Annotated in this window: 45 protein-coding genes (1 of these 45 running past the window's edge); 8 read left to right on the top strand and 37 right to left on the bottom strand. The window is 39.2% G+C overall.

Annotated features, from left to right (window positions below; translation table 11 throughout):
• The 7 genes from KUA57_RS06765 to KUA57_RS06735 form a co-directional block, all read right to left on the bottom strand.
• A partial coding sequence (locus KUA57_RS06765) for a pneumococcal-type histidine triad protein (RefSeq protein WP_218493913.1) occupies window positions 1-1,658 on the bottom strand: 1,658 nt, incomplete at its 3' end.
• 7 nt (window positions 1,659-1,665) lie between these two features.
• Window positions 1,666-2,556: a zinc-binding lipoprotein AdcAII gene (adcAII, locus tag KUA57_RS06760; protein ID WP_250646328.1), complete on the bottom strand. Its 891-nt coding sequence runs from the start codon at window positions 2,554-2,556 to the stop codon at window positions 1,666-1,668.
• 180 nt (window positions 2,557-2,736) lie between these two features.
• Window positions 2,737-5,334, bottom strand: a complete 2,598-nt coding sequence (locus KUA57_RS06755; protein ID WP_218493911.1) for a pneumococcal-type histidine triad protein — start codon at window positions 5,332-5,334, stop codon at window positions 2,737-2,739.
• 157 nt (window positions 5,335-5,491) lie between these two features.
• On the bottom strand, window positions 5,492-8,020 hold the full coding sequence (locus tag KUA57_RS06750; protein WP_218493910.1) for a pneumococcal-type histidine triad protein: 2,529 nt from the start codon (window positions 8,018-8,020) through the stop codon (window positions 5,492-5,494).
• Window positions 8,021-8,027: 7 nt separating this feature from the next.
• Complete coding sequence (gene adcAII, locus KUA57_RS06745; protein ID WP_218493909.1) at window positions 8,028-8,945, bottom strand: zinc-binding lipoprotein AdcAII; 918 nt, start codon at window positions 8,943-8,945, stop codon at window positions 8,028-8,030.
• A gap of 142 nt (window positions 8,946-9,087) precedes the next feature.
• On the bottom strand, window positions 9,088-10,821 hold the full coding sequence (gene ptsP / locus KUA57_RS06740; protein ID WP_042751092.1) for a phosphoenolpyruvate--protein phosphotransferase: 1,734 nt from the start codon (window positions 10,819-10,821) through the stop codon (window positions 9,088-9,090).
• A 5-nt stretch (window positions 10,822-10,826) separates the two neighbouring features.
• Window positions 10,827-11,090 (bottom strand): phosphocarrier protein HPr, encoded by a 264-nt coding sequence (locus tag KUA57_RS06735; RefSeq protein ID WP_000146947.1) that lies wholly within the window; start codon window positions 11,088-11,090, stop codon window positions 10,827-10,829.
• A 350-nt stretch (window positions 11,091-11,440) separates the two neighbouring features.
• On the opposite strand from KUA57_RS06735, the gene nrdH reads away from it, so the two are divergent.
• From nrdH to KUA57_RS06710, 5 genes are all read left to right on the top strand, one after another.
• On the top strand, window positions 11,441-11,659 hold the full coding sequence (gene nrdH / locus KUA57_RS06730) for a glutaredoxin-like protein NrdH (RefSeq protein ID WP_000259240.1): 219 nt from the start codon (window positions 11,441-11,443) through the stop codon (window positions 11,657-11,659).
• A gap of 80 nt (window positions 11,660-11,739) precedes the next feature.
• On the top strand, window positions 11,740-13,899 hold the full coding sequence (gene nrdE / locus KUA57_RS06725) for a class 1b ribonucleoside-diphosphate reductase subunit alpha (RefSeq protein ID WP_218493908.1): 2,160 nt from the start codon (window positions 11,740-11,742) through the stop codon (window positions 13,897-13,899).
• A 24-nt stretch (window positions 13,900-13,923) separates the two neighbouring features.
• Window positions 13,924-14,328, top strand: a complete 405-nt coding sequence (locus KUA57_RS06720) for a hypothetical protein (protein ID WP_218493907.1) — start codon at window positions 13,924-13,926, stop codon at window positions 14,326-14,328.
• 27 nt (window positions 14,329-14,355) lie between these two features.
• On the top strand, window positions 14,356-15,318 hold the full coding sequence (gene nrdF, locus KUA57_RS06715; RefSeq protein ID WP_000451386.1) for a class 1b ribonucleoside-diphosphate reductase subunit beta: 963 nt from the start codon (window positions 14,356-14,358) through the stop codon (window positions 15,316-15,318).
• A 143-nt stretch (window positions 15,319-15,461) separates the two neighbouring features.
• Window positions 15,462-16,229, top strand: a complete 768-nt coding sequence (locus KUA57_RS06710; protein ID WP_218493906.1) for a DeoR/GlpR family DNA-binding transcription regulator — start codon at window positions 15,462-15,464, stop codon at window positions 16,227-16,229.
• A 65-nt stretch (window positions 16,230-16,294) separates the two neighbouring features.
• On the opposite strand, the gene lacD is transcribed toward KUA57_RS06710, so the two are convergent.
• From lacD to gyrA, 26 genes are all read right to left on the bottom strand, one after another.
• Complete coding sequence (lacD, locus tag KUA57_RS06705) at window positions 16,295-17,275, bottom strand: tagatose-bisphosphate aldolase (protein WP_001229114.1); 981 nt, start codon at window positions 17,273-17,275, stop codon at window positions 16,295-16,297.
• A gap of 1 nt (window position 17,276) precedes the next feature.
• The gene (locus KUA57_RS06700) at window positions 17,277-18,206 is read right to left on the bottom strand and encodes a tagatose-6-phosphate kinase (protein WP_049491607.1); all 930 of its coding nucleotides are present in this window, start codon (window positions 18,204-18,206) and stop codon (window positions 17,277-17,279) included.
• Window positions 18,207-18,216: 10 nt separating this feature from the next.
• Window positions 18,217-18,732 (bottom strand): galactose-6-phosphate isomerase subunit LacB, encoded by a 516-nt coding sequence (gene lacB, locus KUA57_RS06695; RefSeq protein WP_001216913.1) that lies wholly within the window; start codon window positions 18,730-18,732, stop codon window positions 18,217-18,219.
• Between the two features lie 30 nt (window positions 18,733-18,762).
• Window positions 18,763-19,188 carry a galactose-6-phosphate isomerase subunit LacA gene (gene lacA / locus KUA57_RS06690; RefSeq protein WP_000029277.1) on the bottom strand — a complete coding sequence of 142 codons (426 nt, stop codon included), beginning with the start codon at window positions 19,186-19,188 and terminating at the stop codon, window positions 18,763-18,765.
• 285 nt (window positions 19,189-19,473) lie between these two features.
• Window positions 19,474-20,370 carry an aldose 1-epimerase family protein gene (locus KUA57_RS06685; RefSeq protein WP_081109309.1) on the bottom strand — a complete coding sequence of 299 codons (897 nt, stop codon included), beginning with the start codon at window positions 20,368-20,370 and terminating at the stop codon, window positions 19,474-19,476.
• A gap of 98 nt (window positions 20,371-20,468) precedes the next feature.
• Window positions 20,469-21,944 carry a PTS galactitol transporter subunit IIC gene (locus KUA57_RS06680; protein WP_042751083.1) on the bottom strand — a complete coding sequence of 492 codons (1,476 nt, stop codon included), beginning with the start codon at window positions 21,942-21,944 and terminating at the stop codon, window positions 20,469-20,471.
• A gap of 47 nt (window positions 21,945-21,991) precedes the next feature.
• Window positions 21,992-22,297, bottom strand: coding sequence for a PTS sugar transporter subunit IIB (locus tag KUA57_RS06675; protein ID WP_000590547.1), 306 nt, complete (start codon window positions 22,295-22,297; stop codon window positions 21,992-21,994).
• 38 nt (window positions 22,298-22,335) lie between these two features.
• Window positions 22,336-22,812 (bottom strand): PTS sugar transporter subunit IIA, encoded by a 477-nt coding sequence (locus KUA57_RS06670; RefSeq protein WP_000521976.1) that lies wholly within the window; start codon window positions 22,810-22,812, stop codon window positions 22,336-22,338.
• 261 nt (window positions 22,813-23,073) lie between these two features.
• Window positions 23,074-24,897 carry a translation elongation factor 4 gene (lepA, locus tag KUA57_RS06665; RefSeq protein WP_001047210.1) on the bottom strand — a complete coding sequence of 608 codons (1,824 nt, stop codon included), beginning with the start codon at window positions 24,895-24,897 and terminating at the stop codon, window positions 23,074-23,076.
• 78 nt (window positions 24,898-24,975) lie between these two features.
• Window positions 24,976-25,704, bottom strand: a complete 729-nt coding sequence (locus tag KUA57_RS06660) for a metallophosphoesterase family protein (RefSeq protein ID WP_045611522.1) — start codon at window positions 25,702-25,704, stop codon at window positions 24,976-24,978.
• A 1-nt stretch (window position 25,705) separates the two neighbouring features.
• Entirely contained in the window at window positions 25,706-27,373 is a 1,668-nt protein-coding gene (recN, locus tag KUA57_RS06655) for a DNA repair protein RecN (protein WP_218493905.1), read from the bottom strand.
• A 6-nt stretch (window positions 27,374-27,379) separates the two neighbouring features.
• A complete protein-coding gene (locus KUA57_RS06650; RefSeq protein WP_020900686.1) occupies window positions 27,380-27,811 on the bottom strand; it encodes an arginine repressor in 432 nt (143 codons plus the stop codon).
• Entirely contained in the window at window positions 27,804-28,619 is an 816-nt protein-coding gene (locus KUA57_RS06645) for a TlyA family RNA methyltransferase (protein WP_218493904.1), read from the bottom strand. The genes KUA57_RS06650 and KUA57_RS06645 overlap by 8 nt, the downstream gene beginning before the upstream one ends.
• Window positions 28,612-29,487 carry a polyprenyl synthetase family protein gene (locus KUA57_RS06640; protein WP_218493903.1) on the bottom strand — a complete coding sequence of 292 codons (876 nt, stop codon included), beginning with the start codon at window positions 29,485-29,487 and terminating at the stop codon, window positions 28,612-28,614. Before KUA57_RS06640 ends, KUA57_RS06645 begins: the two co-directional genes overlap by 8 nt.
• Window positions 29,484-29,696: an exodeoxyribonuclease VII small subunit gene (locus KUA57_RS06635; protein WP_000043226.1), complete on the bottom strand. Its 213-nt coding sequence runs from the start codon at window positions 29,694-29,696 to the stop codon at window positions 29,484-29,486. The genes KUA57_RS06640 and KUA57_RS06635 overlap by 4 nt, the downstream gene beginning before the upstream one ends.
• On the bottom strand, window positions 29,674-31,014 hold the full coding sequence (xseA, locus tag KUA57_RS06630; protein WP_218493902.1) for an exodeoxyribonuclease VII large subunit: 1,341 nt from the start codon (window positions 31,012-31,014) through the stop codon (window positions 29,674-29,676). Before xseA ends, KUA57_RS06635 begins: the two co-directional genes overlap by 23 nt.
• A 127-nt stretch (window positions 31,015-31,141) precedes the next feature.
• Complete coding sequence (udk, locus tag KUA57_RS06625; protein ID WP_001181377.1) at window positions 31,142-31,780, bottom strand: uridine kinase; 639 nt, start codon at window positions 31,778-31,780, stop codon at window positions 31,142-31,144.
• Window positions 31,781-31,892: 112 nt separating this feature from the next.
• Complete coding sequence (gene truB, locus KUA57_RS06620; protein WP_218493901.1) at window positions 31,893-32,771, bottom strand: tRNA pseudouridine(55) synthase TruB; 879 nt, start codon at window positions 32,769-32,771, stop codon at window positions 31,893-31,895.
• A gap of 19 nt (window positions 32,772-32,790) precedes the next feature.
• Complete coding sequence (locus KUA57_RS06615; protein WP_218493900.1) at window positions 32,791-33,876, bottom strand: AAA family ATPase; 1,086 nt, start codon at window positions 33,874-33,876, stop codon at window positions 32,791-32,793.
• A complete protein-coding gene (locus tag KUA57_RS06610; RefSeq protein ID WP_218493899.1) occupies window positions 33,877-34,677 on the bottom strand; it encodes a V-type ATP synthase subunit I domain-containing protein in 801 nt (266 codons plus the stop codon). It abuts the gene before it with no gap.
• Window positions 34,678-34,686: 9 nt separating this feature from the next.
• Window positions 34,687-36,357, bottom strand: a complete 1,671-nt coding sequence (locus tag KUA57_RS06605) for a hypothetical protein (protein WP_218493898.1) — start codon at window positions 36,355-36,357, stop codon at window positions 34,687-34,689.
• A 7-nt stretch (window positions 36,358-36,364) separates the two neighbouring features.
• Window positions 36,365-37,639, bottom strand: coding sequence for a DUF2130 domain-containing protein (locus KUA57_RS06600; RefSeq protein ID WP_218493897.1), 1,275 nt, complete (start codon window positions 37,637-37,639; stop codon window positions 36,365-36,367).
• 95 nt (window positions 37,640-37,734) lie between these two features.
• Window positions 37,735-39,015, bottom strand: coding sequence for an O-acetylhomoserine aminocarboxypropyltransferase/cysteine synthase family protein (locus KUA57_RS06595; protein WP_218493896.1), 1,281 nt, complete (start codon window positions 39,013-39,015; stop codon window positions 37,735-37,737).
• Between the two features lie 147 nt (window positions 39,016-39,162).
• Window positions 39,163-39,960 (bottom strand): formate/nitrite transporter family protein, encoded by a 798-nt coding sequence (locus KUA57_RS06590; protein ID WP_218493895.1) that lies wholly within the window; start codon window positions 39,958-39,960, stop codon window positions 39,163-39,165.
• 143 nt (window positions 39,961-40,103) lie between these two features.
• Window positions 40,104-40,847: a class A sortase gene (locus KUA57_RS06585; RefSeq protein WP_218493894.1), complete on the bottom strand. Its 744-nt coding sequence runs from the start codon at window positions 40,845-40,847 to the stop codon at window positions 40,104-40,106.
• On the bottom strand, window positions 40,847-43,315 hold the full coding sequence (gene gyrA / locus KUA57_RS06580) for a DNA gyrase subunit A (RefSeq protein WP_218493893.1): 2,469 nt from the start codon (window positions 43,313-43,315) through the stop codon (window positions 40,847-40,849). The genes KUA57_RS06585 and gyrA overlap by 1 nt, the downstream gene beginning before the upstream one ends.
• A 194-nt stretch (window positions 43,316-43,509) precedes the next feature.
• On the opposite strand from gyrA, the gene KUA57_RS06575 reads away from it, so the two are divergent.
• A complete protein-coding gene (locus tag KUA57_RS06575) occupies window positions 43,510-44,496 on the top strand; it encodes an L-lactate dehydrogenase (protein ID WP_000204729.1) in 987 nt (328 codons plus the stop codon).
• 698 nt (window positions 44,497-45,194) lie between these two features.
• Here the strand turns inward: KUA57_RS06575 and KUA57_RS06570 are convergent.
• Together KUA57_RS06570 and KUA57_RS06565 are read right to left on the bottom strand one after the other, a co-directional pair.
• Window positions 45,195-46,424: a tetratricopeptide repeat protein gene (locus tag KUA57_RS06570; protein WP_061864172.1), complete on the bottom strand. Its 1,230-nt coding sequence runs from the start codon at window positions 46,422-46,424 to the stop codon at window positions 45,195-45,197.
• A complete protein-coding gene (locus KUA57_RS06565) occupies window positions 46,414-47,580 on the bottom strand; it encodes an AI-2E family transporter (protein ID WP_061864173.1) in 1,167 nt (388 codons plus the stop codon). The genes KUA57_RS06570 and KUA57_RS06565 overlap by 11 nt, the downstream gene beginning before the upstream one ends.
• Before the next feature lie 154 nt (window positions 47,581-47,734).
• On the opposite strand from KUA57_RS06565, the gene KUA57_RS06560 reads away from it, so the two are divergent.
• The gene (locus tag KUA57_RS06560) at window positions 47,735-48,748 is read left to right on the top strand and encodes a lactonase family protein (RefSeq protein WP_061590106.1); all 1,014 of its coding nucleotides are present in this window, start codon (window positions 47,735-47,737) and stop codon (window positions 48,746-48,748) included.
• 280 nt (window positions 48,749-49,028) lie between these two features.
• Here KUA57_RS06560 and tuf read toward each other — a convergent pair whose 3' ends face one another.
• On the bottom strand, window positions 49,029-50,225 hold the full coding sequence (gene tuf / locus KUA57_RS06555; RefSeq protein ID WP_001040726.1) for an elongation factor Tu: 1,197 nt from the start codon (window positions 50,223-50,225) through the stop codon (window positions 49,029-49,031).
• 206 nt (window positions 50,226-50,431) lie between these two features.
• Window positions 50,432-51,541, bottom strand: a complete 1,110-nt coding sequence (locus KUA57_RS06550; protein WP_023947789.1) for an AI-2E family transporter — start codon at window positions 51,539-51,541, stop codon at window positions 50,432-50,434.
• 102 nt (window positions 51,542-51,643) lie between these two features.
• Here KUA57_RS06550 and pbp3 point away from each other — a divergent pair, with 102 nt between their 5' ends.
• Window positions 51,644-52,276, top strand: partial view of a D-alanyl-D-alanine carboxypeptidase PBP3 gene (pbp3, locus tag KUA57_RS06545; RefSeq protein ID WP_218493892.1) — the 5' portion only. Its footprint extends 609 nt past the window's final position; only the first 633 of its 1,242 coding nucleotides appear in the window; the start codon lies at window positions 51,644-51,646; its stop codon lies beyond the right edge, outside the window.

Genomic DNA, 52,276 nt, shown 5'->3' with positions numbered 1-52,276 from the left:
AAGTAATGATTATGATCACCGTGTGACATGACAAAACCTTGCTCATCCTCACTGATGACACGATTGGCATCAAAACCATGATCATGGTCTTCATCATGATGGTTCCCATGATTATCTTTATCGTGTTCATCATCATGTGCTGGACTTGGTGTTACTGGCGTCTTACCTCTTAAATGATCTTGAGCCGACTTAATTTGCTCTGCTGTCAAATCTTTCTTAAAGAAGTAATGATTATGATCACCGTGACTCATGACAAAACCTTGCTCGTCCTCACTAATGACGCTATTAGCATCAAAACCGTGATCATGGTCTTCATCATGTTTGTGTCCATGATTATCTTTATCGTGTTCATCATCATTGGCTGGACTTGATACTGATGGCGTTTTACTTTTCAGATGGTCTTGGGCGGCCTTAATTTGGTCAGCTGTCAAATCCTTCTTGAAGAAGTAATGATTGTGGTCACCATGAGTCATGACAAAGCCTGCCGCATCTTCACTGATAATTCGATTGACATCAAAATCATGGCCATGTTCTTCATGCTTAGAGTTCTGACTTCCATGCTCACCGTCTTGCTCATGATGATGGTTTTGCTGAGTAGGTTTTTCTGCTGGTTTGCTTGGATTCTCCAATGGTGTTGGTTTCACACTGTCACTAGCTAGAGGAATCATTCTCGCAATCTTTTCTTCTAATGCAGAAAGCTTTGTATAGGGAATGAAATGATAGTGATTTCCATGAGGAATCGCTACACCACTCGGTGTTCTGCTTGAAATCTTAGCAGGGTCAAAAGTCAAACCATCCGATTCAGCATATCGTTGAGTACTTGGAAGAGCATAAAGCTGCTGTAATAGACTTTGAAGACTCTCGGCTTTATTACTTGGTATTTCAGCCTGTTGAATAGGCTTGGTAGTTTGACCAGTCCCATTTGTACTTGGACGATAGTCAGTCACACTTGGTTGTTTTCTAGTTCCAGAGAGATGGGCTTGAGCTGCAGCCAATTCACTAGCAGACAAGGAACTCTTTGGAATGTAGTGGTAATGTCCACCGTGAGGGACGATATAAGCATCACCAGTATCCTCTATAATATCAGATGCATTAAAGATGTAGCCATCATCAGTAGTATAGCGACCTTGAGATTGAGCAAGCGCCACTGCACTATTAGATATTGGTGCATCGTGAGTATGACCTTGTTTTTGGCGCTCAATTTCGTCCTTTGAGCGAACGTTATCCGCATGTGCCACATCCTTAAGGTAAACATAATACTTACCATCCACCTTGATAATGTAACCACCTTTGACTTCGTTAACAATATCAGCGTCTTTCAATTGATAATTGGAATCTTTCATCAAAAGTTCTTCACTGAAAATCGCATCAAAAGGAACTTTCCCATTATAATAATGGAAATGATCACCATGTGAAGTCACATAACCTTGATCATTGATTTTCACAACAATCTGTTCAGCCTGGATATCTTCTTTTTTGCTAACTTGCTCTGGTGTTTGTGTCTCTGTTTTTGGAGTGTCTTGTTTCCCATCGACATAAGATACACGATTCGTATCTTTGTTCTCTCCTGTCTGATGTTGATTCAATGCATAAATACAAAGACTTAAAGAAAGGACGACAGCTGCACCAGCAGCAAGTTTCTCCTTATTTATTTTCATAATCTCCTCATTTCAATTCTTCTGCTAAAATACTCATATTTTCTTCAAGATTTTCTAAATAAGTCTTGTCATTTTGTGGGTCTGCCTCTAAAGGATTCAGAGTTTTTAGACCCACTCCTGTTGATTTGACAAGAGTTTCAGCTACTTTCGAAGAAGCATTACTTTCTGTAAAAATCGTCTTAACTTTATAGGTTTTAACAAACTCCTGAATTTCTGTTAGTTGTCTTGGACTTGGTTCTTGTTCTGGAGAGATACCAGCGATTCCAAGTTGATTGAGTCCAAACCTCTTCGCTAGATAAGAAAAGGCTGTATGTTGGGTTACAAATGTTTTCTGAGTCGCTTTTTCAAATTTAGGCTGGAATTTCTTAGTCAATTCTTGAGCTTTTTTGATAAAGGCTTGCGCATTTTTCTGGTAAGTTTCTTTGTGCTCACTATCAACCTCTGAAAGTTTATCAGCGATAATCTGAGCTTCTTCGCCAGCTTTTTCAGGATCTAGCCAAGTGTGAGGGTCATAAAGCGTTTTTTCATCAACTCCATCACCTGCTTCCACATCTTCTAGACCAGGGACACGATCCAATGTCATTCCTTCTGAAGCCTCTAAAACCTTAACTTTGGATTTTTTTAGATTGGGATCCAGACTTCCTGCCCAAGATTCGAGCGTATGCGAATGGTAGACAAAGACATCTGCATCATAGATGGCTGCAATATCATTTGCTGAAGGTTCGAAGGAGTGAATTCCGTTACTTGACTGAATCATTCGAACATCATTCAAGTCACCAGATACTTCCTTGACCATGGCATAGATAGGATAAAAACTGGTCACAATTTTCATCCCTTTACCTGACTGGCTTTCCTTTTGGCCACAAGCAGCTAATACCAGAGCCAATACACTGGTCATCAATACTAAAATCGTCCTCTTTTTCACTATAACTCCTTAACTAGTGTTTAACCATTTAATTAACTAGTAAATAGTTTATCTTTATTTAGAAAATATGTCAAGAATTTTTACACAATTTCATAAAAAAGAGAACAGAATCCATATTCTGCTCCCTTTTTATCTTCTATAATACTTGTATAGTTACTTACTCTCCTTTAACAAGACTAATAGCTTTTCAGCTTCTGCCATAATAGTATTGTTATCCTGAGAACCAAATAACAGGTTATTTTTTAATCCTGTGAGAGTTTCGTTGGCATTGGACTTAAGAATTGGGTCCTGAATCTTTTTAAGTAACTCTTCCGCCTCTCTCAGTTTTTCTTCAACCTTTTCAGTTTCAACCTGAGGTTCCTCTGGTTCCGATGGTGATTCTTCTTCTGATTCCTCTGGTTCTTTTGGTTTTGGAGATTCTGCTTTCTCAGTTTTCGGTTTTTCTTCGCGAGGTTTTTCCTCCTCAATTTTTTCTGTCTGAGGTTTCTCCTCTGTTGGTTTCTCTGTTTGATTGTTAGCAGCTTGACTATTGTGGTTTCTTTGAACATGATCGCTCGCATTGCCCCAACCACTATCTGAATGCGGACGTTCATTTGGATGTTCGACATAATACTTCACAGTTTCAAATAGCTCTTCTAAAGTATACCCCTTAGGTGCCTCATAAAGTCCTTCGTCAAACCACTCAAATTTGATGTTATGGTAATGGTCATAATGAGGTATAATCAAACTTCCATTTTTAACTTCCACAGTATGTTGGAGATTGTAAGGCATACGGTCAAGTGGTACCTTCTTAGCTGCTTTTATTCTATTGTAAATCGCTTCTGCTCCCTTAGCCTCAGTATTTCCTGAACTTTGATGATTTGTTGAAGGAGGCGTCAAACCTTTCTCTTTAGCATAAGCTTGACCTGCTGCTCTTTCAGCTTCAGACAAACTTTCTTTCTTAATCCAATGACTGTGGCTCATATGCGGAGTTACATAGGCATCCCCCTCATCACTGGTGATATCACGAGGATCAAAGATATAGCCATCTTCTGTTGTATACTTGCCTGCCAACTTGGCTACTTGAATCTCATCATCTGTGTAAGCTATTTGTGCATTTGGTTTTCCTAAACGTTCTGGATGACGAATCGGCGCTAGAAAAGCAAGGATATCATCAACTAACTTGACTTTATCACTTGACTCATCGTTGAGACGTTCCAATAGTCTATCCAAAGCGTCAAAATCAGCTTGGCGCCCTTTATTGGAAACCAAATCTTGATGAACTGTTGCTAGTAAATCATAAACTTTGTTGTAAAATTTTTGATCACCAGATGCAAGATTGGTTTTCTTAGCTCCTAACTCATGAGACAAACTTTCTTGTTTAGCAAGTTTATCATCAATGGCTGCAACAGTTTCTGCTGAAAGTTCCTTGGCAGAAATATAACGCGAAATTCCATTCTCTTCGAAGACATAACCATCAACCACCTTTCGAATCACCTGTTTTACCAATTTTCCATCAATTGGATTGCTTGGAGTTGGTTGAGGATTTGGTACAGGTTGTGGACTTGGTATTGGGGTAGGCTCTGGAGCAGGGATTGGAGTCGGAGTTGGATTTGGAAGGCTTGGAGTCGGAATTGGTTTTAATTCTTTACCACCTGCAGTAGTATGATTCCCTTGATAATTTTCAGAAATCATTCTTGCAATCTTCTGCTCTAAATCAGACATTTGAGAATAAGGGATAAAGTGATAATGATCTCCGTGTGGCACTGCAACACCATTTGCAGTTTTTCTTGTAATCTGCGCTGGATCAAAGACAAGCCCATCTGATTCCACATGTCGTTGGCTAAGCGGCAAGGCATAAAGCTGTTTCAAGAGACTGGATACGTCTTCACTCGGACTAGCTTGATAGCTATTATCCACCTGTGGGCTAACACTTGGAGCCCATCTTCTGGTATTTGTCTCAACATTGCTTTGATTTGTTTGTCCATATGAACTACTATTCGATGCCTCTGATGAGCTACTGTTAGAAGAATTTGTTGAAGGACGATATCCAACTGAGCTTGGTTGATTACCTTTTCCAGATAAGAAGGCTCGTGCTGCTGCTAATTCACTGGCAGACAAATCACTCTTAGGAATATAGTGGAAGTGATTTCCATGAGGAACGATATAGGCATCGCCTGTATCTTCAATGATATCAGAAGCATTAAAGATATAACCATCATCCGTTGTATAGCGTCCTTGGGCTCTGGCAGCAACAACCGCTTGATCGTTAGAACCTCCTCCGTGATTACTACCGTGTTTCTGCTTCTGACGAGTGATTTCTTCTTTTGATCGAACATTATCAGCATGCGCTGCATCCTTAAGATAGACATAATACTTCCCGTCTACCTTAATGACATAACCACCCTTGATTTCATTGACAATATCTGAATCTTTTAACTGATAATTCGGATCTTTCATCAGCAGTTCTTCACTAATGATAGCATCATAAGGAACCTTGCCATTATAATAATGATAATGGTCTCCATGAGAAGTCACATAACCTTGATCCGTAATCTTGATAACGATTTGCTCGGCATTTATACCTTCTTTTTTACTGACTTCATCAGGTGTCAAAGTCTCTGCCTTTTGGCTTGGTTGTTTACCATCAATGTATGAAACACGATTATTTTCTTTTACAGTTTGGGCTTGATGCAAACCTAGTTCATAAGCGCAGACACTTAAAACAAGTGCAGCTGCTGACCCAGCTAGATATTTTTTATTGATTTTCATTCTTTCCTCTTTTCTTAACTCTATTTGATTCACTATAAAATAATAAACCGGTTAATTAACTAGTTAATAGTTTACTATTTTTAGTACTGCTTGTCAAGAATTTTTCGTATATACATAATAAAAATGAAAGTCTCTTTATCGAGACTCCCATTTTTCATTAGTTTGTTTTTTCCTTATTCACAGGTGAAGGATTACTTCCTTTTAGCAAAGCAAGTAATTTTTCTGCTTCTGCCATGATACCATTATTATCCATGGTTTGCAGGCTCAAATTATTTCGTAAACCAGCTAGGGTTTCTGTCGCATTTCCTTTCAGACTAGCATCCGTTACTTTAGCAAGTAAAGCTTCTGCTTCTTTGAGCTTAGCTTCTACTTTTTCAGTCTCTACTTGAGGAACTTCTGGCTCAGCAGGTGTTTCCTCTACTGGTTCTTCTTCCGTTTTGAAGTTCTTATTTGGATCTTCACTATGGTCTTTCTTGCCTAAGACATGCTCGCTGGCATTGCCCCATCCATCATTAGAATGTGGACGTTCATTAGGATGTTCAACATAGTACTTAATCGTCGCAAATAAGTCTTCTAGAGTATAACCATTTGGAGCCTTGTATGAATGATCATCAAACCAAGCAAATTTAATGTTATGGTAATGATCCTTGTGAGGAATGATTAAATTACCATTTTTAACTTCTACTGTATGCTCAACCATGTATGGAAGTCGAACGAGTGGAATTCGTTTCTCACCTTTCACACGATTGTAAATAGCTGCTGCACTATCTCCAGTTGGATTTGCTTGAGCATCTGCGTCTGCTGACGGAGGTAAAATTCCTTTTTCTTTAGTATAAGATTGAGCCGCAGCTTTTTCCTTATCAGAAAGGCTATCTTTTCCAATCCAGTGACTATGGCCCATATGAGGTGTTACATAGGCATCTCCTTCATCACTGATAATATCATGTTCGTCAAAAATGTAACCATCTGACGTCGTATACTTATCAGCTAATTGAGCAATACGAACTTCGTTTTCGGTATATTCAATTTGAGAATTTGGTTTTCCAAGTCTCTCTGGGTGAGTAATTGGTGCTAGGAATGCCAATAAATCATCTACCAATTTTCCTTTATTAGAAGATTCATCATTCAAGCGTTCTGCTAATTTGTCTAAGGCTTGGAAATCAGAAACTCGACCTTTATTTTCAGACAAGGATTTATGAGCCTCGGCCAACAAATTATATGCTTTATCATAAAATTCTTGGTCGCGAGGTGGTATATTTGCTTTTTTAGCAGTTAAAGCGTGTGACACACTCTCTTGTTTTGATAACTTGCTTTCCAGATTTTTAACAGTGTCAGATGGTAAATCTTTCGCAAAAACATAGCGTGAAATTCCTTTTTCTTCGAAAACATATCCTTCTCCAACTTTTCGTACCAGCTGACTAACTAAAGAAGAATTTGAGTCTATTTTAGGATTTAGACTAGGAGACGGCTTTACAATAGGTTTCAAAGGTTTTAAGCTAAGAGCTGGCAAAACAGGGGATGGAATTGGATTTGGAAAGCTTGGAGTCGGAATTGGTTTTAATTCTTTACCACCTGCAATAGTATGATTTCCTTGATAATTTTCAGAAATCATTCTTGCAATCTTCTGCTCTAAATCAGACATTTGAGAATAAGGGATAAAGTGATAATGATCTCCGTGAGGCACTGCAACACCATTTGCAGTTTTTCTTGTAATCTGCGCAGGATCAAAGACAAGTCCATCTGATTCCACATGTCGTTGGCTAAGCGGCAAGGCATAAAGCTGTTTCAAGAGACTGGATACGTCTTCACTTGGACTTGCTTGATAACTATTATCCACTTGTGGGCTAACAGTTGGAGCCCATCTACTAATATTTGTCTCAACAATGCTTTGATTCGTTTGTCCATATGAACTACTATTTGATGCCTCTGATGAGCTGCTAGAAGAATTTGTTGAAGGACGATACCCAACTGAGCTTGGTTGATTACCTTTCCCAGCTAGGAAGGCTCGAGCTGCAGCCAGTTCACTGGCAGACAAGTCACTCTTAGGAATATAGTGGAAATGATTGCCATGAGGAACGATATAGGCATCACCCGTGTCCTCAATGATATCAGACGCATTAAAGATATAACCATCATCCGTTGTATAGCGGCCTTGAGCTCTAGCAGCGACTACCGCTTTATCGCTAGAACCACCTCCGTGATTACTACCGTGTTCCTGCTTCTGACGAGTGATTTCTTCTTTTGTTCGAATATTATCCGCATGAGCTGCATCTTTCAGGTAAACATAGTATTTCCCGTCTACCTTAATCACATAACCACCCTTAATTTCATTGACAATGTCTGAATCCTTCAACTGATAATTTGAATCTTTCATCAGCAGTTCTTCACTAATGATAGCATCATAAGGAACCTTGCCATTATAGTAATGATAATGGTCTCCATGAGAAGTCACATAACCTTGATCCGTAATCTTGATAACGATTTGCTCGGCATTTATACCTTCTTTTTTACTGACTTCATCAGGTGTCAAATTTTCTGCCTTTTGACTTGGTTGTTTACCATCAATGTATGAAACACGGTTATTTTCTTTTACAGTTTGAGCTTGATGCAAACCTAGTTCATAAGCACAGACACTTAAAACAAGTGCAGCTGCTGACCCAGCTAGATATTTTTTATTTATTTTCATAATCTCCTCATTTCAATTCTTCTGCTAGAACACTCATATTTTCTTCAAGATTTTCTAAATAAGTCTTGTCATTTTGCGGGTCTGCCTCTAAAGGATTTAGAGTTTTAAGACCTACACCTGTTGATTTGACAAGAGTTTCAGCTACTTTTGAAGAAGCATTACTTTCTGTAAAAATTGTTTTAACCTTATAGGTTTTAACAAATTCCTGAATTTCTGTTAGTTGTCTTGGACTTGGTTCTTGTTCTGGAGAGATACCTGCGATTCCAAGTTGATTGAGTCCAAATCGTTTAGCTAGATAAGAAAAGGCTGTATGTTGGGTTACAAATGTTTTCTGACTCGCTTTTTCAAATTTAGGTTGGAATTTCTTAGTCAATTCTTGAGCTTTTTTGATAAAGGCTTGCGCATTTTTCTGGTAAGTTTCTTTGTGTTCACTATCAACCTCTGAAAGTTTATCAGCGATAATTTGGGCTTCTTCGCCAGCTTTTTCAGGATCTAGCCAAGTGTGAGGATCATAAAGCGTTTTTTCATCGACTCCATCACCTGCTTCCACATCTTCTAGACCAGGGACACGATCCAATGTCATTCCTTCTGAAGCTTCTAAAACTTTAACTTTGGATTTTTTTAGATTGGGATCCAGACTTCCCGCCCAAGATTCAAGTGTATGCGAATGGTAGACAAAGACATCTGCATCATAGATGGCTGCAATATCATTTGCTGAAGGTTCGAAGGAGTGAATTCCGCTACTTGACTGAATCATTCGAACATCATTCAAGTCACCAGATACTTCCTTGACCATGGCATAGATAGGATAAAAACTAGTCACAATTTTCATCCCTTTACCTGACTGGCTCTCCTTCTGCCCACAAGCAGCTAAACACAAAAGAAAGACACTTAACAACACTAAAAACAAATTTTGTTTCTTCATAAAAACTCCTTAACTAGTTATTTAACTAGTTAATATTCTACTCCGTTTTTTTTTATTGTCAAGCATTTTATGAACTAGTTAATAGATTTTATGATTTTAAACTATAAAAAAACCTTGCAACTTAGTTGCAAGGACTTTTCGATTAATCAAAGTTAACGTATTCTTTTTGAAGTTCAAGAACTTCTTCCATTGTTGAACACTCTGTAAGGGCACGGTTTGCGTACTCTTCCATCTTAGCAGTATCCAATTTCTTCATCAAGCTACGTGTACGAAGGACAGATGTTGCTGACATAGAGAATTCATCCAAGCCCATTCCGACAAGAAGTGGAACAGCTTTTTGGTCACCAGCCATCTCACCACACATACCAGCCCATTTACCTTCAGCGTGAGCTGCCTTGATAACGTTGTTGATCAAGCGAAGGATTGATGGGTTATATGGTTGGTAAAGGTATGAAACTTGCTCGTTCATACGGTCTGCTGCCATTGAGTATTGGATCAAGTCGTTTGTTCCAATTGACATGAAGTCTACTTCTTTTGCAAATTGGTCTGCAAGCATTGCTGCTGCAGGGATTTCAATCATGATACCAACTTGGATGTCATCCGCAACTGCAACTCCTTCAGAAAGAAGGTTTGCTTTTTCTTCTTCATAAACTGCTTTAGCTGCACGGAATTCTTTCAAGAGGGCAACCATTGGGAACATGATACGCAATTGACCATGAACAGAAGCACGAAGAAGGGCACGGATTTGTGTACGGAACATTGCATCTCCAGTTTCAGAAATAGAGATACGAAGGGCACGGAATCCAAGGAATGGGTTCATTTCGTGTGGCATATCGAAGTAAGGAAGTTCCTTATCTCCACCGATATCCATTGTACGAACAACCACTGGTTTACCATTCATTCCCTCAAGAACAGCCTTGTATGCTTCATACTGCTCATCTTCAGTTGGGAAGTCTTGAGAATCCATGTACAAGAACTCTGTACGGTAAAGTCCAACAGCTTCTGCACCGTTGTTGTTAACACCTTCAACGTCTTTTGGAGTACCGATGTTAGCAGCCAACTCGAAGTGTTTACCGTCAGCAGTTACTGTTTGAGCATCTTTCAAAAGTGCCCATTCAGCTTTTTGTTTAGCATAAGCTTCACCAGCTGCTTTAAATTCTGCCGCTTGTTCATCTGTTGGGTTGATAATCACTTCACCAGTAATTCCGTTAACGGCAAGGATATCACCGTCTTTCACTACTTCAGTGATGTTATTTGTTCCCAATACAGCTGCAATTTCAAGTGTACGTGCCATGATAGCTGAGTGGCTTGTACGTCCACCGATGTTTGTTACAAAAGCTTTTACAAAGTTTTTGTCCAATTGAGCTGTATCAGATGGTGTCAAGTCATGCGCAATTACGATTACTTCTTCATTGATAGAAGCTGGGTTTGGCAATTTTTTACCAAGAAGGTTAGCCAACACACGTTTTGTCACGTCGCGGATATCCGCTGCACGTTCTTGCATGTATGGGTTGTCTTCCATGCCTTCAAAGATAGTGATGAACATGTCAGTCACTTCTTTAAGACCTGCTTCAGCATTGACTTTCTTAGCACGGATTGTTTCTTTAATCTGACCAATTAATTCTGGGTCAGCAAGAACCATCAAATGAGCGTCAAAAACTTGAGCCGCTTCTTCACCAAGCGTACCTACAGCTTTCTCACGGATAAGAGAAAGCTCGTTTTGAGAAGCTTCAAGAGCTACATCCAAACGAGCCTCTTCTGCGTTTGTATCTTCGACTGAAACAGTCTCGAATGACAAATCCGGTTGAACGAGTAGATATGCTTTTGCAACTGCAACACCGTCAGATGCTGCGATTCCTTTAAGCATTTCTGTCATTTTCCTTATGCCAATCCTTCTTTTTCCATTGTTTCTGAGATTGCAGCGATAGCGTCATCTGCATCTGCACCTTCAGCTGAGATAGTTACGTCAGCACCTTGGCCAACACCAAGACTCATAACACCCATGATTGATTTAAGGTTAACTGATTTACCTTTGTACTCAAGAGTGATATCTGAAGCAAATTTGCTTGCAGTTTGTACCAACAATGTTGCTGGACGTGCGTGAATACCTGTTTCTGCCACTACGTGGAAATCTTTAGAAGCCATAGTTTGACTCTCCTTTTGTTCTTTCTTTTTTGAGTTATATGTGATAACCCTTACAATTTGGTATTATATCATCTTCTAGGATTTTTTTCAAGCATTTTATGGGATTTATTCGATTTCCTTTCAGATAACTTGCTGAAAATCTTCTATATTTATTGATAAAACACAGGATATAGTTTTTCAAAAAACAACTTATAGGATAATTATCATTTTTTTACAAATCAAACACTACATATTGTGTTTTGTTAGCTTGAGCAGAAAAATAGACCACTATATTTAGTTTTAAATCATTGACAAAAATTTATTTTCTGATATACTAAGAAAGTAATCTATTTTGAAAGAGGAGTTACAAAATGGTAACCGTTTATTCTAAAAACAACTGTGTCCAATGTAAAATGACTAAACGTTTCTTGGACAGTAATAATGTTGCTTATCGTGAAATCAATCTTGATGAGCAACCTGAGTACATCGATCAAGTTAAAGAGCTCGGTTTCAGCGCAGCTCCTGTTATCCAAACACCAACTGAAGTCTTTTCAGGTTTCCAACCAGGAAAACTGAAACAATTAGCATAATCTTAGTACATCATCCAGAAGAAACTGCTTCTAGGGCTAACTTAGAAGCCTTTCTTTTGTAATTAGATAAGGGAAATTTTATGGGATTAAAACATCTTGAGGACGTGACTTACTTCCGTCTCAATAACGAAATCAACCGTCCAGTTAATGGACAAATCATGCTGCATAAAGATAAGGAAGCCTTGGATGCTTTCTTTAAAGAAAATGTAGTTCCAAACACTATGGTTTTTGATTCAATCAAGGATAAAATCAACTACCTCATTGAACACAACTACATCGAAACAGCCTTTATCAAGAAATACCGTCCAGAATTTTTGGAAGAATTGGCTCAATTTATCAAAGACCAAAACTTCCAATTCAAGTCTTTCATGGCTGCCTATAAGTTTTACAATCAATATGCCTTAAAGACTAATGACGGTGAATATTATCTTGAAAGCATGGAAGACCGTGTCTTCTTTAACGCCCTTTATTTCGCCGATGGCAATGAAGCTGTTGCCATCGATATTGCCAATGAAATCATCCACCAACGCTACCAACCTGCTACTCCTTCCTTCTTGAATGCTGGACGTGCTCGTCGTGGTGAATTGGTATCATGTTTCCTGATCCAAGTAACTGATGATATGAACTCTATCGGACGTTCTATCAACTCAGCTCTTCAACTTTCACGTATTGGTGGTGGTGTGGGAATTACCCTCAGCAACCTTCGTGAAGCTGGCGCACCTATTAAAGGCTATGAAGGAGCTGCTTCTGGCGTCGTTCCAGTTATGAAACTTTTCGAAGATAGCTTCTCTTACTCTAACCAATTGGGTCAACGTCAAGGTGCTGGTGTTGTCTACCTCAACGTCTTCCACCCAGATATTATCGCCTTCCTTTCAACTAAGAAAGAAAACGCCGATGAAAAAGTTCGTGTCAAGACCCTTTCACTTGGTGTCGTGGTACCCGATAAATTCTACGAATTAGCTCGTAAAAATGAAGAAATGTACCTCTTCAGCCCTTACTCAGTAGAGCTTGAATACGGTGTGCCATTTAACTACATCGACATCACTGAAAAATACGATGAGCTAGTCGCAAATCCAAATATCCGCAAGACAAAAATCAAGGCGCGTGATTTGGAAACTGAAATCTCTAAATTGCAACAAGAATCTGGCTACCCTTATGTAGTCAACATCGACACGGCTAACCGTGCAAATCCCGTTGATGGAAAAATCATTATGAGTAACTTGTGTTCTGAGATTCTTCAAGTCCAAGAACCAAGCTTGATCAACGATGCTCAAGAATTCCTTCAAATGGGAACGGACGTTTCATGTAACCTTGGTTCAACCAACGTGGTTAACATGATGACTTCACCTGATTTTGGTCGTTCTATCCGTGCTATGGTTCGTGCCCTTACTTTCGTTACAGATAGTTCGCACATCGTAGCTGTTCCTACCATCGACCACGGAAATAGCCAAGCCCACACCTTTGGACTTGGTGCTATGGGACTTCACAGCTACCTTGCCCAACAATTGATTGAATATGGATCACCTGAGTCTGTTGAGTTTACAAGCATCTACTTCATGCTCATGAACTACTGGACCTTGGTTGAGTCAAACAATATCGCGCGTGAGCGTGGTATCACCTTCCACAACTTTGAAAAATCAGACTATGCTAACGGAAGCTACTTCAACAAGTATGTAACTGGCGAATTTGTTCCAAAATCAGACCGTGTTAAAGAACTCTTCAAAGATGTCTTTATCCCAAGTGCTACTGACTGGGCTGAACTTCGCGACAAGGTTCAAGCAGATGGACTTTACCACCAAAACCGCCTTGCTGTAGCGCCAAATGGTTCTATCAGTTACATCAATGACGTTTCAGCTTCTATCCACCCAATTACGCAACGTATCGAAGAACGCCAAGAGAAGAAAATTGGTAAAATATACTATCCAGCTGCTGGTTTGTCAACAGAAACTATTCCTTACTACACTTCTGCCTACGACATGGATATGCGTAAGGTGATTGATGTTTACGCTGCTGCGACTGAGCACGTGGACCAAGGACTTTCACTCACCCTCTTCATGCGTAGTGACATTCCAAAAGGACTTTACGAATGGAAGAAAGAAAACAAACAAACGACACGTGACTTGTCTATCCTTCGTAACTATGCCTTTAACAAGGGTATCAAGTCTATCTACTACGTCCGTACCTTTACAGATGATGGTGGAGAAGTCGGTGCTAACCAATGTGAAAGCTGTGTGATTTAAGCATAAGTTGAAAGGACTGGATTAATGTGGATTAGAAATAGATACACTGGACCAGGTGGTGGTCTCTACACTGGGCCAGGTGGCGGTCTCTACACTGGACCAGGTGGTGGTGCTTACACTGGACCAGGTGGTGGTCTTTACACTGGACCAGGTGGCGGTCTTTACACTGGACCAGGTGGTGGTCTCTACACTGGACCAGGTGGCGGTCTTTACACTGGACCAGGCGGTGGCCTCTACACTGGACCAGGTGGTGGTCTCTACACTGGACCAGGTGGCGGTCTTTACACTGGACCAGGTGGTGGTCTCTACACTGGACCAGATAGTTCTCCATATATGAGTAATATTCCACCATTAGAAGTTTTTCTGAAAGAACTAGAAAAGAGAAATTTATATCATTACGCAAATATCATTAAAAATCATTTGCATTGACAAAATATATAGGAGAAATTTTACAAAATGGAAACTTACTACAAAGCCATTAACTGGAATGCCATCGAAGATGTCATCGACAAATCAACTTGGGAAAAACTGACGGAGCAATTCTGGCTTGATACACGTATTCCTTTGTCAAATGACTTGGATGACTGGAGAAAGCTATCAAATGTAGAAAAAGACTTGGTTGGAAAAGTCTTTGGTGGTTTAACCCTTCTCGACACTATGCAATCTGAAACAGGGGTTCAAGCCCTTCGCGCAGACATCCGTACACCACATGAGGAAGCTGTTTTCAATAACATCCAATTTATGGAATCTGTCCACGCAAAATCTTACTCATCAATCTTTTCAACCTTGAATACAAAGGCTGAGATTGAAGAAATTTTCGAATGGACCAATACCAATCCTTACCTACAAAAGAAGGCTGAGATTGTCAACGAAATCTACCTAAACGGTAGCCCACTTGAAAAGAAAGTAGCCAGCGTTTTCCTTGAAACCTTCCTCTTCTACTCTGGTTTCTTCACTCCCCTCTACTACCTTGGTAATAACAAACTAGCCAACGTTGCGGAAATCATCAAACTGATTATTCGTGATGAGTCTGTTCACGGAACTTACATCGGTTATAAATTCCAACTCGGTTTCAATGAATTACCTGAAGAAGAGCAGGAAAAACTCAAAGAATGGATGTACGACCTGCTCTACACTCTTTATGAAAACGAAGAAGGCTATACAGAAAGCCTCTATGACGGTGTTGGCTGGACGGAAGAAGTCAAGACCTTCCTTCGCTACAATGCTAACAAGGCACTCATGAACCTGGGACAAGATCCACTCTTCCCAGATTCAGCTGATGATGTCAACCCAATCGTTATGAACGGTATTTCAACAGGAACTTCTAACCACGACTTCTTCTCTCAAGTCGGAAATGGTTACCTCCTTGGTGAAGTTGAAGCCATGCAAGACGATGATTACAACTACGGTTTGGACTAATGTTATCTATTTTATAAGCAATAACAAATATCATGGTTTGTTTAAAACAACCATGATATTTTTGTTTTTGTTTTCTTTTGTTTTTTAAATTGATTGATTGAATACTTTATGATAAAATAGTAATAGAAATAGAGGTGATAACGATGTTAAAGCAGGAAAAACTAGATAATATTCTAGAAACGGTAAATACAAAGGGAACTATTACTGTAAAAGAAATCATGACTCGCTTGGATGTGTCAGATATGACTGCTAGACGCTACTTGCAAGAGTTGGCAGACAAGGATTTACTTGTTCGAGTTCACGGTGGAGCTGAGAAAATTCGCACAGGTTCTATTTTAAATAATGAGCGTTCCAATATTGAAAAACAAGGCTTACAAATCGCAGAAAAACAAGAAATCAGCCGTTTTGCAGGCCATTTAATTGATGAGGGTGAAACTATTTTTATCGGCCCTGGTACGACCTTAGAATCTTTTGCCCGTGAACTTCCAATTGATAATATTCGTGTTGTAACAAACAGTTTACCAGTCTTTCTCATCTTAAACGAACGAAAACTAACAGATTTGATTTTAATCGGTGGAAACTACCGCTCTATCACTGGAGCCTTTGTGGGAACACTAACCTTGCAAAACTTGGGCAATCTCCAATTTTCTAAAGCTTTCGTTAGCTGTAATGGTATTCAGGACAATGCGATTGCGACCTTTAGTGAAGAGGAAGGTGAATCTCAACGCATCGCCCTCAATAATGCCAATAAAAAATACTTACTAGCTGACAATAGTAAGTTCAATAAATTTGATTTTTATACCTTCTACAATATCTCTGATATTGATACCATCGTTTCAGATTCTAAACTGAGCAAAGAAACCTTCGACCAACTTTCGAAACAAACAAAAATTATTCTTTCTAAACCATAAAATGATCCCCACCGATTGGTGGGGATTTTTGTAAGTATTAAAAATTTCAGTTTTAAAAGACTTACTTACACGCGTTCTTTCCATGAAGTCGCTGTTGTTTGAAGAACTTTGTTGAGTTCGTCAATGTTTTCAAAACCAGTTGTGCGAAGCCATTCGCGAGCTGCTGCTTCACCATCTTTGATGTATGCTTCAACTGATCCAGCCCATGTAGCACGGCCACAAAGAACTCCGTTAAAGTTTGCACCTGATTCATGGGCAAATACAAGAGTATCTTGGAAGAGTTTAGCTGATACACCAGCACTCAAGTAGATGTATGGCAAGTTAGTTGCTTCATCTTGGGCTTTGAAGAAGGCTGCTGCTTCTTCACGTGTATAAACTACTTCACCTTCAGCGAAGCCTTCAACATATTTAATGTTAACAGGAACTTCAACTTTCAAGACATCAATGTTAAAGCGTGGGTCTGAGAAGACTTTCATAGCACCGATAACTTTGTGTGGTTTTACTTTCGCATATTCTACAGAACCAGCGTCAGCAATTTTTTCATCGTAAGCTAGGATTTCAAGGAAGAATGGGATATCTTCAGCCACACACTCAGAACCAATACGTTCGATGTAAGCTTGTTTTTCTTGGTTGAGTTCATCTGAGCTATCTACATCATAGTAAAGCAAGAATTTAACTGCATCTGCACCTTCTTCTTTAATACGTTTTGCAGACCAAACATCCAAGCAGTCTGGCAAGCGTTTTGTGCTTGTTGTATCATAACCTGTTTTTTCATAAGCAAGGAGAAGACCAGCTTTTTCATCAAGAGCTTTAGTCGCTGGAAGTCCATACTCAGGGTCAAGAAGCATTGATGAAGCGTATTTAGTCAATTCATCTGCTACCAAAACTTTAAGTTCTTCCATTTGAGCCACAGTTGGTTCTTCTGTTTGGTGTTGAGCCATGAGGCGTTTCAAAGCACCACGTTGGTCAAATGCAAGAGCTGAGATGATTCCATTTTCATCAGAAAGTTTTTCTAAGCGTGCACGTTTTTGTTCTGTTAAAGCCATTTTATACCTCTTTTACTATTAATTGATCATATAGAGCTTGATAGTTGGCCATGTTGACATGACCAGTCATTTTTTCTTGAGCATTGAGCATACCAAGGACATTTGCCTTGATGAGTAATTCTGCATCCGATTCTTTATGAAGAAGTCCTGAAGAAATTCCTGCTACAGTAGAATCTCCAGATCCGACAGGATTTACCACCTGAATTCTAGGAATATCTACCTTATAGAAAGTATCACCATGTTTGGCAAAGGCACCGTTGGCACCAAGTGAAACGATAATCCATTCAATACCTGCAAACAAAGGTTCTTGAAGGACTTCTTTTAATTCATCCAAATCCTCAGAAACTTCTCTACCTAGAAGTTGAGACAATTCCTCATTATTTGGTTTGATGACTGTTGGTTTATGTGGTGATTCAAGAACCGCCTGAAGAGCCGCACCAGAGCAGTCCAAGACTACAGGTTTGCCAGCTTGGTTAGCAAGTTCTACCAAGCTCGCATAGTAATCAACTGGAAGGCCAGCTGGCAGACTACCTGAAATAGCAACTACTTCAACTGACTCCAGGAGTTTTTTGAAATGTTCCAAAAAGTCTTGACCTTCCTGTTCCAATACTTCAGGACCTTTTTCAAGAACTTCTGTTTGGTTGTCTCCGTGAAGAATAGCGATACAGTTACGAGTTTCTCCCTGAATAGAAAAGAAATCTTTCTTAACATTATCATCAATATTTTCAACTAAAAACTCACCAAGTTTGCCACCCACTAAACCAGTAGCAGCTACAGGATCGCCAAATTCTGAAAGAACACGGGTTACATTGAGTCCCTTACCACCAGCCGTTTTGGTTACATCCACCACACGATTGACAGTATCAATCTTCAACTCATCCAAGGGATAGGAAATATCAATGGATGGGTTCATTGTGACTGTTAAAATCATAGGTTACCTCTTAGTCGTGGTATTCTCCGCGATCCCATTTTTCAAGGAATTCAGTGAAGAAGTTTGCGTCTGTTTGTTGAGCGTTGTGACTTTCAACGTGTTCAATTTTCGCAATCAATTTCTTGTTTTCTTCAGATGGTTTGTATTCAGCATGAATGAAAGCTTCGATGATATCACACATAAGCAATTCACCAGTAATCTTACCACCAAAACCGATAACGTTGGCGTTCAATTGTTCTTTAGCATAAAGCGCTGTTGTCATATCACGAACCAAGGCAGAACGGACACCTGGAACTTTATTTACAGCGTTGTTGATACCAACACCAGTACCACAGATACATACTCCAAGATCAGCTTGACCGCTAGTTACAGCTTCTCCTACTTTTTTACCAAATATTGGGTAGTGAGTACGTGTATGGTCATATGTACCAAAGTCAATGACTTCATATCCTTTTGATTTCAAAAATTCTGAAACCGCCATTTTTTCATCTGTTACGATGTGGTCACATCCAATTGCAATTCTCATTTTTAACTTACCTTTCTTACTGTAATCTAATTAGCACATTTTGTTCAACATATCAACACGAATTTGGTGACGTCCACCATCGTATTTACCGTTAACAAATCCTTTAGCGATGTTTTTAGCCAATTCATCACCAACAAGTTGTGCACCCATAGTGATCATACGTGAGTTGTTGTGGCCACGAGTCATATAAGCTGAACGTTCGTCAGAAACTTCTGCAGCAACCATTCCTTTGATTTTTGTTGCGACCATAAATGGACCAGCTCCATAAGCATCAATCACAATACCAAGGTTTTGCTCTTCTTTATTTACTTCTGCAGCAACAGCAAGAGTAACATCAACAAAGTCTTGACCTTCAGCTGTAACATCCACAACGTGGAAGTTTTCTTTTTCCAAGAAGTCTTTCACAACTTCTTTCAATCTCAAACCTGCAGCATCTGCACCGATAACAATAGACATATTGTATACTCCTTTTTATTTTTCTAGGCTAGTAAAGACTTTTATGGTTAGCAGTTTACCTACAAAAGTTTTCTAGCAGTTTATGGACAAATTAGATTGAATGAGATGAATGACACCTTATTCAAGTTTAGGAAATCAGTTTCCTAGAAATAATCTTTCTCCACGAAAGAGAATATAACAAGTGATTATTTGTTTGTTACAAACATCATTTGTTGCTTACAAACATAATATACTCCTATTTCCGGAAAAAGTCAACAGTTAGTGTTTGTTTTTGTGTTTTTTTAACTAAAAAATTTCGATATCAAAACCAATTTGATCTACTTGACCAGGTTCTAGGAGACGAACATTCTTCTTATCTTCTAGATGATCTCCTTCTTCAAGGGATGTTGACAAGCCAGACCATGGTTCAAAGGCAATGAAAGGACCTTTATTCAAAGTTGACCAGATAATGAGATTTGGAAACTCTGCAAAGTGCACTTTCAATCCCTTATCATGTTTACGAGAACGAAGGGCAATTGTTCTAGATTGCAATTCATCTAAGGTGACTGCATCTGTGCTGAAAAGATCATAACTAAGATCTATTTCTTTTTGCCCCTTTAGCCATGGACTTCTATCTTGAAAATCCAGCATACCCGTTTCTGGGAAAGGACGTGGAACAGAGCAAGTTTCTTCTTTCTCAAACTCTAGATAATAATCTTCATAGATTTCATCATCAAGTAGAGGACAATTAAATCCTGGATGGCCACCAATAAAGTAAGGCATGACCTTGTTGGTTTCTTTATTGAAAATCTTGTATTGAGTTCGTACTGTCTTGCCAGTAAGGATATAAGTGATTTCTAGTCGGAAATGATAAGGATAGTTTTGATAGCTATTCTCATCGTCTTCAATTGCAAAAGTTACACTCTTATCTGTCTGTTCAACTAATTCAAATTCTTTCTTGCGGACCAGACCATGACGAGGAATCTTTCCTTTGCTTTCCTGCTCATTCTCATCTATATAGACGGCTGTATCCTCTCTCAAAGAACCACAAATAGGAAAGAGAACAGGAGCTTGTCCACTCCAATAAGTAGCATCCCCTTGCCACAAATACTCCAGTCCCTCAGCATCTTTTATAGAAGAAAGAGCCCCACCAAAACTGTTAAATTGAACTCTTAATTGTTCTGATTTTAATTCAATTACCATTATTTTCTCCGATTTCTTGATAGTTTATAAAAAACTAGGCTGTCACTCCTAATGGTATGACAACCTAGTTTCAACAATTTACATTTTATAGGAGCGCATTATTTTGCTTTTGCTGCGTACTCTTCGTTACGTTTGATCATTTGTTTTCTGTACCATGCAAAGATACCGATATAGAATACAAGGAAGGCTACAGCACCAAGGATTGCTTTGATATCACCAGTTGTAGTGTTACCAATTGTCCAACCAAGAAGTTTTTCGATTGGTCCTTCAAGAGTTGAGTGAGTGATCAATTGAGTTTGGCTCACACCTTCTGGGAAGGCACCTACACCTTTAGCAAGTTCTGTTGCAAATGGCGCGATAAGTGTACCTGAAAGAAGGAAGAGTGGCAACAAGAGTGTTCCGAAGATAATCATACGGAGCAATTTACCACGTGTTACAACCAAGAGAGCTGGAGTAACACCCATAGCGATGATACCTGCAAGTGGCAAGATACCATTTCCGACGTTTGAAAGAAGCACAGCTTCAATCAACATAATTGGTGCAAGTACGTTTGCACAAGCCCAGATTTCAGCACGACCAGCGATGAATGGCCAGTCTAGACCGATGTTAAACTTACGTCCTTCCAAACGTTTAGTAGCAACGTTTGTAATACCTTGTGAAAGTGGTTCTACGGCAGCAATGAACCATGAACCGATAAGTGAGAAGAGTTCCAAAGCTACACCGGCTGTCAAACCAAGAGACAACCAACCTTTGATAACTTCTTGCCAGTTTGCTGCATCTTTAAGTCCTTCAACCGGATGTGGAGTACCCATCAAACCGATTACGATACCAAGGATGAAACCGATGAAGAATTTAGATCCCCAGAAACCGATTTTCTTGTTCAATTTTGCAGCGTCAAAGTCATATTTATCAAGACCTGGGAAGAATTTTTCAAAAATCTTATCCAAAACCATGATAACTGGGTTCATCATGTAGTTCATGTGAGTTGAAGTCATTGGTGATGAACTTGGTGCATTAAGAAGATCGTCAAATGTTGGTTTCATCAAGTCAGAGTTGATGATTTTAAGAACCCCAACAAGAACAACTGCTGCAGTCGCGATGAAGAGTGAAACTCCTTGGCTAACTCCATTGTTGTCTGCATACCATTTAATCAAAAGACCTGTGATAGACAAGTGCCAGATATCGAAGATATCAACGTCAAGTGTATCAGTTTTCTTCATAGCAAGCATCACTACGTTGACAATCAACATGATGAGCAAGAAGTAAAGTGTCCAAGCAGATCCCCAAGTGATTGTAGCAAGTGGTGCCCAACCAACGTCAGTGATGTTCAATTGAATACCAGTATTTTCAACGAATTTTGCAAGTGATGCTGAGAAAGCACCATTCAGCATACCGATGATAGCACCGATACCAGTAAGAGCGATGGCAAGTTTGATACCACCTTCAAGTGCTTTGGAGAATTTCACTCCAAAAAGTAGAGCCAATACTGTCAAAATGATCAGCATGATGATTGGCCCACCCATATCCAAGATAGGTTTGAACAGCTTATTGGCTAGTTCGATAATGACATCCATAATAGTTCCTCCCTTTTTATAGTTATATGAATGTTAACAAATTAAAATTAGCTTAACCCGTGTTCTTTGATAGCTGCTTCAATATTATCAAATACTGGAGCACTCATTGCTGGGATACGGAATAAGATTGGTCCAGCTTCGATAACTGGAATACCTGGGTCAAAACCAAGATCTGTTGCAGCAATTGGTGTAAAAATGTCATAACCTTTGATAAGGTCTTCATTAACGTCTTTTACCATAACTGCATCACAGTGAACATCAAAACCGCGGTTTGAAAGTTCTTCTTCAAGAGCACTTTTAATTTGGTGGCTTGAGTTAACACCTGCACCGCAGGCAGCAAGAATTTTAATCATATGGATTTCCTCCGATTTAATATTTTTAATAGACAAAATTAAGCAATTGCTTCAGCAATATAAGCATAGAGGGCTTCTGGTTCAGAAATTTTTGATAGGTCTTCAAGATGACTATTTCCAGTAAAGAAGTCCATCAACTGAGCAAGAATGTTCGTTTGACTTGAACTTGAGTTATTAATGATAAAGAAGAGCAAGGATACTTCTACTTCCTTATCTGGCGCAATCATATTGTGGAAAGTCACTGGTTTTTCTAATCGAACGACCACAACTTTTTCGGCTAGATTATGAACAATATCTGTGTGAGGAATAGCCACATTCGGCAAATCCTTACCCAAAAATTCCATATCTAGGCCAGTTGGAAATGACTTTTCACGCGTGATCAAGGCTTCACGATAAGTTGGAGTTACGATTTCTCGTTCTTCCAATAAAGTAGCAACCTGATCAAAGAGATGTTCTTGATTATCCGCTTCTAAGCAAAACACAAGGTTTTTGTCAAAGAAATGATCTAATCCCATAAGGTTTTCCCTTCTTTCCATTAACTTTATGCTATAAGTATAACACTATATGAAACCGTTGTCAATATTTTTTGTTGTTTTTTGTCCTTTTTTTGACATTTTTGTTTATTTTTTATCTTTACAATCAAAACAAACATTTAAAACAAACACTTTAAACGATTTAATCCTATTATAAATGTAAAAAAACAGGCCTATTTAAGCCTGTTTTACTATTGATTCTTATGTAAATTTCCTGTGAACAAGAAAAACAATTATGATAACTTATTCTTCATCCATACTCAAGACGCTGAGGAAGGCTTCTTGCGGAACTTCTACTGATCCGATGGCTTTCATACGTTTCTTACCAGCTTTTTGTTTTTCAAGGAGTTTGCGTTTACGAGAAACGTCACCACCGTAACATTTAGCAAGTACGTTCTTACGAAGGGCCTTGATATCAGTACGAGCCACAATCTTGTGTCCAATAGCTGCTTGAATTGGAACCTCAAATTGTTGGCGAGGGATAATTTTCTTGAGCTTATCAACGATAAGTTTCCCACGTTCGTAGGCAAAATCCTTGTGAACGATAAAGCTAAGGGCATCCACCTTGTCTCCATTGAGAAGAATATCCATTTTGACCAGCTTAGAAGGGCGATATTCTGACAATTCGTAGTCAAAGCTTGCATAACCGCGAGTTGAAGACTTAAGCTTATCAAAGAAGTCAAAGACGATTTCAGCCAGTGGAATTTGATAGATGACATTAACACGGTTATCATCGATATAATCCATAGTCACAAAGTCACCACGCTTGCGCTGAGCTAATTCCATCACTGCTCCGACGAACTCCTGTGGTACCATGATTTGCGCCTTAACATAAGGTTCCTCAATGGTCGCAATCTTAGTTGGGTCTGGGAACTCAGATGGGTTAGACACATCCATAGACTCACCGTCGGTCAAATTAACCTTATAGATAACGGATGGCGCTGTCATGATGAGGTCGATGTTGAACTCACGTTCCAAACGTTCTTGGATAACATCCATATGGAGAAGTCCAAGGAAACCACAACGGAAACCAAATCCAAGTGCCTGAGATGTTTCTGGTTCAAACTGAAGACTAGCATCATTCAGTTGCAATTTTTCAAGGGCTTCACGTAGGTCATTGTACTTGTTTGACTCGATAGGATATAGACCCGCAAAGACCATAGGATTCATCTGTTTGTAACCATGTAATGGCTCTGTCGCAGGATTGGTTGCCAAGGTAACGGTATCACCCACACGAGTGTCCTGAACCGTCTTGATAGAAGCCGCAATATAACCAACATCACCAGTCGCAAGAAAATCACGACCAACTGCTTTGGGTGTAAATATGCCGACTTCGGTCACATCAAAGGTCTTGCCATTGCTCATGAGCTGAATCTTATCGCCAGGTTTAACAACTCCGTCCATGACACGCACTTGGAGGATAACCCCACGGTAAGCATCGTAAACCGAGTCGAAAATCAAGGCCTTAAGTGGCGCCGTCACATCACCTGTTGGCGCTGGCACTTTTTCTACAATTTGCTCGAGAATTTCTTCGATACCAATACCAGCTTTAGCTGATGCTAAGACTGCTTCGCTGGCATCCAAACCAATCACATCTTCAATCTCTGTACGCACGCGCTCTGGATCTGCAGCAGGCAGGTCAATTTTGTTAATGACTGGCATGATTTCCAAATCATTGTCCAAGGCCAGATAAACATTGGCAAGGGTTTGAGCCTCAATCCCTTGGGCAGCATCGACGACCAAAATCGCTCCCTCACAGGCAGCTAGCGAACGTGAAACTTCATAGGTGAAGTCTACGTGCCCCGGCGTGTCAATCAAGTGAAAAATATAAGTTTCCCCATCTTTTGCAGTATAATTCAACTCGATGGCATTCAACTTAATGGTAATCCCACGTTCCCGTTCTAGATCCATGCTATCTAAAAGCTGAGCTTGCATTTCACGACTGGAAACTGTCTCTGTCTTTTCCAAAATGCGGTCTGCTAGAGTCGATTTCCCGTGGTCAATATGGGCGATAATAGAGAAGTTACGGATCTTCTCCTGTCGTTTTTTCAATTCTTCTAAGTTCATGATTCTCTTCCTTTCAGGGTATCTATTTATTATAAATTGTTTTTGACATTTTGACAAGACCATACCCTGCTAGGAGTACTAATCTTCAGCGACAAAGCCGTCATTTTCAATAAAGTGATGTTCTGTCATTCCTTGGTCAGTAAAGACAATCCCGTGAAGGACACCACCATAGACAGCTCCTCCGTCCATCCCAATCTTACCATCTTCTGTAGTCCAAAGCTCAGCTGTACCTCGTTCTTGCTTTAACAAACCATAAACCGGTGTGTGACCAAAGACAATGGTTTTCCCAGTATGATTTTCTGCTTCGTGGAATGGTTTTCTAAGCCAGACTTTTTTATAATCTGTGGTTTCATGCCAATCATCCAAGGTTAAATCAATACCTGCATGAACAAAGATATACTTGTCTGTCTCTACTACAAATGGCATTTGACGAATAAATTCGACCAAATCTGCCGCTTCAGTAGCAACACGCTGGGCATCTTCTACTCCATCAACTGGGGCATCCAAGGGACGACCTAGGATAGAGTTAATAGTTGTATCTCCACCATTACGACGATAGTGGTCATAACTTTCTTCTGGGTTATCGAGCCAAGTCAGAAACATATACTCGTGGTTTCCTGACAAACAGATCGCCCCTTGATTGTCCACTAAGTCCTTAACCATTTCTAGAACACGGCGACTATCTTCACCACGGTCAATCAAGTCCCCTAGAAAGAGCAACTGGGTCTGGCCGTCCCATGTTTTGAGAAGGTCTTCCAGCATCCCAGCTTTTCCATGAACATCTCCAATTACATAATAGTCTGTCATCTTATTTCTCCCTGTTTCTCAACAATTCTCTGGCTTGCGTCAGGGCTGCTTCCGTCACATCATCACCAGCCAACATCTTAGCAACTTCTTCCACTCGCTCTTCAACCGTCAAGAGACGAACAGTCGAAACTGTTGAATGGTCATTACTAATCTTCTCAATAAAGAATTGATAATCCGCAATCGCAATCACTTGTGGCAAATGGGAAATAGCAAGAACCTGACCATGCTGACCAATTCTATGAATCTTCTGTGCAATGGCCTGAGCTACACGACCTGAAACTCCTGTATCCACCTCATCAAAGACAATACTAGTCTTGCCTTCTTTACGTGAAAAGGCAGATTTAATAGCTAGCATGAGACGAGATAATTCCCCGCCAGACGCAACCTTGACCAAGGGTTTAAAGTCTTCTCCAGGATTAGTTGAAATGTAAAACTCGACCGTTTCATTGCCCTCACGACTGAATTTGCCCTTGCTAAAACGAACCTGAAACTGGGCTTTTTCCATATAAAGATCTTGAAGCTCTTGTTTAATCTCAGATTCTAATTGCTGAGCCAAATCATGACGAGCAGAGGCAAGCTGACCTGCCAAATCGACAAGATTAACTTCCAATTTCTTGAGCTCTGCTTCCATGTCCTCAGACGAAAGGTTATTGCCTGTCAAAAGATTGTATTCTTCTGTAATTTTGGCAAAATAAAGCAAGACATCGTCTACAGTCCCACCATACTTGCGGGTAATGGTATGAAGAAGGTCCAAACGATTCTCAACCTGCATAAGACGATTGCCGTCAAAATCAAGGTCCTCAATGATAGCTTCCAGACGTTTGCTAATATCTTCTAAGACATAGTAGGTCTCAGACAGAGAGCTTGAAATTTCACGGTATTCAGGGTCATACTCTTCGACACTTTCCATGTCATTCATGGCTGAACGAACATTGGCCAAACTTGAAAAGTCTTCATTGTCCAACATACTATAGGCATTGGTCAGCGTATCCGCAATATTTTTATGGTTGAGCAGTTTATCACGCTCTTGATTGAGAGCCAGATCTTCTCCAGCCTGCAAGTTTGCTGCCTCAATCTCTGCCATTTGAAATTCCAACATTTCGATACGTGCCTTGTGTTCCTGTTGGTTTTTCTTGACTTCCAGAACCTGCTTACGCATTTTTCGATAGGCATCAAAACTCGTTTGATAGGTTTCTTTTAAGTCCCAAAAGGCTGTATTACCGAATTCATCCAACATCTGGATATGCAGTTGAGGGCGCATTAACTCTTCTTGGTCATGCTGACCATGTATATCAACAAGATGTTGCCCAATAGCACGCAATACAGACAGATTGACCATCTGGCCATTGACACGACTGATACTCCGACCATTTTGCAAGATTTCCCGACGGATGATAATTTCATCACCCATTTCCAAACCTTGCTCATCAAAAATTTCCTGTAAAAGACGACTATTCTCAACTGAGAAAAGCCCCTCAATCTCTGCCTTTGGCGCACCATGACGAATAACATCTGTCGTCGCACGAGCTCCCAACATCATATTCATGGCATCAATGATAATCGATTTCCCTGCACCCGTTTCACCAGTCAAGACAGTCATCCCCTTTTCAAAATTGAGGGAAATAGCCTCAATAATGGCAAAGTTTTTTATCGAAATTTCAAGTAACATATAGACCTACCAATTTTTTACTTGTTCAAAGATTTCCTCAGCTAGACTTTCACTTCTTGCAATGACTAAAATCGAGCTATCATCAGCTAAACAGCTAAAAATCTTATCCGCAAAAGTCTCGATTAACTGAGCTTTTACAAAAGCCGTATTTCCTGGAATAACTTGGAGATTGATCATCTTATCCATCAATTCAGCCGATTCGATATTGTCTTCAGCCAGTTGCAAACTTTTTACGATTGATTTTGGCAATTCGTAGACATAGGTGTTGTCTCTCAAAGGAATTTTGACAATACCTAGTTCTTTGATATCCCGTGATACCGTTGCCTGAGTAGCAGTGATTCCTGCCTCTTTCAAATGTTCTACAATTTCTTCTTGTGTACCGATTTGATAATCTGTCACAAATCGTCTAATTTTTTCAAGTCTCTCTTTTTTATTCATTTTTAAATTGACTATGCGCCCTCTCTACTACTTCTTCAATATCAGCAAGAACCTGATTGCTTGCTGACTCTTCTTTTTTCAAATACGCTAAAAACTCAATATTTCCATGTCCACCTTGGATGGGAGAAAAGTCCAATCCAAGGACTGAAAAGCCTTCCTCTACTGCCATAGCTGTGACAGATTCAAGGACATTCTGATGGACCTTGGCATCGCGAATAATTCCATTTTTCCCAATCTGCTCACGCCCTGCCTCAAACTGGGGCTTAACCAGAGCCACAACCTGACCTTGATTTGCCAAGACTCGGTGCAAGGCTGGCAGAATCAGACTTAGAGAAATGAAACTCACATCAATACTGGCAAAGCTAGGTTCCTGCTCGAAATCAGTCTTTTCAGCATAGCGGAAATTGAACTGCTCCATGCTGACTACTCTTGGGTCTTGGCGTAATTTCCAAGCCAACTGATTGGTACCGACATCGACTGCAAAGACCAATTCAGCACCATTTTGCAACATGACATCGGTAAAACCTCCAGTAGAAGCCCCGATATCAATTGTTGTAGCTCCTTCTACTGACAAATCAAAGACCTGCAAGGCCTTCTCCAGTTTCAAACCACCACGGCTAACATACTTGAGTTTCTCCCCCTTGAGTTTTAGCTCGGTGTCATCTGGAATTTTCTCTCCTGGTTTATCAAACCGTTCTCCATTTAGGACTGCTACGACTAGACCAGCCATCACACCGCGCTTGGCCTGCTCTCTCGTTTCAAACAAGCCCTGTTTATAAGCTAGTACATCCACTCTTTCCTTAGCCATTGATTCTCAAACTTTCTACTACTTTTACAATCGATTCTGTTTCAAAGGGAATCTGCTGGGCAATTTCTTCTAATTTGGCATTAGCTTGATCCAGAGTTTGGTTACAAAAGGCAATAGCCTCTTCCAAGCCCAACAAGGCTGGATAGGTTGACTTTTCTGCCTGTAGATCCTTTTGTGGTGTCTTGCCGATTTCCTCAAAACTAGCTGTCACATCCAGTATGTCATCTCGAACTTGAAAAGCAAGTCCAATCAATTCACCAACAGTTTTCAGCTTTGCCTGCATTTCAGGTACTAATTCGGCTATAATAGCAGCTGCTTGGAAGGGATAAGCTAGTAGTTTTCCAGTCTTATTAGCATGAATAGTCTGGAGTTCTTCCAAGGACAAGTACTGGTGTTCACCCTCCATGTCCAAAACTTGCCCAGCCACCATACCCAGACTACCTGAAGCAAGAGATAAGTTGGCAATCAAGTCCACCTTGATCTGACTTGGCAAATCTGCCTGCGCTATCAAGGCATACGGATCTAAGAACAAAGCATCTCCAGCCAAAATGGCCATTGCTTCACCGAATTTCTTGTGATTAGTCAATCGTCCCCGACGGTAATCATCATCATCCATAGCTGGAAGATCGTCATGAATCAAGCTCCCTGTATGAATCATTTCCAAGGCCGCAGCCACCTGTGCATGTGCTGGTTTAATAGCGACCTGCAAGGCTTCCAGAACTTCTAACAAGAGAAAAGGTCGAATACGCTTGCCACCAGCATGAATGGAGTAGAGAACAGACTCTCGCAAACTAGAGGCAAACTGCTGGTCTCCATAAAAGTCTTCCAAGGTTGACTCGACAAGAGCTAATTTTTCTTGCTTTTTCATTCAAAATCACTTTCTGTTCCGTCTTCTTGCATGACCTTGACCAAGGTCTTTTCAGCCTTGTCCAGCGTCGCTTGGAGCTCTTTTGACAAGACCATGCCCTTTTGAAAGGCAGCAATCGCATCTTCCAGAGCAATTTCACCATTTTCCAAACTTTGGACAATGGTCTCCAGTTCTGCTAGATTTTCCTCAAATTTCTTTTGTTTTGACATCTTTAACCTCTAATTCTACTCGACCATCTCGCATCAAAAGCGTCACTTGGTCTGTTTTCTTTAAATTCTCAACCGAATCGACTACTGAATCTTCTTTCTTGACAATTGCATAGCCACGCGCCACGATTCGGCTAGTATCCAACATGAGTAAGGCTTCCGAAAGTCGCTTGACTTCAGCAACCTTGGCATCATAAACCAGCGCCATTTGGCTACGGAGGAGCTTGTCCAACTGAGCTAGTCTGTCCTGATAGCGTTGGATTTTGGTAACAGGTGATAATTGTACCAGTCGATGCGTCCTTGCTTGTACTATCTGTTTGTTATCAGAAATCCGTGTTCGCAAATTTTGTTTTAAGCGCAGTTGCAGTTGATCCAAGCGTTGCATATAGCCATCATACAAACGCTCTGGCTGTCTAAAGATAACAGACTGACTGCATTTTTTCAAAGCTTCTTGTTTCTTCGATAGGACATTTCGGACTGCTGTTGCCATCCGTTTTTCTTGATTTTGCAAATGAGCTAATAGATCCAACTTGGTCACAGGTGTTGCCAGTTCAGCCGCTGCTGTCGGCGTCGCAGCCCGTCTATCTGCGACAAAATCTGCCAAGGTCACATCTGTCTCATGCCCCACACTAGAAATAATTGGCAAACGAGATTCAAAAATAGCTCGTACCACAATTTCTTCGTTAAAGGCCCAGAGATCCTCGATAGAACCCCCACCACGACCAATAATCAGTAAGTCCAAATCGTCACGTTGATTGGCTCGCGCAATATTTCGAGCAATTTCCTCCGCTGCTCCTTCACCTTGCACCTTGGTCGGATAGAGAAGGATATCGACACCAGGAAAGCGCCTACTGACGGTCGTGATAATATCTCGAATAACGGCTCCACTGCGACTGGTTACCACACCAATTCTCTTAGAAAATTGGGGCAGAGGTTGCTTGAATCTCTCTTGAAACAGACCTTCTTCTGTCAATTTTTTCTTGAGTTGTTCAAACTGAATCGCAAGCGCCCCAACCCCATCAGGCTCAGCCTTTTCAATAATGATGGAGTAGCTACCGCTAGGTTCATAGACCTGCACACGCCCAATCACATTGATCTTCATTCCTTCTTCAAGGTCAAAACCTAATTTCTGATAAATCCCAGACCAGATGGTCGCTTGAATAACTGCATGGTCATCCTTTAGGGAGAAATATTGGTGAGTAGGTCGTTTACGAAAGTTGGAAACTTGACCAGTTAAATAGACCCGTTCCAAGTAAGGGTCTTTATCGAATTTCATTTTCAGATACTTGGTCAAAGTTGTTACCGATAAATACTTTTCCATCTCCACCTACTATTCATTTTCTTGCTCTTTCATGGGTATTATTATACCAAAAATATGCCTAAAAATCTCCATTTATGTACCATTATGAGGGAAAAATAGAAAAAGGAGGCAAGGCCTCCACATTTGATTATTTGCTGTTTCGAGCTTCCTCCAAAATCTTTTCGATCTTGGTGGTCAACAGATCAATAGCAACTGTATTGCTAACCCCTTCAGGAATGACGATATCCGCATAACGCTTGGTTGGCTCGATAAACTGGTGGTACATAGGTTTAACCACACCTAAGTACTGGTCAATAACGCTATCAAGACTACGGCCACGCTCCTCCATATCACGCTTGATACGACGAATAATGCGCACATCATCATCCGTATCTACAAAAATCTTGATATCCATCAAATCGCGCAGGCGCTTGTCCTCCAAGACCAAAATTCCCTCAACGATAAAGACATCTTGAGGCTCTTGACGATAGGTCTTGCTACTTCGTGTATGCTCTGTATAGTCATAGGTCGGGATGTCCACCGGACGCCCTGCCAACAATTCCTTAATCTGCTCGATCATCAAGTCTGTATCAAAGGCAAAAGGATGGTCGTAGTTGGTTTTGACACGCTCTTCAAAGGTCAAATGAGACTGATCCTTGTAGTATGAATCATGCTCAATCATGGAAATCTTTTCATCAGGAAAATGCGATAAAATGGCTCTTGAAACACTGGTCTTACCTCCACCAGAACCACCTGTCACTCCGATAATGATTGGTCTATTTTGCATGCTATCCTCCGTTTTTTTATCCGTCGTCTATTCTATCACATTTTTTGCAAAATTTATAGTCTGATTTGGATAGTCTTAGGGAAACATTTCCAATCCCTAAACCTCAGTTAGGCTAGATAAAAACCTTCCTTGGCTTGTAGAGATTGTCCCTTTTTTCTAAAATAGCTAGCAATTTATCTCCCTCAAAGGCAGCTAATTCTTGGTCTGTTTGGGCGAGCTCGATAAAACGACCAAAGCGCACTTCTGTAGCCTCTTCTGGACTTAGAAAAACTTTGACAAGGTCCCCAGTCCCAATCTCTAGAGGATGGAGAAAGTCCAGCTGACCAGCCTCAACTCTTTCAGCAATTTCTTTCAAGGTAAGAGCATCCTCCAGTTGCAAACCTGCTGCACTAGTCCGTGTCAGATGTGACATATGAGCTGCATAACCAAGCTTCTCACCTAAATCAACCGATAAGGTACGGATATAAGTTCCTTTGCTACATTTCACACGAAAAGTGAATCGTGCAAGATGGCCATCATAAGAAATCGGACTTGTCCGCTCAAAGCTATAAATAGTTACCTGACGTTCTGGACGCTCCACTTCCTGACCAGCACGCGCATACTCATAGAGCTTACGACCATTGACCTTTACTGCCGAATACATAGGCGGAATCTGAGTAATAGGTCCAGTCAAGCTAGCAATCGCTTCATCGACAAGCTTTTCATCCAAAGGAGACAAAACAGGTGTTTCTGCGACCACTTCCCCACTGGCATCCTCAGTTGTCGTGGAATAACCGAGAGTAATCTCCCCCTCATAGACCTTGCCCTCATCCTGCATAAACTCGACCATGCGAGTCGCCTTGCCAACCGCAATAGGCAAAACACCCACCACATCCGGATCCAAGGTCCCACCATGCCCGATTTTCTTGGTTCCCAAAATCTTACGCAGTTTAAAAACCGCATCATGCGAAGTCATCCCCGCTTCTTTTTTTAAGTTGATAATACCGTTCATTTTTGCTTTCTAATTTCATTCATGAAATATCTTCTTCAAGAATCGTAATGTAATTATCTTTTGTAACAAAAGATAGTGTGGCTAATCTTATTGCTTGGTTCATAATTATCCTGTCAAATACATTTCTTACAAATCGCCCATTTGCATTTTTATTTTCAGGATTGCAACTATGTAATTCTAAATATTTTTTTAATTTTTCTTTTGCAGAATCATGCAAAATGTACTCTTCACTTTTGCAATATGAAAGAAAAATATCAAACATTTGGTCCACAGTATAATCTTCAAACGTAATAAAATAATTAAATCTTGATTTTAACCCAGGATTAGATTCAAAAAATTTTTTCATCAATTCATCATATCCAGCAACAATAACCACCAAATCATCACGATAGTCTTCTAATGCTTTTGTTAACTCAGTTAAACACTCTCGACCATAACTATCACTTTTATCGTTTTCAGTAATACTATATGCTTCATCAATAAACAATACACCACCTTTGGCTTTTTGTATCAATCTCTTCACTTTCGAAGCCGTCTGTCCTTGATATTCTGCTATTAAGTCTGTTCTACTTGCCTCTATAAAGTGACCTTTACTTAGTATTCCTAATGAACGATACATATTCCCAACGATTCTAGCCACAGTAGTTTTACCGGTACCTGGATTACCTAAAAACGCCATATGCATAGTTCTATTTGTTTTTTTAAGACCGATTTTTTCTCTACTTTGTTGAACTTTATTAAACGCTACTAAATCTTTAATTTCTTTCTTAACATTTTCTAAACCAATTAGTGACTTTAAATCATTTGCTAGTTCTTCAAATGATTTATGATTTGTTTCTTTCAAAATCAAATAATTTGTATCAATAACTCTAGAGCCAAGATATTTATACAATAATTCCAATATGCTAGTTTGCTTATCTTTGATTTTTGAGAATGTCTCTTTACTTGTCAAGTTTCCTAATCGTTTTATAAATTCTAACTCAGCATTTTTAAGATTATCAACTATATCTTGAAGAATTATTTCCAATTCATAAGTATTATTTGTTAAATCATCCAGTTTTTTCACTTCCGATTTTAACAATTTTAAATAAGTTTCACTAATCATCTACATTCCTTTAAACAATAGAAATAATACTATTATAACAACAGCGACTCCAAGAGTATAGAATCCTTTTCTAAGGAAACTAATCTCTTTTTGTTTTTCCTCTAGTTCAGTTTGAAATTTCTCGACAATTAAAGTAAGATTTTTACCTTCCTCTATTAATCGAACATTCATCTTATCTACATCGTTTTTAAGATTATTTTGTGTTTCTTCAACTTGGAAACGCAAATCGTTAAAACTATTTTCTATTTTCACTAATGTTTTTAGCTTCGCTTTTAAACTATCAATTTCATTATGAATTTCACTTTGCTTATCTTCAAGTTGTTCTAACTCTTCTAGCTTTTTATGATGTTTCTTCAATATATCAATTAAATCTTTATTCTGTTTAAAAACATCATCTAATAGTTTGTTATTACCTATTTGATATTCTTCTATTTCGTGCAATCCCTGTATAGCTTTATTATTTGCCTCTTTGGCTGCAATCAAAGATTTTGAAATACTTTGAATATACTCATCATCCAATATTTGAAAAGTTTCGTAAATAGTATTAAATTCTTGAATAATCTTTTTTATGTGAATATTTTGTTCAATCATTCTATTTTGAACAGCATCAGTAAGAGCGTTCAAATCTTTACCCTTAACATCATATTCCATTCCAATAAAGCCTAACATAGGATCATCTGTTGGAACTGTTGGTAAATCTGACTGTTCAGGGATCTCTTCACTAAAGGCTTTTAGCTCTTGTTTTTTTTCATTAAATCTTTCAGAATTTGCTAAAACTTGAATCTCTAATTCTTCTGACATAATATTCTCCTATAATAAATCGTTTAATGCAGTTTGCATTTCTTCAAGTTCACTTTGCTTTTCATCAAAGTAAATTTCATTAGCTAATAATCGCTGTTTGAAATCAATCTTTGAATTAGAAAACTCTTCATCAACATTGCCAAGTAGTTCTCTTAGTTTTTGATGGTTCTTAGCCATCTTACTGAAGATATCATTTCGCTTAACAGCAACATTTTGCTCGGCAACAAAAATTTGAACATCCTGAATTCTTAGCAATTCGTTCTTCTTATCAGCTTGTTGTTTTTTGTTCTCATCTTGTAGTTTCCTTGATATAAAGCCATCAAGTCCGTTAATGATTATTGCTCCCAAGATTCCAGTTAGTAAACTTGCAAAGAACATCCCTAAAATATTAGCAATTGTTCCTAGAAGTTTTATTTCAAAAGTCATACCTGGTATCTTATTTAAGAACTGTTCAAAATATTCTCCTAAAAACATTGCTCCTACACCTAATAATGCGGATGTAATAATTTTTGAAACATGGGCAATTTTAATTGCAGTAGAATGAGATTGATTTTCAGGGTTTGATAGATAAGAGATACTTTCTCTAATTGAACCAAATAATTGTTTAAACAAGTTTGGAAGTTTTTGTAATTTCTGGTTAAATGCTCCAATAATTTCTCCCACGATACTCCCAACAAAACTATCAATACCTACTTTGATAAAATCTCTAATTTTACCAAAGAAGGAATGAAGTGCTTTTTTCATTTCCTCTATAAATGTATCAAAAGATTGTTTTTTTGCTTTAAAATACCTCACTAAAGCATTCATAATTTCCTTCAGCATCCCAAATAATGCTGCAATAAACATAGCTTTTATAGCATCTTTACCAGCTTTATTAGCCATTCTAACAGAAGCTTTCTTTGCAATATCCTTATTAATAGCTTTCTTCGCTGTTTTTTCAGATTTGAGCATTTTCTTCGAATCAGCTTCTAATTTATCATTTAATCTTTTATTATTTTCAGCTTTATGATTTCGCTTTTCGGCATCTGAGATTTTCATCTTATCAATTTTTTTATTAGCTCTTTCAACTTGTTCTTTTAGATTTTTTTCTCTCTCTTCTCTATTCTTTATATATTCACTATTGGATTTTGCTCCTTTACTTTTATTAAGTGATTCGTTTGTTGCAGCAAAATTTTCTGATTTATTTGCTAAATCAACAGTCTCTATATCAGCAATTTTCCTCCATGGATTTTCAAAAATCTGTTTTCGCGGTACGACGTGATCCAAATTAGCTTTTTCGTTAATTTTTATTGTTTTTCCAGTATATTCATCCTTTAAATTTCCATTTTTTTGCCTTTCTTTCATAGCATTATTTGCATCAGTATACCTTTTATCTTTCATTATTTTAGCACCCTCTTCTTTTGTATAACCATTAGGATGTTTATCGTTATACTGCTTAAGAAGCGTGTCGCTTGTCATATCTAAACCAATTTGGTTCGCAAATTGACTCCAAATTTCATCTAAAATAACATCTCCTAATTTATCCGGCGAACTAATTTCTTTACATTCTAGTTCTAATTTCTCAAGATTAGAGAACTCCATTGTAAATTGCTGTTCCAATAGTTCTTCTAACTCATCATAGTTTAAATTTTCAGACTCATTTACTTCTTCAGTATTCAATACTAATAATTCATTTTCCACTGCTTCCTCATTCCCCCTTCAGTGCTTCAAATTTCGCTTTCATAGTTGGATTTTTTCGAGTCAATTTTTTAACAGAGACATCTTCCAATTTGTTGTTAGCCAGACGGAGTTGGTTTTCGGATGTGGTTAGGAACTTCTTGACCTCTTCCATGCGTTTGATGGCCTTGTCGATTTCATCAATAGCTTTACCAAAGTTAGTCGAAGCTGAATTGTAATTCTTGGCAAAAGCTAATTTAAAGGCATCCAAGTCTTCCTCAAAGTGAGTGATATCAATGTTTTGTTCACGAACAAGTGCTAACTCTTGCTTGTATTTTAGGGAATTAAGCGCCGCATTTCGCAAGAGCCCAATCAACTGGATAAAGAACTGAGGGCGAACCACATACATCTTTTCATACTCGTGACTGACGTCAACAATCCCTGTATTAAAGTAGTCATTATCAGCCTCAAGCATGGTCACCAAAACCGCATATTCACAGTCCTTTTCACGACGGTCCTTGTCCAATTCCTTGTAGAAGTCCGCGTTCTTGTGCTTCTTCTCTGTCCCGTCCGCTTCATTTTTCATCTCAAACATGATGGAAATGATTTCAACTCCATTTTCATCACATTCACGGAAGATAAAGTCCCCCTTAGACCCACGCGCAGAGACCTTGTTATCCTTCTCAAAGTAAGCATTTGGAAAGGCGAAACTACGGACCTTGTTAAACTCACTTTCCGCATACTGTTCCAGACTTTCCCCGATAGCTTTTGTAGATTGTTGAGCTTTGAAATTCTTATAAAATTCGACCTGTTCACTAGCTGCCTTGAGTTGAGCTTCGTAGTTTTGCTTAACTGAAGCAAGAGAAAGCTCGTTTTCCTTTTCTTGCAGTAGGAGCTGATTTTTAACCTGATCCCGTTCTTTTTCTAGGTCAGAGAGGGTCTTTTGCAGTTGATTTTCATGCTCCAAACGCAAGGTTGCCAATTGGTTTTCCAAGGCCTGCACTTCCTTGTCCTTTGCTAAGAGAGCCTCATGGCTTGTCTGTTCAACCTCCTTCTTAGCCAACTCTTTCTCTGTATCAAAGTTTTGGATTTGACTCTGCAATTGCGCAATTTCTTGGTCTTTTTGAGCTAGTTTAGACTGTTGCTCATTCATGGCCTTTTGCTCAGCCAAGGCCAGTTCCTGCTTCATGCGATCGTGCAATTCCTTATCAAACTCTGCCGTTCTTACTTGGGACAAAAGTTCGGCATACTGGCTTTCATTTACTGTAAAGACTTCCCCACAGTTGGGACATTTGATTTCGTTCATATCGTTCCTCTTTCTAGACTTCTGTAACCATTATATCATGCCTGAGGGAAAATCAAAAACAGTGAGTCGAGACCCACTGTTTATCTTCTTTTTCTTTAAATTTTTTCCAAGGCCAAGCGCAAGTCTTCAATCAAATCTTCTACATTTTCAAGACCGATAGACAAGCGGATTTGGTTTGGTGTGACACCTGCGGCTTCTAAGTCTTTTTCTGACAATTGACCGTGAGTAGTTGTTGCTGGGTGAACAACAAGAGACTTGGCATCTGCCACATTTGCAAGGTCAGAGAAGATTTCCAAATTATCAATAACCTTGCGTGCTTCTGCCTCCCCACCTTTGACATGGAAGGTAAAGATTGAACCCACACCTTTAGGCAAGTATTTCTCAGCCAAGGCATGGTAAGGACTATCAGCAAGTTTTGGATAATTGACCTTTTCTACCTTAGGATGGTTGACAAGGAAATCAACAATTTTCTCTGCATTTTGCACATGGCGTTCCACGCGAAGAGAAAGGGTTTCCAGTCCTTGGAGTAACAAGAAGGCATTAAATGGCGACAAGGCTGCACCTGTATCACGAAGCAATTGAACACGGACAGCGATAATAAAGGCTGCTGCCCCCACATCACGAGTATAGCTCAAATTGTGATAACTTGGATCCTCGTCAACAAATTGAGGGAATTTCCCTGAAGCCGCCCAGTCAAAACGACCGCTATCGACAATCACTCCACCAATAGTCGTACCATGCCCTCCGATAAACTTAGTCGCAGAGTGAATAGCAATATCTACACCGTGAGAAAAAACGTTAATCAAATAAGGTGTTGCAAAGGTATTATCTGAAACGAGTGGAATCTGGTGTTTATGCGCAATCTCAGCCAATTTTTCCAAGTCAGGAATATTTATCAAGGGATTCCCCAAGGTTTCAATCAAGACAAGCTTGGTATTGTCTTTGATCGTTGCTTCCACTTCTTCCATATTATCCACATCGACAAAGGTTGTTGTGATACCATAACGAGGAAGGGTTTCCTTCAAGAGATTGAAGGTCCCACCGTAAATAGTTGAGGCTGCTACTACATGGTCACCAGCATGGGCAAGAGCCAAAATCGTATAAGTCACTGCTGCCATACCTGATGCTGTTGCAAGAGCTCCAACACCACCTTCAAGAGCAGCGATTCTTTCTTCAAAAGCAGCTGTTGTAGGGTTGGTGATACGAGTATAAATGTTCCCTGGTTTTCTCAAGGCAAACAAATCGGCACCTTCCTGCGTGTCATCAAAAACAAAGGATGTTGTTTGATAAATCGGCACTGCACGAGACTTGGTAGCTGGATCCACAACTTGACCAGCATGCAGTTGCAAAGTTTCAAATTTAAAATCACGAGTCATAGGGCGACCTCCAAATAGTTTGATTAAGGATATTGTAGCACCTTAAGTTATAGTTTACAAATATCAGTTTTCTATATTTTGATATAAGAAATAGCTATTACCCTATTTAAAAGATGAAAAAAGCACGACTCAATCGTGCTCATTTTCTTAATCTACATAAGTATCTTCATTTTTATTGAGGAAGGCATATGGAAGACCCATCAAGAGGCCTCCTCCGATAAAGTTTCCAATGAAGGTTACACCCCAGTGGCGAAGCATATTCCCAACACCGAAATTAGCAATTGAATCTGCTGCAACACTAAACTTAACAATCGCAAAAGAAGCAAAGTTCGCAGCAATGTGTTCGTTTGTTAAGAATACAAACATGTAAATAGCTGACAACACAAGCCAAAGTTTGGCACCACCATCTTTGACCAAAACAAATGAAAGAATCGCAATATTTACGAAAATATTTGCCAAAATCGCCTCAAGCAAGATTAATTCATTTGAACGGCCTAACTTCATCTCAACAACCCCTGAGATAAAACTATCGTGAGTCAGATGTGCATAAGCTGCTGAGTGGGCAAAGCCCCAACCTGCTATCAAAGCCCCGATAAGGTTGAACAAGGTACAGTAAAGTAAAATCTCAGCTGTCTTTCTCCAAGAGATTTTTTTCAAGAAACTACCAGCAGTTAAGAACATCATGTTTGATGTTACCAACTCGGCATTCAAGAAAACAATGTAGGCCAAGCCCCAAGCAAATACAAATGGGAAGAGGAAGCGTCCACTACCTGGTACGATCTTATTAATCAAGTCAGCCCCTACTGCACCCGCAGCTGTACTGAAAGTTAAGAATGCACCTGCAAACATAGAACGAATCGCATACTTAAATTTGCTTTGACTATAAAGACTTTCCTTCTTCTTGCAAGCAAATTCAATTTTTGAGATAAATTCTGAAGAAACCATAATAAACTCCTAAAACTTTTATTTGTGATAATTATATCACAAACTTTAGAATTAAGGAAACGTTTTCTGTATTTCATAAAAGTTTATTTTATGAAAATATTAAAAGAATCAATGAAACTTAATCTTCACTGATTCTTTTAGAACTAATAAAATTGTTTATATGGTTGATTGAAGGCTGTCAGAGTTTCATCAGATGTTTGTGAATAATCTTTTGTTTCTTTCAAATCACCCTTTACAATGATCCGCTCAGTAGCTGCTGCATCCTCACAAGTTACTAAAGTAATTTCATCAACACCAGTTCGGTCATCAATTTCATCTACTCTATCTGGTGTAACTCGTTTCACTTCACTAATTTCATAGGTATACACTTTATTCTTGTCTGTCAAGTGAATTTTCATCCCTTTTTTCGCACGATCTAGTGGAGAAAAAAGCATCTGACTAGCATTATCACCTGTGAAAATATGATGGCTAGCTAATGAATAATTCCCTTTACCCATTTCTTGGTCACGCTTCATGGTACCCGCACCATATAAAAGATTGACATTTGCAATCCCCTTAAAGATAGGTAAATTAATTTCAAGCTCAGGTATTGCAATTCCTCCGATAACAGGTAATTTTTGATTATCCCATTGAGAGGCTAAAACAGCTTCAGAGGAAATGGCTTTTACTGAATCAAAATCAAAATTTCCCTCTGTGTCCTGATTTTCTTCAATTTTTTCTTTTGATACTTGACTAACTTGGTATTTATTGCTATTCCAAGCAATAAATGCATCACGAATCTTTGCATTAAAAATTAAAGCAATAGAGATCAGTATGAGAAATACAGCTAAGATATTTGTCAGCAGATTTTTTCGTTTGATTTTCTTATTATTCTTTTTATGAGACATTATGCTTCACCTTCTGTTTCGTTTTCTGCCCCAACTTCTTCTTTCTCTGCGGCTGCAACCGTTGTAAAGGTTACAATTTTGGCATCTTGATCCAGGCGCATCACCTTAACTCCCATAGTTGAGCGACCTGTTTGTGAAATATTGGCAACATTGGTTCGAATCATGACACCTGTATCAGTGATAATCATCAAATCTTCATCACCTTTAACGGTCATAAGACCAGCAAGAAAACCGTTCTTTTCTGTAATCTTAGCGGTTTGCATTCCTTTACCACCACGACCTTTAGTTGGATATTCGGTCGCAACTGTGCGCTTACCATAGCCCTTTTCTGTGATGATAAGAACCTCGTCCTGGTCTGTAATCACACTAGCACCAACAACTGTGTCTCCGTCACGAAGGTTAACACCTTTCACACCAGTGGCGATACGACTCATATCACGAACAACTGATTGATTAAAGCGAACTGCATAACCAAGCTTGGTACCAATGATAATATCCGTATTTTCTTCTGTTAGTAATACATTAATTAGCTCATCTTCATCTTTGAGGTTTAAAGCCTTAAGTCCATTTTGACGAATGTTAGCAAATTCCTTAACGCTGGTTCTCTTCACAATACCATGACGAGTTGTGAAGAAGAGGTAAGCATCATCGCTGCGTTCAGATTCAACATTGATGATGGTCTGAATACTTTCACCTTCATCCAATTTCAAAAGATTGACAATTGGCAATCCCTTAGCAGTACGGCCATATTCAGGAATTTCATATCCTTTCAGGCGATAGACACGTCCTTTATTTGTAAAGAAGAGTAGGTGATCATGGGTACTAGTTGACACTAACTCACGAACAAAATCGTCATCCTTGACACCAGTTCCTTGAACACCACGACCCCCACGTTTTTGAGCAGTAAACTCAGCTTGGTCCAGACGTTTGATGTATCCTTTGTTAGAAAGAGTGATTAAGACATCTGATTCTTCAATCAAATCTTCATCTTCAAGACTCAAGACTTCACCGACCATTAATTCAGTACGACGTTGGTCGCCAAACTTACGCTTAACTTCGTCTAATTCATCTTTGATGATCTGAGAAACACGTTCCGGCTTAGCAAGAATATCTGCTAAATCGGCAATCAGAGCCAAGAGATCATCATACTCAGACTGAATTTTATCACGTTCCAAACCTGTCAAACGACGAAGACGCATATCAAGAATAGCTTGACTTTGACGTTCAGAAAGCTTAAACTTGCTCATCAACTCAGCTTGTGCTTCCGCATCCGTTTCACTAGCACGGATGATACGAATCACTTCGTCGATATGGTCTAGTGCAATTAAGAGACCTTCCAAGATATGAGCACGCGCTTCTGCTTTTTCCTTATCAAAACGAGTACGACGAACAACCACTTCTTTTTGGTGTTCGATATAAGCATCCAAAATCTGACGAAGGGATAAAATCTTGGGTACCCCATTTTGGATAGCAAGCATATTGAAACCAAAGTTGGTTTGCATCTGGGTCATCTTGAAGAGATTATTAAGGATAACATTGGCCGAGGCATCACGTTTGACCTCGATTACGAAACGAACCCCTTCACGGTTTGATTCATCACGAACTGCAGTAATACCCTCAATACGTTTTTCCTGAACCAAACGAACAATATGCTCATGCACCTTTGTTTTATTGACCATATAAGGAAATTCTGTTACAACGATGCGCTCACGGCCAGTCTTAGTTTCTTCAATTTCAGTACGTGAACGAAGGACAATAGAACCTTTACCTGTTTCATAAGCCTTATGAATACCTGATTTCCCCATAACAAGAGCTCCAGTTGGAAAATCTGGCCCAGGTAAGACTTCCATCAAGTCCTTAGTGGTCACTTCAGGATTGTCCATGACCAACTTCACAGCATCAATAGTTTCACCCAAGTTATGAGGTGGAATATTGGTCGCCATACCGACAGCGATACCAGTAGCTCCATTAACTAAAAGATTTGGAAAACGAGCTGGAAGGACTAAAGGTTCACGTTCATTGGCATCATAGTTATCAACGAAATCAACCGTATTCTTATTGATATCTCGAAGCATTTCTAGAGCAATCTTGCTCATACGTGCCTCAGTATAACGCTGAGCGGCAGCACCATCTCCATCCATGGAACCAAAGTTTCCATGCCCATCTACAAGCATGTAACGGTAGCTCCACCATTGAGCCATGCGGACCATTGCTTCATAGATAGAGGAATCCCCGTGTGGGTGATATTTACCCATGACATCTCCAGTAATACGAGCAGATTTTTTATGGGGTTTGTCTGGAGTAACACCCAATTCATTCATTCCATAGAGAATCCGACGGTGAACCGGTTTCAAGCCATCTCGAACATCAGGAAGGGCCCGCGCTACGATAACACTCATGGCGTAGTCGATAAAGCTCGTCTTCATCTCCTTTGTCAGATTGACATTCACTAAATTTCTATCCTGCATTAATAAATGCCTCATTTCACTATTAGTAATTAACTATATTATACCATAATATCCGCCATATTTCAGGTATATAAAACCACTAAAACGTTTACATCAAGAACTGAAATGCATATCCGTGACAAAGCTTTTCAAAAGTGATAAAATTGAAATAACTGGGGAAATCCCTGAATAAAATTAAGGAGATGTTTAGAATAATGACTTCAACTAAACAACACAAAAAAGTTATACTTGTCGGTGATGGTGCTGTAGGTTCTTCTTACGCTTTTGCACTTGTTAACCAAGGAATTGCACAAGAGCTTGGAATTATCGAAATTCCACAATTGCATGAAAAAGCTGTTGGTGACGCGCTTGACCTTAGTCACGCCCTTGCCTTCACTTCACCTAAAAAAATCTATGCAGCTCAATACTCTGACTGTGCAGACGCTGATCTTGTTGTAATCACTGCAGGTGCGCCTCAAAAACCAGGTGAAACTCGTCTTGACCTTGTAGGTAAAAACCTTGCTATCAACAAATCAATCGTAACTCAAGTTGTTGAATCAGGTTTCAAAGGTATCTTCCTTGTTGCTGCTAACCCAGTTGACGTCTTGACTTACTCAACTTGGAAATTCTCTGGTTTCCCTAAAGAACGAGTTATCGGTTCAGGAACTTCACTTGACTCAGCTCGTTTCCGTCAAGCACTTGCTGAAAAATTGGATGTTGATGCTCGTTCAGTGCACGCCTACATCATGGGTGAACACGGTGACTCTGAGTTCGCTGTTTGGTCACACGCTAACATCGCTGGTGTAAACCTTGAAGAATTCCTTAAAGACACTCAAAATGTTCAAGAAGCTGAATTGATTGAATTGTTCGAAGGTGTTCGTGATGCAGCTTACACAATCATCAACAAAAAAGGTGCAACATACTACGGTATCGCAGTAGCCCTTGCTCGTATTACTAAAGCAATCCTTGACGATGAAAACGCAGTACTTCCCCTTTCAGTATTCCAAGAAGGTCAATACGGAGTTAAAAACGTCTTTATCGGGCAACCAGCTGTTGTAGGTGCACATGGTATTGTTCGTCCAGTAAATATCCCATTGAACGACGCAGAAACTCAAAAAATGCAAGCATCTGCAAATGAATTACAAGCTATTATTGACGAAGCATGGAAAAATCCAGAATTCCAAGCTGCTTCTAAAAACTAATTGTAACTAGGTTCTCATTTAATGAGAACTCCACACCGAAGACAAACATCATTTTAGTGTTTGTCTTTTTTATTTCTCCAGCTCTACTATCCTTAAAATATGTTGAACCCTCTATAAAATACTTTTCAATGCAAAACAAAAAACTTTCCTTCCCTGTTTTCCTTGCTTTTTCCGATTTAAGTCAATCTTAACTTCCAGTTGCTCACTTATAAACTTAGCTTGATTATCTAACACTTGGTAAGTATATTTGTGGTTATTGGATACGATTCAATCATAGATGAAGGAAAATCGAGAACTTACTCAACCTGACAAAGAATATAGTCTTGCGGAATTAGTCCCTCTAACGTGTAATAATCAACATGATTGCAATCGTAGTCTCGTTTTTTTATGAAACATGGCAAACATCTCACAACTTTTCTTACCCCTATTTTACAATTTCACACAAAGAAAAACCCTTAGAAACTTTTAGTCTAAGGGCTTTCTATTCAATCTGTCACTTATGAAATGAGAACTTTTTCTTTTACTATAAAGTCTAAGATTGTACTTTTAAAAATATTACTTATCTCACTTCTTATGCCTTATATTGGAAACTCGAATACAAACACAACAACGCAAATATACTCTCATCATACAATAGATAAAATAGCCTGTAGATTTTATTATCAAAAATGATTAGATACAGTTTTTAAAATATATCCTTACAATCTCTCAAATAGTTCTTGCATTTGCACATCATCTGGAACCAGTTTTAAGTAAGTTTGAGCATTGACTTTTGCTTCTTCAAAGTAGCCCAATTCACGCAAGAGATAGATATAGTGTTCCAGAAACTCTGGATTGTCCTTTAAATCTCCTGCCAACTCTTGATAATGCTCGTAGGCAGAATCCAAATCGTCCATTTCTTGATAGGAACGAGCAATCATCCACTTTGTCAAAAGATTTTCTGGCTCATCACTTTGTAAGTCTAGAATGTCCTCATAACGTTCCTGTTCTAGATAAATAGTTGCTAAACGGAGTAAGATTTCTTCCATATCCTCAGCGTCTTCTTTTGCAGTAAGGAGGTAGTTTTCTGCACCACTAGCATCATGCAATTCATAAGAAAATTGGGAAGCAGCTAGCAAGAGGCGAGTTTCAAAGGGATTTTTCTCTAAGCCTTGCTTAGCGATACGCAGGGCTTCTTGAACTTGATGTTCCTTATGTAAGGCCTGACTGTAACCATACTCATATCCTTCAAAGTCAGGTGAAATGGTATCAAGCTGCTTAAAATAGAGGACAGCTTTTTGGTATTCTTCTTGATCAAAGTAAAGACTGGCCAACTCAAAAGCTGTTAGGTCATCGTATTCTAACTCCAAGGCTTTTTCTAAAAACTCTGTAGCCGTTTCAAATTTCCCTAACTGTGCATAGGCAAAACCAATTCGTTGATAGGTGGAAATCCCTGTTTGCTCATAAATAGTACGATTATCTAACTGGGCATAGCCTTGAATGGCCTCTTGGTAATTTTCCAACTCACTATCCAACTCTGCCAAGCCCAATATCAAAAGAGGATCCTCTGAGTAACTCAAGGCTTCTAGTAATTTCTCACGCGCTACATCTTCCAAACCTTCCAGCTGGTAGAGGTCTGCTTTCAGAGCCAAAGCTGAAACATACCAGTCACTGTCAGCTTGGATTTCCTCAAGATAAGCAAAGGCTTCTTCGATTTGACCATCCTCGCTAGCAATAGCCGCTAGATTAAGATTAACCTCTGGAAAATCCCCTACAATTTTCAAGTAAATTTCCTTGGCCTGAGGATAAAAACCAATCCCTTCAAGATAGGTAGCTAACTCATACAGAAGGTCACTTGGATCATTTTCTAAAGCTTTGACGAAATAGTGCTCAGCCTTGGTTAAATCTTGCTCTTCCAAGGCCTGTAACATCTGTTGACTATTGTTCACTCTTGATTTCCTCTCCCTCTACTTCATATAGGCCACTGACTACCTTATACCATTCAAAAATGGCCGAAATGACAACCTTAGCAGAAGCATAAACCGGAATACCGAGTAAAACTCCCCAAATACCAAACATAGATCCTGAAGTTAACAAGACAAAAAGAACATTAATGGGATGGATATTCAATTGACTTCCCAAAATCAGTGGAGAGACAAAACGGCCTTCAATAGTTTGTTCTACGATAAAGACAATTACCACTTTCAACAGCATAACTGGACCAGCAATCAAGCCCAAAACTAAGGCAGGAAGCATGGCTAGGAAGCTACCCAGATAAGGAACCAGATTTAAAATACCAGCAGTTACACCCAGCGTAACCGCATAGCGTAGACCTATAATCTTGAAAAAGATGATAAACATTACTGCTACAATAATAGCTACTGTTACTTGTCCTCTAACATAGTTGGACAACTGTTGATTCACATCTGACAAAACCTGTCCTACAGGTTCCTTCAATTTCGTTGGCATGAATTGGGTTAAATAGTTACGCAAGCCTTTCCCATCACGCAAGAGATAAAAGAGCATGAAAGGAACGATAATCAAGGCAACAATCACTTGAGATGCCCCGCTAATAAAGGCACTCACCCAGTTGACTGCCTGAGATGAAACTTTACTTGCCCAAACTGTAGCCTGACTAGAGAAGTTTGTTAAAACTTGCTCTAACTGAGGTCTGAAATCATCTGGTAAACGCTTGGTGACCAAATCATTAATAACTCGATCAGCATCTTCGAGATAGATTGGTACATTTCTTGCAAAGGTTAAAACTTGACGTTGCAGACTTGGAATAGCCACTGCCAAGCCCCAAATGATAAAGAGAGCGATGATGACAAAGACAATACTGATTGCGATGACGCGATTAATCTTATGCTTCTCCAACCAATCAACAATGGGATTCAGTAAATAGTATAGTAAACCAGATAGAATGACTGGCAACATCACGACTGCCAAAAAGTCTAAAACAGGTGAAAATAGAAAACTAATCTTGCTTAAAATAAAAAGATTCAGTCCCAATAATAAGGTTACCAAAAATACCGTAATTGCCTTGTTGTCCAAAAACCACTTGAAAAACCAAGATAGGCTAAAATGTTTCTCTTTTTGTTCCATAAATAATTCCTTTCTGTCATTCTTTCCATTATACCATTTTTAAATCAAAATAACTCTTTTTTAAAGTGCTTACATACTACTCAATTGCACCACATAGCATATTATAAATTAATTTTGTGATATAATAGACTTATCTTTATAAAGAGGTATAGTCATGAAAGAAACTGTTTATTTTGGAACTTATACACGTCGTACTTCCCAAGGGATTTACAAGGCAGACTTTGATACAGAAACTGGTCAGCTTTCAAATCTAGAACTTTTTGCAGCTGAACCAAGTCCAACCTACCTTGCCTTTGACCAGCACCAACATTTATACACTGTTGGTAGTCAAGACGATAAGGGGGGGATTGCAGCCTATCAAACTGATGGAACCTTATTAAATCATGTCGTGGAAAAAGGAGCTCCCCACTGTTATGTTGCCGTTGATGAAAAGCGTGATTTGGTTTACGCGGCAAACTACCACAAGGGACAGGTCCTTGTTTATAAACGCAAGGAAGATGGCAGTCTTCTACTTAGTGATGTAGATCAACACAGTGGCCAAGGTCCACATGAGAATCAAGCTTCTCCCCATGTTCACTTTACAGATTTAACACCTGACCACTATCTAGTGACCTGCGACTTAGGTACTGACCAAGTAATTACTTATGATCTTGATTCAGAAGGAAAATTATCTAAGCTCTATACCTATCATAGCCAGCCAGGAGCAGGCTCACGCCATATTATTTTCCATAACCATTATAAGATCGCTTATCTCATTTGTGAACTCAATAGCACTATCGAAGTTCTAATCTACGATGGTGTTGGCGAATTTGAACGCATGCAAGTCATTTCAACTCTACCAGAAGGTTACAAAGGTTTTAATGGAACTGCTGCTATTCGTCTCTCTAAAGACGGTAAATACCTCTACGCTTCTAACCGTGGTCATGATTCTATCGCAGTATATACAATTCTTGCGGATGGTAGCTTAGAGTTATTAGAAATCGTTCCGACACATGGTCAGACTCCACGTGATTTTGATTTGACACCGGATCAAGAATTTGTCATTGCTGTCCATCAGGACTCTGACAATGCAACCGTCTTTAAACGCAATCCTGAAACTGGTCGTCTAGCAGAACTTTCTAATGACTTCCATATACCAGAAGCCGTCTGCATCAGATTTGCTAATTAAGACAATTATAACCACACTTCTAACAAGTTCTACACACCATAGACAAACATCATTTTAGTGTTTGTCTTTTTTATATTTTCTAAACTACTCCCCTAAAAACTGAAAACTTTCTGCAAACACTTATCAATGAGAAATAAAAATTCTTCTCAGCCATCAATTAATTATCATGCATCTTACGGAGCGAAACATAGTATTATTTGATTAGAAAAAAAGAACCTTGCAAAGCAAGATTCTTTCAGTGTCTGACTTAAATAATTGTTCTTCTGGGAACTAAATCGAATTAAGCTTCGATTTCTGTAACCATACCTGAACCAACAGTACGTCCACCCTCACGGATAGAGAATGTAGTACCTTGTTCTACGGCGATTGGGTGGATCAACTCAACGTCGATTGTCACGTTATCACCAGGCATTACCATTTCAGTACCTGCTGGAAGTTCGATTGAACCTGTAACGTCAGTAGTACGGAAGTAGAATTGTGGACGGTAGTTGTTGAAGAATGGAGTGTGACGTCCACCTTCTTCTTTAGTAAGGATGTAAACTTCACCTTTGAATTTAGTGTGTGGGTTGATTGAACCTGGTTTAGCGATAACTTGTCCACGTTCGATTTCGTCACGTTGAACACCACGAAGAAGGACACCTACGTTATCTCCGGCAAGACCTTCGTCAAGTTGTTTACGGAACATTTCAACACCAGTAACAACTGCTTTTTGAGTTTCTTCTTTGATACCAACGATTTCGATTTCGTCGTTGACTTTAACGATACCACGGTCGATACGTCCTGAAGCAACTGTACCACGTCCAGTGATTGAGAATACGTCTTCGACTGGAAGAAGCAATGGTTTGTCAGTGTCACGTTCTGGTTCTGGGATGTACTCATCAACTGTGTTCATCAATTCCATAACGATGTCTTCGTATTTAGTGTCACCTTCAAGGGCTTTAAGAGCTGAACCTTGGATAACTGGAAGATCGTCACCTGGGAAGTCGTATTCTGACAATAGGTCACGGATTTCCATTTCAACCAATTCAAGCAATTCTTCATCGTCAACCAAGTCAACTTTGTTCATGAAGACGATAAGGTGTTTAACACCAACCTGACGTGAAAGAAGGATGTGCTCACGAGTTTGTGGCATTGGTCCGTCAGTTGAAGCTACTACAAGGATAGCTCCGTCCATTTGAGCGGCACCAGTGATCATGTTTTTAACGTAGTCCGCGTGTCCTGGAGCGTCGATGTGAGCGTAGTGACGTTTTTCAGTTTCGTACTCAACGTGCGCAGTGTTGATAGTGATACCGCGTTCGCGTTCTTCTGGAGCAGCATCGATAGACGCATAGTCTTTAGGTTGGTTAACTGATGAAGGCAAGCGACGTGCCAAAACAGTTGTGATAGCTGCAGTTAGGGTAGTTTTACCGTGGTCAACGTGTCCGATAGTACCAATGTTAACGTGTGGTTTACTACGATCGTATTTTTCTTTTGCCATTTGAGTAAAAGCCTCCAATAAAATATATTTTATAGATAGACAGTAGGCAATACAGTCTAACTTTCCTTACTATTTTATCAAATTTCAGCTAAATTGCAAGTGTTTTACAAAGTTTTTGTGAATTATTCTTAATCTACTAATCTAAACGGTATTTCTACTCCCATCACTTCTTTAATGAAAAAGAAAAATCAGGAATTTCCTGATTTTTACTTAGCTAATTCTCTTTCTCGTTCTTTCATTATTTTATGATTTTCATACAAACGTGATAAAAACTTAGAAATTTCTTTTAAGATAGAATAGGTTGGTACTGCGACAATCATGCCAATGACACCATAGATATTACTTGATAACAAAAGTAATACTAAAATCGTAATTGGATGAACCTTCATCACTCCACCAACGATTCGAGGGTAAAGGATGTTCCCATCTACTTGTTGAATAATCAACATATAAACAACTGCAATCAGCATTCTATGAGGATCAGTAAAGACATTGGCGATAATCATCGGAATCAAACCAATACTTGGTCCAACATAAGGAATGAGATTGGCCAATCCTGAAAAGATGGCAAAGACCAAAGCGTATTTCAAACCAATCACGCTATATCCGATAAAGGCCAAACAACCAATAATAATCGCATCAATAGCAACTCCACTAATATATCGAGCAATTGTAGTATTCAAATTTTTTAAAAGACCTGTAATATGCAACTTATCTCGCTTTAAAACAGTACGCTCAAGCATCGGCAAGAATTTGTGGCCATCTAACAAAAAATAAATTAAAAATACAGGTGTCATGATAATAATCAAAACAGTACTAAAGAGCGCAGATAAGACACTTCCAACACTATTCGTTACACTATTTAGGATATTCTGTAGAATATCTACATAAGAGAGATTTAACTGTTGAATAGTCGCTTGAATATCTAAATTTTGAAAGGCTGGATAAGTGGATAAATCGATAATCAAATCTTGCAGACGACTGTAGATTGTCTGACTTGTAGCAATCAAACTTGTCAGCTGATTAATCAAAATCGGTAAGAGATAGACGACCCCAATAACTAGCCCACAAACCAAGGCGCACAAGGTTAGTAGAATACCAATGATACGGTTAATTTTGAAATACTTTTGTAAAAAATTTACAATAGGATTGGTCAAATAATATAAAAAACCACCTAAAAGAAAGGGAATCATTATAGTGTTTGCGACACTTACAAAAGGCGTTATAATCCCACCCATCTGTCTCCATAAATAAAAGATGATGGTTAATAGTAAAATCTCACTGGTCCAAAAAAATAATTTATTCTTACGAAACATGAAGTACCTCCATTCATCTATTTTACCACACTTTCAAAAAAGCTTCTTTCTTATATCATGAAACTGGGAATATTTTTTTCTTTATGATAGAATAAACTTACTATGAAAAAAATAATTTTAACTCTCCTAAGCCTTTCCGTTATTGGGGCAGCATCTACTGTTGATGCTCAAGATTTTAATATTGCTGCTAAACATGCAATTGCTGTTGAGGCAAATACCGGTAAAATTCTCTATGAGAAAGATGCAACCCAGCCAGTTGAAATTGCTTCGATCACAAAATTGATTACTGTTTATCTTGTCTATGAAGCCTTGGAAAACGGTAGTATTACACTATCAACTCCGGTAGATATCTCTGATTATCCATACAAATTAACGACAAATTCTGAAGCGAGTAACGTTCCTATGGAGGCTCGTAATTATACCGTCGAACAACTACTGGAAGCAACCCTAGTATCCAGTGCTAACAGTGCAGCTATTGCCCTAGCTGAGAAAATTGCTGGCTCAGAAAAAGATTTCGTCGATATGATGAGGGCAAAACTCTTGGAATGGGGAATTCAGGATGCCACTGTTGTCAATACGACTGGTCTTAACAATGAGACACTAGGGGATAACATTTACCCGGGTTCAAAAAAAGATGATGAAAACAAGCTCAGTGCTTATGATATCGCTATCGTTGCTCGCAATCTCATCAAAAAATACCCACAAGTCTTAGAAATCACGAAAAAACCTTCTTCT

The organism is Streptococcus vulneris (assembly GCF_019218685.1).
Lineage (GTDB): Bacteria > Bacillota > Bacilli > Lactobacillales > Streptococcaceae > Streptococcus > Streptococcus vulneris.
This window is presented reverse-complemented; position numbering and strand designations above follow the sequence as displayed.

Excerpts from the sequence above, each read along its gene's own strand:
- KUA57_RS06585 (WP_218493894.1), bottom strand. The coding sequence starts at position 40,847 with ATGTCTCATAAAAAGAATAATAAGAAAATCAAACGAAAAAATCTGCTG.
- gyrA (WP_218493893.1), bottom strand. The coding sequence starts at position 43,315 with ATGCAGGATAGAAATTTAGTGAATGTCAATCTGACAAAGGAGATGAAG.
- xseA (WP_218493902.1), bottom strand. The coding sequence starts at position 31,014 with ATGGAAAAGTATTTATCGGTAACAACTTTGACCAAGTATCTGAAAATG.
- adcAII (WP_250646328.1), bottom strand. The coding sequence starts at position 2,556 with ATGACCAGTGTATTGGCTCTGGTATTAGCTGCTTGTGGCCAAAAGGAA.
- lacD (WP_001229114.1), bottom strand. The coding sequence starts at position 17,275 with ATGGCTTTAACAGAACAAAAACGTGCACGCTTAGAAAAACTTTCTGAT.
- KUA57_RS06645 (WP_218493904.1), bottom strand. The coding sequence starts at position 28,619 with ATGGCTAAGGAAAGAGTGGATGTACTAGCTTATAAACAGGGCTTGTTT.
- KUA57_RS06615 (WP_218493900.1), bottom strand. The coding sequence starts at position 33,876 with ATGATTAGTGAAACTTATTTAAAATTGTTAAAATCGGAAGTGAAAAAA.
- KUA57_RS06560 (WP_061590106.1), top strand. The coding sequence starts at position 47,735 with ATGAAAGAAACTGTTTATTTTGGAACTTATACACGTCGTACTTCCCAA.
- KUA57_RS06575 (WP_000204729.1), top strand. The coding sequence starts at position 43,510 with ATGACTTCAACTAAACAACACAAAAAAGTTATACTTGTCGGTGATGGT.
- KUA57_RS06755 (WP_218493911.1), bottom strand. The coding sequence starts at position 5,334 with ATGAAAATCAATAAAAAATATCTAGCTGGGTCAGCAGCTGCACTTGTT.
- KUA57_RS06710 (WP_218493906.1), top strand. The coding sequence starts at position 15,462 with ATGTTAAAGCAGGAAAAACTAGATAATATTCTAGAAACGGTAAATACA.
- KUA57_RS06595 (WP_218493896.1), bottom strand. The coding sequence starts at position 39,015 with ATGACTCGTGATTTTAAATTTGAAACTTTGCAACTGCATGCTGGTCAA.
- ptsP (WP_042751092.1), bottom strand. The coding sequence starts at position 10,821 with ATGACAGAAATGCTTAAAGGAATCGCAGCATCTGACGGTGTTGCAGTT.
- KUA57_RS06680 (WP_042751083.1), bottom strand. The coding sequence starts at position 21,944 with ATGGATGTCATTATCGAACTAGCCAATAAGCTGTTCAAACCTATCTTG.
- nrdE (WP_218493908.1), top strand. The coding sequence starts at position 11,740 with ATGGGATTAAAACATCTTGAGGACGTGACTTACTTCCGTCTCAATAAC.
- recN (WP_218493905.1), bottom strand. The coding sequence starts at position 27,373 with ATGTTACTTGAAATTTCGATAAAAAACTTTGCCATTATTGAGGCTATT.
- udk (WP_001181377.1), bottom strand. The coding sequence starts at position 31,780 with ATGCAAAATAGACCAATCATTATCGGAGTGACAGGTGGTTCTGGTGGA.
- nrdF (WP_000451386.1), top strand. The coding sequence starts at position 14,356 with ATGGAAACTTACTACAAAGCCATTAACTGGAATGCCATCGAAGATGTC.
- KUA57_RS06670 (WP_000521976.1), bottom strand. The coding sequence starts at position 22,812 with ATGGGATTAGATCATTTCTTTGACAAAAACCTTGTGTTTTGCTTAGAA.
- KUA57_RS06660 (WP_045611522.1), bottom strand. The coding sequence starts at position 25,704 with ATGACAGACTATTATGTAATTGGAGATGTTCATGGAAAAGCTGGGATG.
- KUA57_RS06685 (WP_081109309.1), bottom strand. The coding sequence starts at position 20,370 with ATGGTAATTGAATTAAAATCAGAACAATTAAGAGTTCAATTTAACAGT.
- lacB (WP_001216913.1), bottom strand. The coding sequence starts at position 18,732 with ATGAGAATTGCAATTGGATGTGACCACATCGTAACAGATGAAAAAATG.
- KUA57_RS06675 (WP_000590547.1), bottom strand. The coding sequence starts at position 22,297 with ATGATTAAAATTCTTGCTGCCTGCGGTGCAGGTGTTAACTCAAGCCAC.
- KUA57_RS06610 (WP_218493899.1), bottom strand. The coding sequence starts at position 34,677 with ATGTCAGAAGAATTAGAGATTCAAGTTTTAGCAAATTCTGAAAGATTT.
- KUA57_RS06700 (WP_049491607.1), bottom strand. The coding sequence starts at position 18,206 with ATGATTTTAACAGTCACAATGAACCCATCCATTGATATTTCCTATCCC.
- KUA57_RS06600 (WP_218493897.1), bottom strand. The coding sequence starts at position 37,639 with ATGAACGAAATCAAATGTCCCAACTGTGGGGAAGTCTTTACAGTAAAT.
- KUA57_RS06650 (WP_020900686.1), bottom strand. The coding sequence starts at position 27,811 with ATGAATAAAAAAGAGAGACTTGAAAAAATTAGACGATTTGTGACAGAT.
- adcAII (WP_218493909.1), bottom strand. The coding sequence starts at position 8,945 with ATGAAGAAACAAAATTTGTTTTTAGTGTTGTTAAGTGTCTTTCTTTTG.
- tuf (WP_001040726.1), bottom strand. The coding sequence starts at position 50,225 with ATGGCAAAAGAAAAATACGATCGTAGTAAACCACACGTTAACATTGGT.
- KUA57_RS06550 (WP_023947789.1), bottom strand. The coding sequence starts at position 51,541 with ATGTTTCGTAAGAATAAATTATTTTTTTGGACCAGTGAGATTTTACTA.
- KUA57_RS06750 (WP_218493910.1), bottom strand. The coding sequence starts at position 8,020 with ATGAAAATAAATAAAAAATATCTAGCTGGGTCAGCAGCTGCACTTGTT.
- KUA57_RS06735 (WP_000146947.1), bottom strand. The coding sequence starts at position 11,090 with ATGGCTTCTAAAGATTTCCACGTAGTGGCAGAAACAGGTATTCACGCA.
- KUA57_RS06635 (WP_000043226.1), bottom strand. The coding sequence starts at position 29,696 with ATGTCAAAACAAAAGAAATTTGAGGAAAATCTAGCAGAACTGGAGACC.
- lepA (WP_001047210.1), bottom strand. The coding sequence starts at position 24,897 with ATGAACTTAGAAGAATTGAAAAAACGACAGGAGAAGATCCGTAACTTC.
- KUA57_RS06640 (WP_218493903.1), bottom strand. The coding sequence starts at position 29,487 with ATGAAAAAGCAAGAAAAATTAGCTCTTGTCGAGTCAACCTTGGAAGAC.
- nrdH (WP_000259240.1), top strand. The coding sequence starts at position 11,441 with ATGGTAACCGTTTATTCTAAAAACAACTGTGTCCAATGTAAAATGACT.
- truB (WP_218493901.1), bottom strand. The coding sequence starts at position 32,771 with ATGAACGGTATTATCAACTTAAAAAAAGAAGCGGGGATGACTTCGCAT.
- KUA57_RS06720 (WP_218493907.1), top strand. The coding sequence starts at position 13,924 with ATGTGGATTAGAAATAGATACACTGGACCAGGTGGTGGTCTCTACACT.
- KUA57_RS06565 (WP_061864173.1), bottom strand. The coding sequence starts at position 47,580 with ATGGAACAAAAAGAGAAACATTTTAGCCTATCTTGGTTTTTCAAGTGG.
- KUA57_RS06590 (WP_218493895.1), bottom strand. The coding sequence starts at position 39,960 with ATGGTTTCTTCAGAATTTATCTCAAAAATTGAATTTGCTTGCAAGAAG.
- lacA (WP_000029277.1), bottom strand. The coding sequence starts at position 19,188 with ATGTCTATTGTTATCGGTGCAGATGCTGCAGGTTTGAGATTGAAAGAA.